This window comes from Hyphomicrobium sp. (genome assembly GCF_036833075.1).
GTDB lineage: Bacteria > Pseudomonadota > Alphaproteobacteria > Rhizobiales > Hyphomicrobiaceae > Hyphomicrobium_C.
Window position 1 is genome coordinate 1 of the sequence record NZ_DAITQL010000033.1, and the last position, 44652, is coordinate 44652.

Annotated in this window: 43 protein-coding genes, 1 tRNA gene and 1 other RNA gene; 30 read left to right on the plus strand and 15 right to left on the minus strand. The window is 66.2% G+C overall.

Going from position 1 to position 44652, the window contains the following annotated elements:
- Both V7082_RS11185 and ffs read right to left on the minus strand, forming a co-directional pair.
- A partial coding sequence (locus V7082_RS11185) for an AAA family ATPase (RefSeq protein WP_334148523.1) occupies positions 1 to 511 on the minus strand: 511 nt, incomplete at its 3' end.
- A gap of 173 nt (positions 512 to 684) precedes the next feature.
- Positions 685 to 780, minus strand: an RNA gene (ffs, locus tag V7082_RS11190) — signal recognition particle sRNA small type.
- Positions 781 to 1295: 515 nt separating this feature from the next.
- Between ffs and nuoE the strand changes: the two genes are divergently transcribed.
- The 11 genes from nuoE to nuoN all read left to right on the plus strand — a co-directional run bounded on the left by nuoE (position 1296) and on the right by nuoN (position 13480).
- Positions 1296 to 1997, plus strand: coding sequence for an NADH-quinone oxidoreductase subunit NuoE (gene nuoE / locus V7082_RS11195; protein WP_334148525.1), 702 nt, complete (start codon positions 1296 to 1298; stop codon positions 1995 to 1997).
- Between the two features lie 9 nt (positions 1998 to 2006).
- On the plus strand, positions 2007 to 3290 hold the full coding sequence (gene nuoF / locus V7082_RS11200; protein WP_334148597.1) for an NADH-quinone oxidoreductase subunit NuoF: 1284 nt from the start codon (positions 2007 to 2009) through the stop codon (positions 3288 to 3290).
- Between the two features lie 3 nt (positions 3291 to 3293).
- On the plus strand, positions 3294 to 3587 hold the full coding sequence (locus V7082_RS11205; protein WP_334148527.1) for a hypothetical protein: 294 nt from the start codon (positions 3294 to 3296) through the stop codon (positions 3585 to 3587).
- A gap of 36 nt (positions 3588 to 3623) precedes the next feature.
- A complete protein-coding gene (gene nuoG / locus V7082_RS11210) occupies positions 3624 to 5735 on the plus strand; it encodes an NADH-quinone oxidoreductase subunit NuoG (protein ID WP_334148529.1) in 2112 nt (703 codons plus the stop codon).
- 15 nt (positions 5736 to 5750) lie between these two features.
- Positions 5751 to 6818, plus strand: coding sequence for an NADH-quinone oxidoreductase subunit NuoH (nuoH, locus tag V7082_RS11215; RefSeq protein ID WP_442909780.1), 1068 nt, complete (start codon positions 5751 to 5753; stop codon positions 6816 to 6818).
- Between the two features lie 13 nt (positions 6819 to 6831).
- Positions 6832 to 7320 (plus strand): NADH-quinone oxidoreductase subunit NuoI, encoded by a 489-nt coding sequence (gene nuoI / locus V7082_RS11220; protein WP_334148531.1) that lies wholly within the window; start codon positions 6832 to 6834, stop codon positions 7318 to 7320.
- A gap of 181 nt (positions 7321 to 7501) precedes the next feature.
- On the plus strand, positions 7502 to 8149 hold the full coding sequence (locus tag V7082_RS11225) for an NADH-quinone oxidoreductase subunit J (RefSeq protein ID WP_334148533.1): 648 nt from the start codon (positions 7502 to 7504) through the stop codon (positions 8147 to 8149).
- 16 nt (positions 8150 to 8165) lie between these two features.
- A complete protein-coding gene (nuoK, locus tag V7082_RS11230; RefSeq protein WP_334148536.1) occupies positions 8166 to 8474 on the plus strand; it encodes an NADH-quinone oxidoreductase subunit NuoK in 309 nt (102 codons plus the stop codon).
- Between the two features lie 106 nt (positions 8475 to 8580).
- The gene (gene nuoL / locus V7082_RS11235) at positions 8581 to 10530 is read left to right on the plus strand and encodes an NADH-quinone oxidoreductase subunit L (protein ID WP_334148538.1); all 1950 of its coding nucleotides are present in this window, start codon (positions 8581 to 8583) and stop codon (positions 10528 to 10530) included.
- Positions 10527 to 12020: an NADH-quinone oxidoreductase subunit M gene (locus V7082_RS11240; RefSeq protein WP_334148540.1), complete on the plus strand. Its 1494-nt coding sequence runs from the start codon at positions 10527 to 10529 to the stop codon at positions 12018 to 12020. The genes nuoL and V7082_RS11240 overlap by 4 nt, the downstream gene beginning before the upstream one ends.
- Positions 12021 to 12034: 14 nt before the next feature.
- Positions 12035 to 13480: an NADH-quinone oxidoreductase subunit NuoN gene (gene nuoN / locus V7082_RS11245; protein ID WP_442909781.1), complete on the plus strand. Its 1446-nt coding sequence runs from the start codon at positions 12035 to 12037 to the stop codon at positions 13478 to 13480.
- A 158-nt stretch (positions 13481 to 13638) separates the two neighbouring features.
- Here the strand turns inward: nuoN and V7082_RS11250 are convergent, their stop codons facing one another.
- The gene (locus V7082_RS11250) at positions 13639 to 13899 is read right to left on the minus strand and encodes a PilZ domain-containing protein (RefSeq protein ID WP_334148542.1); all 261 of its coding nucleotides are present in this window, start codon (positions 13897 to 13899) and stop codon (positions 13639 to 13641) included.
- A gap of 180 nt (positions 13900 to 14079) precedes the next feature.
- On the opposite strand from V7082_RS11250, the gene V7082_RS11255 reads away from it, so the two are divergent.
- From V7082_RS11255 to V7082_RS11270, 4 genes are all read left to right on the plus strand, one after another.
- Entirely contained in the window at positions 14080 to 14811 is a 732-nt protein-coding gene (locus V7082_RS11255) for a biotin--[acetyl-CoA-carboxylase] ligase (RefSeq protein ID WP_334148544.1), read from the plus strand.
- A gap of 41 nt (positions 14812 to 14852) precedes the next feature.
- The gene (locus V7082_RS11260) at positions 14853 to 16565 is read left to right on the plus strand and encodes a ribonuclease J (RefSeq protein ID WP_334148546.1); all 1713 of its coding nucleotides are present in this window, start codon (positions 14853 to 14855) and stop codon (positions 16563 to 16565) included.
- Positions 16566 to 16603: 38 nt separating this feature from the next.
- Positions 16604 to 17008: a methylmalonyl-CoA epimerase gene (gene mce, locus V7082_RS11265; RefSeq protein WP_334148548.1), complete on the plus strand. Its 405-nt coding sequence runs from the start codon at positions 16604 to 16606 to the stop codon at positions 17006 to 17008.
- 61 nt (positions 17009 to 17069) lie between these two features.
- Entirely contained in the window at positions 17070 to 17360 is a 291-nt protein-coding gene (locus V7082_RS11270; RefSeq protein WP_334148549.1) for a DUF1467 family protein, read from the plus strand.
- A 126-nt stretch (positions 17361 to 17486) separates the two neighbouring features.
- On the opposite strand, the gene V7082_RS11275 is transcribed toward V7082_RS11270, so the two are convergent.
- Both V7082_RS11275 and V7082_RS11280 read right to left on the minus strand, forming a co-directional pair.
- Positions 17487 to 17885 (minus strand): hypothetical protein, encoded by a 399-nt coding sequence (locus tag V7082_RS11275; RefSeq protein WP_334148551.1) that lies wholly within the window; start codon positions 17883 to 17885, stop codon positions 17487 to 17489.
- Between the two features lie 135 nt (positions 17886 to 18020).
- Complete coding sequence (locus tag V7082_RS11280; protein ID WP_334148553.1) at positions 18021 to 18215, minus strand: hypothetical protein; 195 nt, start codon at positions 18213 to 18215, stop codon at positions 18021 to 18023.
- Between the two features lie 193 nt (positions 18216 to 18408).
- On the opposite strand from V7082_RS11280, the gene V7082_RS11285 reads away from it, so the two are divergent.
- From V7082_RS11285 to V7082_RS11295, 3 genes are all read left to right on the plus strand, one after another.
- Positions 18409 to 18774 (plus strand): PRC-barrel domain-containing protein, encoded by a 366-nt coding sequence (locus tag V7082_RS11285; protein WP_334148555.1) that lies wholly within the window; start codon positions 18409 to 18411, stop codon positions 18772 to 18774.
- A 310-nt stretch (positions 18775 to 19084) separates the two neighbouring features.
- Positions 19085 to 21694 carry a bifunctional lysylphosphatidylglycerol flippase/synthetase MprF gene (mprF, locus tag V7082_RS11290; protein WP_334148557.1) on the plus strand — a complete coding sequence of 870 codons (2610 nt, stop codon included), beginning with the start codon at positions 19085 to 19087 and terminating at the stop codon, positions 21692 to 21694.
- Entirely contained in the window at positions 21691 to 23058 is a 1368-nt protein-coding gene (locus tag V7082_RS11295; RefSeq protein WP_334148559.1) for an AcvB/VirJ family lysyl-phosphatidylglycerol hydrolase, read from the plus strand. Before mprF ends, V7082_RS11295 begins: the two co-directional genes overlap by 4 nt.
- A gap of 44 nt (positions 23059 to 23102) precedes the next feature.
- Here V7082_RS11295 and V7082_RS11300 read toward each other — a convergent pair whose 3' ends face one another.
- Positions 23103 to 23615 carry an inorganic diphosphatase gene (locus V7082_RS11300; RefSeq protein WP_334148561.1) on the minus strand — a complete coding sequence of 171 codons (513 nt, stop codon included), beginning with the start codon at positions 23613 to 23615 and terminating at the stop codon, positions 23103 to 23105.
- 329 nt (positions 23616 to 23944) lie between these two features.
- On the opposite strand from V7082_RS11300, the gene V7082_RS11305 reads away from it, so the two are divergent.
- From V7082_RS11305 to V7082_RS11340, 8 genes are all read left to right on the plus strand, one after another.
- A complete protein-coding gene (locus V7082_RS11305) occupies positions 23945 to 24229 on the plus strand; it encodes a GlsB/YeaQ/YmgE family stress response membrane protein (protein ID WP_334148563.1) in 285 nt (94 codons plus the stop codon).
- A gap of 279 nt (positions 24230 to 24508) precedes the next feature.
- Positions 24509 to 25018, plus strand: a complete 510-nt coding sequence (locus V7082_RS11310; protein WP_334148565.1) for a YqhA family protein — start codon at positions 24509 to 24511, stop codon at positions 25016 to 25018.
- Positions 25019 to 25231: 213 nt separating this feature from the next.
- Entirely contained in the window at positions 25232 to 25537 is a 306-nt protein-coding gene (locus V7082_RS11315) for a hypothetical protein (RefSeq protein WP_334148567.1), read from the plus strand.
- Positions 25538 to 25684: 147 nt separating this feature from the next.
- On the plus strand, positions 25685 to 26251 hold the full coding sequence (locus V7082_RS11320) for an HdeD family acid-resistance protein (RefSeq protein WP_334148569.1): 567 nt from the start codon (positions 25685 to 25687) through the stop codon (positions 26249 to 26251).
- 86 nt (positions 26252 to 26337) lie between these two features.
- A complete protein-coding gene (locus tag V7082_RS11325; RefSeq protein ID WP_334148571.1) occupies positions 26338 to 27381 on the plus strand; it encodes a patatin-like phospholipase family protein in 1044 nt (347 codons plus the stop codon).
- Between the two features lie 3 nt (positions 27382 to 27384).
- Positions 27385 to 28836 (plus strand): GntP family permease, encoded by a 1452-nt coding sequence (locus V7082_RS11330; RefSeq protein ID WP_334148573.1) that lies wholly within the window; start codon positions 27385 to 27387, stop codon positions 28834 to 28836.
- A 38-nt stretch (positions 28837 to 28874) separates the two neighbouring features.
- The gene (locus V7082_RS11335; RefSeq protein ID WP_334148574.1) at positions 28875 to 30002 is read left to right on the plus strand and encodes an efflux RND transporter periplasmic adaptor subunit; all 1128 of its coding nucleotides are present in this window, start codon (positions 28875 to 28877) and stop codon (positions 30000 to 30002) included.
- Entirely contained in the window at positions 30002 to 33070 is a 3069-nt protein-coding gene (locus V7082_RS11340) for an efflux RND transporter permease subunit (protein WP_334148575.1), read from the plus strand. Before V7082_RS11335 ends, V7082_RS11340 begins: the two co-directional genes overlap by 1 nt.
- Positions 33071 to 33401: 331 nt before the next feature.
- On the opposite strand, the gene V7082_RS11345 is transcribed toward V7082_RS11340, so the two are convergent.
- The 8 genes from V7082_RS11345 to V7082_RS11380 form a co-directional block, all read right to left on the minus strand.
- Positions 33402 to 34421, minus strand: a complete 1020-nt coding sequence (locus V7082_RS11345; protein WP_334148577.1) for a branched-chain amino acid ABC transporter permease — start codon at positions 34419 to 34421, stop codon at positions 33402 to 33404.
- A complete protein-coding gene (locus V7082_RS11350) occupies positions 34414 to 35280 on the minus strand; it encodes a branched-chain amino acid ABC transporter permease (protein WP_334148578.1) in 867 nt (288 codons plus the stop codon). Before V7082_RS11350 ends, V7082_RS11345 begins: the two co-directional genes overlap by 8 nt.
- A 78-nt stretch (positions 35281 to 35358) precedes the next feature.
- A complete protein-coding gene (locus tag V7082_RS11355; protein ID WP_334148579.1) occupies positions 35359 to 36657 on the minus strand; it encodes an ABC transporter substrate-binding protein in 1299 nt (432 codons plus the stop codon).
- Positions 36658 to 36737: 80 nt separating this feature from the next.
- Positions 36738 to 37097, minus strand: coding sequence for a hypothetical protein (locus V7082_RS11360; protein WP_334148581.1), 360 nt, complete (start codon positions 37095 to 37097; stop codon positions 36738 to 36740).
- Between the two features lie 27 nt (positions 37098 to 37124).
- Positions 37125 to 37409, minus strand: a complete 285-nt coding sequence (locus tag V7082_RS11365) for a hypothetical protein (RefSeq protein ID WP_334148583.1) — start codon at positions 37407 to 37409, stop codon at positions 37125 to 37127.
- Positions 37399 to 38106 (minus strand): ABC transporter ATP-binding protein, encoded by a 708-nt coding sequence (locus tag V7082_RS11370; RefSeq protein ID WP_442909782.1) that lies wholly within the window; start codon positions 38104 to 38106, stop codon positions 37399 to 37401. Before V7082_RS11370 ends, V7082_RS11365 begins: the two co-directional genes overlap by 11 nt.
- Positions 38096 to 38839: an ABC transporter ATP-binding protein gene (locus V7082_RS11375; protein ID WP_334148585.1), complete on the minus strand. Its 744-nt coding sequence runs from the start codon at positions 38837 to 38839 to the stop codon at positions 38096 to 38098. Before V7082_RS11375 ends, V7082_RS11370 begins: the two co-directional genes overlap by 11 nt.
- A gap of 1132 nt (positions 38840 to 39971) precedes the next feature.
- Positions 39972 to 40046: transfer RNA gene (locus V7082_RS11380), tRNA-Gly, on the minus strand.
- Between the two features lie 271 nt (positions 40047 to 40317).
- Between V7082_RS11380 and V7082_RS11385 the strand changes: the two genes are divergently transcribed.
- The 3 genes from V7082_RS11385 (at position 40318) to aguB (ending at position 42832) form a co-directional block, all read left to right on the plus strand.
- Complete coding sequence (locus V7082_RS11385) at positions 40318 to 40749, plus strand: hypothetical protein (RefSeq protein ID WP_334148587.1); 432 nt, start codon at positions 40318 to 40320, stop codon at positions 40747 to 40749.
- Positions 40750 to 40929: 180 nt separating this feature from the next.
- Positions 40930 to 41958: an agmatine deiminase family protein gene (locus tag V7082_RS11390; RefSeq protein WP_334148588.1), complete on the plus strand. Its 1029-nt coding sequence runs from the start codon at positions 40930 to 40932 to the stop codon at positions 41956 to 41958.
- Positions 41959 to 41971: 13 nt separating this feature from the next.
- Positions 41972 to 42832, plus strand: a complete 861-nt coding sequence (gene aguB / locus V7082_RS11395; RefSeq protein ID WP_334148590.1) for an N-carbamoylputrescine amidase — start codon at positions 41972 to 41974, stop codon at positions 42830 to 42832.
- A gap of 176 nt (positions 42833 to 43008) precedes the next feature.
- Here the strand turns inward: aguB and V7082_RS11400 are convergent, their stop codons facing one another.
- Positions 43009 to 43830 (minus strand): hypothetical protein, encoded by an 822-nt coding sequence (locus V7082_RS11400; RefSeq protein WP_334148592.1) that lies wholly within the window; start codon positions 43828 to 43830, stop codon positions 43009 to 43011.
- Positions 43831 to 44290: 460 nt separating this feature from the next.
- Here V7082_RS11400 and V7082_RS11405 point away from each other — a divergent pair.
- The coding region (locus V7082_RS11405) for a hypothetical protein (RefSeq protein ID WP_334148594.1) at positions 44291 to 44652 on the plus strand (362 nt) is incomplete at its 3' end.

Consider the following 44652-nt stretch of genomic DNA (forward strand, 5'->3'; position numbering starts at 1 on the left):
GGAGCGCGTTGAACGCGCCCTTCGACAGCATGTGCACCTCGTCGATGATGAACACCTTGGTGCGGGCCGTGAGCGGGCGATAGCGGGCGGCCTCGATGATCTCGCGGATGTTGTCGACGCCGGTGTTCGAGGCGGCGTCCATCTCGATCACGTCCGGATGGCGGCTCTCCATGATCTCCGCGCAGTGCCGGCCGAGCGCGGGCATGTCGATGGTGGGCTCGTGGACGGCGTCGGTCTCGTAGTTGAGCGCGCGGGCGAGGATGCGGGCCGTGGTCGTCTTGCCGACGCCGCGGACACCCGTCAGCATGAAGCCGTGGGCGATGCGTCCCGATGCGAACGCATTGCGCAGCGTCCGCACCATCGTCTCCTGGCCGATCAGGTCGTCGAAGGTCTGTGGGCGGTATTTGCGCGCCAGAACGACGTAAGGTTTTGCCGGCGCATGGGGCTCGCCGCCGCCGGAACCGCCGCCGCCTGGGGCTACGTCTTTGATATCAGATGTTTTTCTGGCCATCCGTCCGCTCACGCCCCACTCAACCCGACGGGCCTAGGCCAAAAAGGCGCCCGAGGAGCCCGGGCCACAAAGTAGCCCATGGCGAGCCGCGCCCGCGCCTTTGGCGGAGCCAAGCTCCGCTTGGGCGGGCACCGAATCGCGTCAGCGATCCCAACCAGCGCCCGCGAGCGATATAAAGAGGCTGACGAACGACCCGTGCACCTGTCGTTAGGGCTGCTTCCTTCCGGACCTGACCCGGTTGGCGATGGTCTCGTCCGCCGCCAGCCTCCGGGCGGACTATGGCGTCTCGGCGAGGAGGAGGCAAGCCTCCCGACGGGGGCGACCCACAATGGCCAAAGACACCGCCGGCCCAAGACGCCAGCGGGCCGGTGGTGGCCATCATTGTCGCACTCCGCTCCCATTCACCGCGCGGTGCCAGCGGGAGAGAGGCGGATGGATCATCGCCGCGGTGCTGCCGATCGCGGGATCGTTGCGCCGTCCGCTCGCGCGATGCGGGCCGCAAGCGCATTCGCGGTCCGATTTGGAACCAATAAACTCTGACGCCTGGAATCGGCATTGCGTCGCCTCGCCGGCACACGCCGCCGTGCGACGAAAGTCCGTGCATTCAGGCTAACGCGTGGCACCGTACCGTCTTGCTTTCACGATGCAATGGACGTAGTGGAACACACTTTGGCGGGGTGCGCATCAGCGCAGGGGAGGGTCGCGCACGATCAGGGTAGACGAGCCCGGATTGTGTTCGCGCTGCTTCCTCGCCCCCGCGGGTGATCCGCCTTGGGGAGCCAGCATGGCCGTCCGCCGTCTCAGTCCCGACCAGCCCCGCGACTTCGCTTTCACGCCTGAAAACCTCGCGTGGGCAAAAGAGACCATCGCCAAGTTCCCGGAGGGAAAGCAGGCGTCGGCGCTCATTCCACTGCTCTGGCGTGCGCAGGAGCAGGCCGGCGGCTGGCTGTCGGAGCCCGCGCTCCGGCATGTGGCAGACATGCTCGGCGTCGCCCATATCAGGGCCTATGAGGTGGCGACGTTCTATACGATGTTCCAGCTCTCGCCGGTGGGCGCGAAAGCCCATGTGCAGGTGTGTGGAACGACACCCTGCATGCTGCGCGGCGCCGAAGCCCTGATCGACGTCTGCAAGCGGCACATCGCGGAGCATCCGCACGAGCTTTCGGAGGACGGCCAGCTCTCGTGGGAGGAGGTCGAGTGCCTCGGTTGCTGCGCGAACGCGCCCGTGGTGCAGATCTTCAAGGATACCTACGAGGACCTGACGCCGGAAGCGCTGGAAAAGATCCTCGCGGCCATCGAACGGGGAGCCACGCCGAAGGCCGGCTCGCAGATCGGCCGCACGACCTCGTCGCCCGAGGGCGCGCTGACCACGCTCACCGATCCGGCCCTCCACGACGGATCGCGGCTCGGGGCCTGGCGCGCGCGCTTCCCGGAACTCGCCGACGGCGGCGCGGCCGCTCCTCCGGCCGAGAAACCCAAAGGGTGAGCCCCAATGCTGCTCGAGGATACGGACCGCATCTTCACGAACATCTACGGGCTCCATGATTCGGGGCTCAAGGGTGCGATGGCGCGCGGGTCCTGGGACGGAACCAAGTTCTTCATCGACAAGGGGCACGACTGGATCATTTCCGAGGTGAAGACCTCGGGCCTGCGCGGGCGCGGGGGCGCGGGATTCCCGACCGGCCTCAAGTGGAGCTTCATGCCCAAGGCCGACGCGCGGCCGTCCTATCTCGTCATCAACGCCGATGAGAGCGAACCCGGCTCCTGCAAGGACCGGGAGATCATGCGCAACGATCCGCATCTCCTGATCGAGGGGGCGCTGCTCGCCGGCTTCGCCATGCGCGCGCACACGAGCTACATCTATATCCGCGGCGAGTTCATCCGCGAGCGCGAGCGGTTGCAGCGGGCGATCGACGAAGCCTACGCGGCCCGCCTGATCGGCAAGAACAACATCCACGGCTGGGACTTCGACCTCTACGTCTCCCATGGCGCGGGCGCCTACATCTGCGGCGAGGAAACGGCGCTGCTCGAAAGTCTCGAGGGCCGGAAGGGCCAGCCGCGCCTCAAGCCGCCGTTCCCGGCCAACGTCGGCCTCTACGGCGCGCCGACCACGATCAACAACGTCGAGAGCATCGCCGTCGTGCCGGATATCCTGAGGCGCGGCGGGGACTGGTTTGCGGCGCTCGGGCTCCCGAACAACACCGGCACCAAGCTGTTCCAGATCTCGGGCCACGTGAACCGTCCGTGCGTGGTCGAGGAGGAGATGGGCATTCCCGTCCGCCAGCTCATCGACGAGCACTGCGGCGGCGTGCGCGGCGGGTGGCACAACCTGCTCGCCATCATTCCCGGCGGCTCGTCGATGCCGCTGATCCCGGCCGATCTCTGCGAAACGCTGACGATGGACTTCGACAGCTTGACCAAGCTCAAGTCGGGGCTCGGCACAGCGGCCATTATCGTGCTCGACAAGTCAGCCGACGTGGTGCGCGCCATCGCGCGCATCGCCTATTTCTACAAGCACGAAAGCTGCGGTCAGTGCACGCCCTGCCGGGAAGGCACCGGCTGGATGTGGCGCGTGCTCGAGCGCATGGCGCGCGGGGAAGCGGAGAAGAGCGAGATCGACAAGCTGTTCGACGTCTCGAAACAGATCGAGGGGCACACGATCTGCGCGCTCGGCGACGCTGCGGCGTGGCCGGTGCAGGGTTTGATCCGCCATTTCCGTCCCGAGATCGAAGCGCGCATCGACGCCTACAAGGCAGCGCACAAGGAGGCGGCAGAGTGAGACATGCTCGATCAGAATGGAAATTCGCATCGACGGCTCCGCATCATCGCGGCCATTTGTCTTGCGGTGGTTTTCTCTATTCTCGCCATCCAATTTTTGCGCGGACCCAGCGCGGTCAACGTCATTGTGGGCGTTTTCGGGATCGGGCTTTTCGGTCTGATACCGCAGGTGCTTCCGCCAAACACATTTCGGGGTCAAAAGGCGCTCCGCGTTGTGGGGTGGATCTGGTTTTTGGTTCCGACAGCCGCCATTGCGTGGGCTTGGATTGCAGTGTTGAACGGTGCCGCTGTTTCATGACGGTGGCTCAAAGTGGCAATGGGATGAATTGAGTCGATGCCGAAAGACCTCATCATCGACGGCAAGCCGATCACGGTCGAGGACGGCATCACCGTGCTGCAGGCGTGCGAGCAGGCGGGCGCCGAGATCCCGCGCTTCTGCTACCATGAGCGGCTCTCGATCGCCGGCAACTGCCGCATGTGCCTGGTCGAGGTGCAGGGCAGCCCGAAGCCGATCGCGTCGTGCGCCATGGGCGTCAACGACCTGCCGCCGAACAAGGACAACTCGCCCAAGATCATCAACACCAAGAGCGCGCTCGTAAAGAAGGCGCGCGAGGGCGTGATGGAGTTCCTGCTCATCAACCATCCGCTCGACTGCCCGATCTGCGACCAGGGCGGCGAGTGCGATCTGCAGGACCAGGCCATCGGCTACGGCTCGGGCGGCTCGCGCTTCGTGGAGAACAAGCGCGCCGTCGAGGAGAAGTACATCGGGCCGCTGATCAAGACGGTGATGACCCGGTGCATCCACTGCACCCGCTGCGTGCGCTTCATGACCGAGGTCGCGGGCGTCGAGGAGCTCGGCGCCATCGGCCGCGGCGAGGACATGGAGATCACGACCTATCTCGAGCGCGGCATCCTCTCCGAGATGAGCGCCAACGTGAACGACCTCTGTCCGGTCGGCGCGCTGACGCACCGGCCCTGGGCGCACAACGCGCGGCCGTGGGAGTTGCGCAAGACCGAGAGCATCGACGTGATGGACGCGGTGGGCTCCGCCATCCGCATCGACACGCGCGGGCGCGAGGTGATGCGCATCCTGCCGCGCAACAACGACGCCGTGAACGAGGAGTGGATCTCCGACAAGACGCGCCACGTCGCCGACGGGCTCCGGACGCAGCGGCTCGACCGGCCGTACATCCGCAAGGACGGCCGGCTCGAACCCGCGACCTGGGAGGAGGCCCTCGCCGCCGTCGCGGCGAAGCTCAAGGCCACGCCGGGGGCGCGCATGGCGGCCGTCGCCGGGCCGCTCGCGGGCGCCGAGGAGATGTTCGCGCTCAAGGACCTCTTCCACCGCCTCGGCTCGACCAACGTCGACTGCCGCGAGGACGGCGCCAAGCTCGACCCCGCGCTCGGCCGCGCGAGCTACGTCTTCAATTCGACCATCCAGGGCATCGAGCAGGCCGACGTCATCCTGCTGATCGGCACCAATCCGCGCCTCGAGGCGGCCGTGCTCAACGCGCGCATCCGCAAGCGGTGGCGCCGGGGCGGGCTCAAGGTCGGCCTCATCGGCACCGAGGCGGACCTCACGTATCCCTACGACCACCTCGGCGCCGGCGGAAAAACGCTCTCCGACCTTGCCGACGGCAAGCATCCGTTCGCGGCGACACTCAAGGACGCCAAAGCGCCGATGGTCATCGTCGGCTCAGCCGCGGTCGCGCGTGCCGACGGGCAGGCGGTGCTCGCCGCAGCAGCGCGGATCGCGACGGCGGCCATGGCCGGCAAGACCCAAGGCTGGAACGCATTCAACGTGCTCCACACGGCGGCGTCCCGCGTCGCGGGGCTCGATCTCGGCTTCGTGCCGGAGGCGCCGGCGAGCACGGATGTCGCAGGCTTCGTCGCCGCCGCCGGATCGGGAGAGCTCGACGTGCTCTACCTGCTCGGTGCGGACGACATCGACATGAGCCGGCTCGGGCAGACGTTCGTCGTCTACCAGGGCAGCCATGGAGACGCCGGCGCGCACCGGGCCGACGTGATCTTCCCGGGGGCCGCCTACGCCGAGAAGAGCGCGACCTATGTCAACACCGAGGGCCGTGCGCAGATGACGGCACGGGCCGCCTTCCCGCCGGGCGAGGCGCGCGAGGACTGGACGATCGTACGCGCGCTGTCGCCGCTCGTCGGACACACGCTGCCCTACGACACGATCAACGTGCTCAGGGCCGGGATGTACGGCCATGCGCCCGGCCTCGCGGCGCTCGACCGCGTGAGCCCGGCTCCCGCCGACGTGATTTCCGTGCTCGCCTCGGGCAAGGGCACCCTCAGGGACGAGCCGTTCCATCCGGCGGTTCGTGATTTCTATCTCACCAATCCGATCGCGCGCGCCTCCGCCGTCATGGCCGAGATGAGCGCGCTCACGAAGGCCGCCGGACGGGCGAGCCTCTCTGCGGCCGAATAGGAGCGGGCCACGGCAATGTCGAGCGAGACGATCACCATGCTCTGGGAGTACGGGCTTTGGCTCGCCATCACGGTCGGGCTGTCGCTTCTGGTGCTCGTCGGCCTGCTCTTGTGCATCGCCTTCCTGCTGCTCATGGACCGCAAGGTGTGGGCCGCCGTGCAGCTCCGCCGCGGCCCGAACGTCGTCGGACCGTTCGGGCTCCTGCAGTCGTTCGCGGATCTCATGAAGTTCGTGTTCAAGGAGCCGGTCATTCCCGCCGGCGCGGACAAAGGCATCTTCCTGCTGGCGCCGATGGTCATGGCCCTCTGCGCGCTCGCGGCCTGGGCCGTGATCCCCATGAGCAAGGATTCCTGGGGACTGTGGGTGATCTCGGACCTCAACGTCGGCGTGCTCTATCTGCTCGCGATCTCCTCCCTCGGCGTCTACGGCGTCATCATGGGCGGCTGGGCCTCGAACTCGAAGTATCCGTTCATGGGCGCGCTCCGCTCGGCGGCGCAGATGATCTCGTACGAAGTGTCACTCGGCTTCGTCGTGATCACGGTGCTGCTGATGGTCGGCTCGCTCAACCTCGCCACCATCGTCATGGCGCAGACCACGGGTGTCGGCACCTGGCTCGGGATGCCCGCCTCGGCGCTCGACTGGCACTGGCTGCCGCTGCTGCCGATGTTCGTCGTGTTCTTCGTCTCGACGCTCGCCGAGACCAACCGTCCGCCGTTCGACCTCGTCGAGGCGGAGAGCGAGCTCGTTGCCGGCTTCATGGTCGAATACTCCTCGACGCCCTACCTCCTGTTCATGCTCGGCGAGTACGTCGCCATCGTCACCATGTGCGCGCTGGCAACCCTTCTGTTCCTCGGCGGATGGCTGCCGCCGCTCGACATCTGGCCCCTGAACGCCGTTCCCGGGATCCTCTGGTTCGCGGCCAAGGTCGTGTTCATGTTCTTCATGTTCGCGATGGTCAAGGCGATGGTGCCGCGCTATCGCTACGACCAGCTGATGCGGCTCGGCTGGAAAGTGTTCCTGCCGCTGTCGCTGGCGATGGTGGTGGCCGTCGCCGGCGTGCTGCAGCTCCTGAAACCGGTTTAGGAGGGCTCGACCCATGCGCGCAGCCCAAGGCATCAAATCGCTGTTCCTCGCGGAGTTCGTCACCGCGTTCGTCCTGTGCATGCGCTACTTCTTCGGGCCGAAGAAGACGCTCAACTATCCGTTCGAGAAGGGACCGCTGTCGCCCCGCTTCCGCGGCGAGCACGCGCTCCGGCGCTATCCGAACGGCGAAGAGCGCTGCATCGCCTGTAAGCTCTGCGAGGCCATCTGCCCGGCGCAGGCGATCACCATCGAGGCGGGGCCGCGCCGCAACGACGGCACGCGGCGCACGACGCGCTACGACATCGATATGGTGAAGTGCATCTATTGCGGCCTCTGTCAGGAGGCGTGCCCGGTCGACGCCATCGTCGAGGGGCCGAATTTCGAGTTTGCGACCGAGACGCGCGAGGAACTCTACTACAACAAGGAACGGCTGCTCGCGAACGGCGACCGGTGGGAGCGCGAGATCGCGCAGAACATCGCGCTCGACGCGCCGTACCGGTGATGGCGATGCGGGAGCAAACGACGACGTGTTCCCCTCCCACGTCATGGCAGAGCCATGCTTCGCATGGACGTGGGGAGGGTTTAGGGGTGGGGGGAATCCCAACGGCTGATGGCCTGCAATCTCCCCCTCCCAGCCTCCCCCACAAGGGGGGAGGGGAAGTGGAAGTGCGGGGCAGCATCCAATGGCACTGACGGCAATCTTCTTCTATCTGTTCGCAACCCTGGCGCTCGTCGCCGGGGCGATGGTGATCGTCGCCAAGAACCCCGTGCACGCCGTGCTGTTCCTCATCCTCACCTTCTTCAACGCGGCTGGCCTCTTCATCCTGCTCGGTGCCGAGTTTCTCGCCATGGTGCTCATCATCGTCTACGTGGGAGCGGTCGCCGTGCTGTTCCTGTTCGTGGTCATGATGCTCGACGTCGACTTCGCGGAGCTGCGCGCGGGCTTCATCAGGAACGCGCCGGTGGGCTTCCTGGTCGGCGGCGTCGTGCTGGCGGAGCTCGTGCTGCTCTTCCTGGCGCGCGGCGTCGCCCCCATCGCGCCGGGGACCGCCCAGGCGCCCATACCCCAGGGGCTCACCAACACGGAAGCGCTCGGGCAGATCCTCTATACGCAGTACTTCTACTACTTTCAGGGCGCGGGCCTGGTGCTGCTCGTCGCCATGATCGGCGCCATCGTGCTGACGCTGCGCCACAAGCCCGGCGTCAAGCGCCAGTCGGCCGCCGACCAGGTCGCGCGCGGTCCCGCCACAGCCGTTGAGGTGGTGAAGGTCGCCCCCGGGGGGAGCGCCATTCCCGATGCGCCGGTGAAGCCTGGCGCAGGCCGCGCATAGGAAGGGACGGAGACCCATGGACATCGGGCTCGGACACTATCTCACGGTCGCGGCGTGCCTGTTCACGCTCGGCATGTTCGGCATCTTCCTCAACCGGAAGAACGTGATCATCATCCTGATGTCGGTCGAGCTCATGCTGCTCGCCGTCAACATCAACTTCGTCACCTTCTCGCACTTTCACGCCGATCTCGTCGGCCAGGTGTTCACGCTGTTCGTGCTGACGGTCGCCGCGGCGGAAGCCGCCATCGGCCTTGCCATCATCGTCGTCTACTTCCGGAACCGCGGCTCGATCGCGGTCGAGGACATCAGCATGATGAAGGGATGACCGTGGACAGCAGGCAGCCGGCAGCAGGCAACACGAGCGGCCAGCGCTTCGGGCGGGGGACGGCATGGCCGTCCGCGGCCCCTAGCCTGCTGCCTGGGGGAAGCACATGATTTACGCCTTGATCGTTCTCCTGCCGCTCGCGGGCGCGCTCATCGCCGGGCTGTTCGGACGCCTTCTGGGGCCGCGCCCGTCGGAAGTCATCACGACGTCGCTGCTCATGATCTCGGCCGTTCTGTCCTGGATCGTGTTCGTGCGCGTCGGCTTTGACGGCGAGACGGCGAAGGTGCCCCTCCTGCGCTGGATCACCTCCGGCGATCTGGACACGGCTTGGGCGCTGCGCGTCGATACGCTGACGGCCGTCATGCTGATCGTGGTGACGACGGTCTCGTCGCTCGTGCACCTCTACTCCATCGGGTACATGCACGAGGACGACAGCCGGCCGCGCTTCTTCGCCTACCTGTCGCTCTTCACGTTCGCCATGCTGGCGCTGGTCACCAGCGACAACCTCTTGCAGATGTTCTTCGGATGGGAGGGCGTGGGCCTCGCCTCCTACCTGCTGATCGGCTTCTGGTACAAGAAGCCGGAGGCGAACGCGGCCGCCATCAAGGCATTCGTCGTCAACCGCGTCGGCGACTTCGGGTTCCTGCTCGGGCTGTTCGCGCTGTTCCTGGTCACGGATTCGGTCAATCTCGACGCCGTGTTCTCCGCCGCGCCGGACCTTGTCGGCAAGACGCTGACATTCCTCGGCCAAGAGGTCGACGTGCTGACGCTGATCTCGCTCCTCTTGTTCATGGGCGCCATGGGCAAGTCGGCGCAATTCCTCCTCCACACCTGGCTGCCCGACGCCATGGAAGGGCCGACGCCGGTCTCCGCGCTCATTCACGCCGCGACCATGGTGACCGCGGGCGTGTTCATGGTGGCGCGCCTGTCGCCGGTCTTCGAGCTGGCGCCGACGGCCCTCGAGGTGGTGGTGCTGGTCGGCGCCGTCACGGCGTTCTTCGCCGCGACCGTCGGCCTGGTGCAGAACGACATCAAGCGCGTGATCGCCTATTCGACGTGCTCGCAGCTCGGCTACATGTTCGTCGCCTGCGGCGTCGGCGCCTACTCCATCGGCATCTTCCACCTCTTCACGCACGCCTTCTTCAAGGCGCTCCTGTTCCTCGGCGCCGGCTCCGTCATCCACGGCATGCATCACGAGCAGGACATGCGAAAGATGGGCGGGCTCGCGAAGAAGCTGCCGATCACCTGGCTCATGATGCTGATCGGAACGCTGGCGCTGACGGGCGTCGGCATCCCGCATCTCGGCGGCTTCGCGGGCTTCCACTCCAAGGACGCGATCGTGGAAGCGGCTTACGCGGCCCATACGCCGGGCAACTTCGCGTTCTGGGTGCTCGTCGTCGCCGCCTTCATGACGTCGTTCTACTCGTGGCGGCTCATGTACCTCACCTTCCACGGCGAAACGCGGGCGGACCACCACACCTACGATCATGCGCACGAAAGCCCGTGGGTGATGCTGATCCCGCTCATCCTGCTGGCGACCGGCGCGGTTCTGGCCGGCATCGTGTTCCAGTCCGCCTTCTTCGGAGGGGGGTACGACGCCTTCTGGCGCGGGGCGCTCTTCGAAGCGCCGGGCAAGGACATCCGCCACCACATGCACGAGCTGCCGGGATGGGTGCCCTGGGCGCCGACGCTCGCCATGCTGTCGGGGCTGGCGCTCGCCACCCTCTATTACGTGTGGGCGCCGGGCCTGCCGGCCGCGACGGCACGCGCCTTCCGTCCCGTCTACCTGTTCCTGCTCAACAAGTGGTACTTCGACGAGCTCTATAACCTGATCTTCGTGCGCCCCGCCTTCGCCATCGGGCGGCTGCTCTGGAAGGGCGTCGACGGGGCCGTGATCGACGGCACCATCGACGGCACGGCCAAGAGCGTGCTGTGGGGGACGGGCCGCATGGTGCGGCTCCAGACCGGCTATGTGTATCACTACGCGTTCGCCATGCTGATCGGGGTAGCCGCCATTCTCACCTACTTCATCCTTGCCGGCGGGGGCGCGCCATGAACCTTTCGGGCGTTCCCATTCTCTCGCTGGTGACGTTCCTGCCGCTCGCGGGCGCGGCGTTCATCGCGCTTCTGCCGCGCGAAGCCGCGCAGAACATCCGCTATACGACGCTTTGGACGACGCTGATCACGTTCGCGATCTCGCTTCTCATCTGGATCAATTTCGATCCCGCGACGGCTGGCTTCCAGTTCGTCGAGGAGCGCAGCTGGCTCGGCCCCATCCGGTACAAGATGGGCGTCGACGGCATCTCGATGCTGTTCGTCATCCTGACAACGTTCCTGATGCCGCTCTGCATCCTGGCCTCCTGGGCGTCCGTCAAGGACCGCGTCAAGGAGTACATGATCGCCTTCCTCGTGCTCGAGACGCTCATGATCGGCGTGTTCTGCGCGCTCGATCTCGTGCTGTTCTACCTGTTCTTCGAGGGCGGCCTCATCCCGATGTTCCTCATCATCGGCGTCTGGGGCGGACCGCGCCGGGTCTATGCGAGCTTCAAGTTCTTCCTCTACACGTTCCTCGGCTCGGTCTTAATGCTGCTCGCCATGATGGCCATGTACTGGCATGCGGGCACGACCGACATCCCGACGCTGATGCAGACCCGGTTCCCGCCCGACATGCAGTTCTGGCTGTGGCTGGCCTTCTTCGCCTCGTTCGCCGTCAAGATGCCAATGTGGCCCGTGCATACGTGGCTGCCGGACGCGCACGTGGAGGCACCGACCGCCGGCTCCGTCATCCTGGCCGGTATTCTCCTCAAGATGGGGGGCTACGGCTTCCTACGCTTCTCGCTGCCGATGTTCCCGGACGCGAGCGCGGATCTCGCGCCCCTGGTGTTCGCGCTCTCGGTCGTCGCCATCGTCGCGACCTCGCTGATCGCGCTCGTGCAGGAGGACATGAAGAAGCTGATCGCCTACTCGTCGGTCGCCCACATGGGCTTCGTCACCATGGGCATCTTCACCTTCTCGCAGCAGGGCATCGATGGGGCCATTTTCCAGATGCTGTCGCACGGGCTCATCTCCTCGGCGCTGTTCCTCTGCGTCGGCGTCGTCTACGACCGCCTGCACACGCGCGAGATCAAGGCTTACGGCGGGATCGTGGAGCGTATGCCGATCTATGCGGCGATCTTCATGGTGTTCACCATGGGCAACGTCGGCCTGCCCGGAACGTCCGGCTTCGTCGGTGAATTCCTGACGCTGCTGTCGTCCTTCAAGGTCAACACCTGGGTCGCGGTCTTCGCCACGAGCGGCGTCATCCTGTCGGCCGCCTACGCGCTCTATCTCTACCGGCGCATCACCTTCGGCCCGCTCGAGAAGCCGTCGCTCAAGGCACTGGCTGACGTCTCGCCGCGCGAGATCGCCATCCTGGCGCCGCTCGTCATCCTGACGATCCTGTTCGGCTTTTATCCCGCACCGATTCTCGACGTGACGGCCGTTTCCGTGAAGGCGCTCGTAAGCTCGCTCGAAGCCGCGAGCCAAGCTGCCGCGGTCGCTCAGTAAAGGACGAAATGCCCATGCCCGAGGCCCTGAGCTACATCGCCGCGCTCCCCGAGATCGTGCTCGCCGCCGGCGCCATGGGGCTGCTGATGCTCGGCGCCTTCGGCGGCGAGGAAGCGAACCGCAAAGAGGGCAGCGGCTGGCTCGCCATCCTGATCCTGATCGCGAGCGGCGCCGTGCTCCTCACGCAGACCGGAACCCAGCACGCCTTCGGCGATGCCTTCGTCTCCGACGCCTTCGCCCGTTTCGTGAAGCTTCTCGTGCTCGCGGGCTCGGCGGTGGCCATCCTGATGTCGTTCGACGACTTCAGGACCGCCAAGATCAGCCGGTACGAGATCCCCGTCCTCATCCTGCTCGCGACCGTCGGCATGATGATGATGGTCTCGGCCAACGACCTCATCGCGCTCTATCTCGGCCTCGAGTTGCAGAGCCTCGCGCTCTACGTGCTGGCCGCCGTGCGTCGCGACGACGTGCGCTCGAGCGAAGCGGGCATGAAGTACTTCGTCCTCGGCGCGCTCTCGTCGGGCATGCTGCTCTACGGCGCGTCCCTGCTCTACGGCTTCACGGGCACGATATCGTTCGCCGGGCTCCAGGCCGCGGCCGCGGCGCCGGGGGCCGCGACCAACCTCGGCCTCATCGCCGGCCTCGTGTTCCTGCTGGTGGGCATCGCCTTCAAGATCTCGGCGGTGCCGTTCCATATGTGGACGCCCGACGTCTACGAGGGCGCCCCCACGCCCATCACCGCCTTCTTCGCCGCCGCCCCAAAGCTCGCCGCATTGGCGCTGCTTGCGCGCGTGCTGTTCGACGGCTTCGGGGGCATGATCATCCAGTGGCAGAAGATCATCATCTTCCTCTCCATCGCCTCCATGCTGCTCGGCGCCTTCGCCGCCATCGGCCAGACCAACATCAAGCGGCTGATGGCCTACTCGTCGATCGGGCACGTGGGGTTTGCGCTGGTCGGGCTCGCGGCCGGCAGCGAGACGGGGATCGAGGCCCTGCTCGTCTATCTCGCGATCTACCTCGTCATGACGCTTGGCTCGTTCGCCTGCATCCTCGCGATGCGCCGCGAGAACGGGCCGGTCGAGGAGATCGACGAGCTCGCCGGCCTTGCCCAGACTGACCTGCCGATGGCCTTCACGCTGGCGATGCTGTTCTTCTCTCTCGCGGGCGTACCGCCTCTCGCCGGCTTCTTCGCGAAGTTCTACGTCTTCGCGGCCGCCGTGAAGGCCGAGCTTTACGGGCTTGCCATCATCGGCGTGCTCGCCAGCGTCGTCGGCGCGTTCTACTACCTGCGCATCGTCAAGGTGATGTTCTTCGACGAAGCCAAGCCCCGCTTCACCCCGACGGCGCCTTACGTGCGCGTCGTGATGATCGCGGCCGGGCTCTTCGTCGTGTTCTATGCCGTCTACCCGTCGCCACTGGTCGACGCCGCCTCGGCGGCCGCGAGATCGCTGCAGCTCTGAGCGCGAGGCGGCTTCGAGCGAATGGGGCTCCGGGATCGAAGCCTCCTTGCCTCGCGCTAGACCGTGATTATTTTTGATTGAATTGGGATCACACGCTCTCTCTTTGATGAGACCGATGATTCACACTTCAGGCTGATAGGGCCTGAAGTGATCATGGTCTATGCGAGAGGCGTCTCGAACCGCAGCCCGATGTCGTTCCCGCGGCGCCAGACCACGACGCACCGCCTGTCGATCTTTTCCATCGCCGACACGAGGGTGAGCTCGTCAGGAAGCTCACAGGGCGTCACGAGCCGCACGCGCGCTCCCGTCCGCGACGCATCGCGCAGCAGCACCGGAAGCTCCTTGTCGTTGGCTTTGATTATTCCGAAGTTGTTGGTCCGCCGCCGTTGCACGGTACGGGTTTCACTGCTGCCGGTCATGAGGAGGTCCCTGATGCAGGAGACTGCCGAGATCCGGCGTATTCCTGCTAAATACCCATAATAATTGATATAATATATATAGGTCGGATGTCTTAACAGGCACTTACCTGCCCGCCCCTTCCGCTGCTAGGCTGCGCTCCATCCCGTGCACGCAACCCGTCGTTCCGCCGGATCCGAACAATGATTTTCGATCGCGTCGAACGGCTCGCGGCCGTGGATTCAACCAATGCGGAAGCCCTGCGCCGCGCCCAGTCCGGCGAGCGCGGCCCGCTTTGGATCCTGGCCGACGTGCAGACCGCGGGCCGCGGCCGCAGCGGTCGCGGCTGGACGTCCGAGACCGGAAACCTGCATGCGAGTCTGCTCGTAACCCTCGCCCTGCCGCAGCCGCTCGCCTACCAGCTTGCTCTGGTCGCGGGTGTTGCGGTTTTCGACGCGCTCGGCGCGGCAACCTATCCCGCACCGGCCGGGCTCCGTCTCAAGTGGCCGAACGACATCCTGATCGGAGACGCGAAAGCGGGCGGCATCCTCATCGAAAGCAGCTCGATCGGCGGCCGCCTCGCGGCGGTGATCGGCATCGGTCTCAACATCGTCGCCTCCCCGTCGCTCCCGGACCGCCCGGCGACCCACCTCGCCGCCCATGGAGCCTCTCCCGAGCCCGGCGTGCTCCTCGCGGCGATCGCCGCGAGCCTCGAGACGTGGCTTGCGGTATGGGACGAAGGACGGGGGTTTGCCACGGTCCGGCAGGCTTGGCTAAACCGCGCCCTTCCTATAGGGGAACGGTTGAGCATCAACACGGGTCCCGAGCGCGTGCTCGGGACGTTCTCGGGCCTCGACCCCGACGGTGCGTTGCTGCTCGACGTCGACGGCGACGTGCGCCGTTTCACGTTCGGAGACGTCTCTCTTGCGCGTTGAGGCAGGATCGCAACCGACAGGAAAAGGGGCCAAGACGGCGAATGCCTGAGCAACGGACGCGACAGGGCCGGTCCGGCGAGCCGGACGAGCTGGTTTTTCTGGCCCTCGGCGGGCTCGGCGAGATCGGCATGAACGCCTACCTCTACGGAATCGGCCCGCCGGACGCCCGCAAATGGCTGATGGTCGACCTCGGCATCACGTTCCCCGAGGGCGAGGACGATCCGGGCGTCGACGTGATCCTCCCGGATCTGCGCTTCATCGAGGAAGAGAAGAGCGCGCTCGCCGGCCTCGTCATCACGCACGCGCACGAGGATCATATCGGTGCGGTGATCGAGCTGTGGCCTCGGCTCGGCGTTCCGGTCTATGCGACGGCCTTCACGGCCGGCATGCTGAAGGCGAAGCTCGCCGAGCACGGCGGCCGCCTTCAGATCCCGATCCACGAGGTGCCGCTCAACGGCCGTTTCGACGTCGGCCCGTTCGACATCGAGCTGTTCGAGATGTCCCATTCCATTCCGGAAAGCAGTGCGCTCGCGATCCGCACGCCGCACGGTGTCGTGCTGCACACGGGTGACTGGAAGCTCGATCCCACGCCGACCGTCGGCGGCAGCCCCGACGCGGCGCGCCTTGCCAAGCTCGGCGACGACGGCGTTCTGGCGATGATCGGCGATTCCACCAACGCCATGCGCGAAGGCCGCTCGCCCTCCGAGCGCGACGTCTCCAAGACGCTGGTGGAGATCGTCAAGCAGGCGCCGCACCGCGTCGCTGTGACGACGTTCGCGTCCAACGTGGCCCGCATCAAGGCGGTGGCGGAGGCGGCAAGGGCCGCGGGCCGCGAGCTCGTGATCGCGGGGCGCGCGCTCCATCGCGTCATCGACGTGGCCATCGACACCGGCTATCTGCCCGAGGGCTTCCGCTACGTGGACCAGCAGCAGTTCGGCGAGTTCAAGCGGTCGAAGGTCGTCTGCCTCTGCACCGGCAGCCAGGGCGAGCCGCGCGCCGCCATGGCGCGGATCGCGGCGAACGAGCATCCCGACGTGTCGCTCGACAAGGGCGACCTCGCGATCTTCTCCTCGCGCACGATCCCCGGAAACGAAAGGGCCGTCGGCGCGATCCAGAACAGCCTCGTGCGCATGGGGGTCGAGGTGCTGACGGACGGCGAGGCGCTCGTGCATGTGACGGGACACCCCCGGCGGGACGAATTGCGCCAGCTCTACGCGTGGGTGCGCCCGAAAATTGCCGTGCCGATGCACGGCGAGCCGCGCCACCTCAAGGCTCATGCGGAGCTCGCGCGCGAGGCCGGCGTCGGCGAGGTGCAGATCGCCTACAACGGCGAGATGGTGCGGATCGCGCCCGGCCCCGTCCGCATTATCGACGACGCCCCGGTGGGCCGGCTCTTCCGCGACGGAGACCTCCTCGTGCCCGCCGGCGACGGCCCGGTGCGCGAGCGGCGCAAGCTCGCCGTCGTCGGCATCGTCATCGTGGCGCTCGCGCTCTCGCGGCGCGGCGAGGTTGCCGGAGAGCCGCAGGTCGTCCTCGACGGCGTCCCCTACGAGGACGAGGCGGGCGAGCCGATGCAGGAGATCGCGCTCACCGCCGTCGAGGGGACGCTGCGCAGCATCCCGCGCGACCGGCGCCGCGACCTCGAAATGGTGAGCGAAGCGGTGCGCCGGAGCGTCCGCGGGGCCGTGGCCAGCGCCTGGGGCAAGAAGCCCATTGTCAAGGTGCTCCTGACCGTGATCGAAGGGAAGGGCTGAGGCCGCCGACCCGCTGGGGCTCGAGTTCGAGGACGAAGATGATTGGACGCCTGAATCACGTGGCCATTGCGGTCAAGGACCTTGCCGCCGCGACCGCGGTCTACAAAAACGCGCTTGGCGCGGTCATGACGGACCCCCTTCCGCAACCCGAGCATGGCGTGACGGTCGTCTTCGTGACGCTGCCCAACACCAAGATCGAGTTTCTCGAGCCCCTGGGCGAGGGGTCGCCGATCGCGAAGTTCCTGGAAAAGAACCCCGACGGCGGCATCCATCACCTCTGCTACGAGGTGGAGGACATCCTGGCCGCACGCGACACGCTCAAGGCCCAGGGGGCGCGGGTGCTCGGCGACGGAAATCCGAAGATCGGCGCCCACGGCAAGCCGGTGCTGTTCCTGCATCCCAAGGACTTCTGCGGGACGTTGACGGAGCTGGAGCAGGTCTGAGGCTCCGGCACGGAGGCCGGCGCGCCCGCCGCACCCAAGGGCCGCACCCAGGGAGGTCACGATGACCCTTGCGCTCGCTATCGCGCTCTATCTCATGATCTGGTTCATGACGCTGTTCGCCGTGCTGCCGTTCGGCGTCAAGACGCAGGGGGAGGCGGGCGAGGTCGTCGAAGGGACGCCCGCCAGTGCGCCCGCCGCTCCGCGGCTCCTGCGCGTTGCAATCATCAACACCATCGTCGCGGCGATTGTCTTCGCCTTCGTATGGACCGCGCTCGATCGCGACTGGCTCGGGCTCTACATCCCGCCGGAACAGGCTGCCCCATTCGCCGTCGCACCCAGACCCGCACCCTGAGAGCCACATCCTGAACGTGCCGCGCCCTGAACGCCAGGGCGTGACGAGAAGCAAACAAGCCCGGGTCCCATGGACCGGGGCTTTTGCTTGGCCGGGTCGCGGTTTGCTCCCCGTCAATCCTCTCCGTCAGTCCTCCGGCGCGGTCGGAACGCGAGCGGCCGGGTTGGAGCCGGCTTCGGGGTCGGCCGGGTTGATATTGTTCGGCGCCGGCTGCTGGTTCTCGTTGGTATTGGGATCGGCCGGGATCCCGGCCGATGCGTCGAAGCCCGATGCCCCCGAGCTCGGGCCGTCCGCGGCCGAGCCCGTGCCCGGCGGCGAGGTCGGCACGCGGGCCGAGGGATCCGAGCCGGCGGCCGGGTCTGTCGGATTGGCGACGCCCGGTCCCGGCTGCTGGTTCTGGCTGGTGTTCGGGTCGGCCGGGCTGCCGCCAGTCGATTGGGCGAGCGTCGGACTTGCGCCGAACATGAGGGCGAGGATTGCGAGACGAGACGTGGCTGCGAAGCGGGATGTCGGGGTGGTGGTCATGATCCATCCTTGTCTTTCGTTGGCGATGGCCCCTCCCGCCAGAAAACGCGCCGTTGCAGGCACGGTTCCTGCTCCGGCTCATCCTATTTCGGGCTCTTCCCGCTCCTCAGCGTTGCGTCGTGAGGCTTCCGGAGGTCAATGAGGCGGCCCTCCGCAATTGGGCTTCGACGACGGGGGCCGGCCGGAGCGGCATAGATCGCGCTCGATGCGCTTCAGGCGCTCGAGAGCTTCCGCCATCGGCAACGGCAAGTCCCGCTCATCGAAGGTGTAGAGGCGCCGGAGCGGCGTTGCGAACGCTCGGACGATCTCCGCCCCAAACTCCTTATCCATCTCGATCCATCTCGTCTTCCGCGGGGCGTCTGGCTCCGTCCCGGCCCATCGCCTTCTCCTGGCATCCCCTTTGCTCGCGATCACCTTTCCAATCGCCGGCAGCGGCGGCAGTTCCCGGGCGGGGCCAATTTCCACAGGAACCAGAAGGGCAAAGCCCGGGTTGAGGAACCAAACGCCACAGCGGAGGAGTGTCATGGCCCGCGCAACAGCCCATCCCGACCATCGCCTGATCTCCAGCGAGGACGTGCACGGCACCGACGTGATCGGAGCCACCGAGGAAGTCATCGGCGAGATCGACCATCTCCTGATCGAGAAAGAGAGCGGCCGCGTGGCCTACGCGGTCATGAGCTTCGGAGGCATCCTGGGACTTGCCCACAGCCACTATCCAATTCCCTGGAGCGCCCTCAAATACGACAAGAGCGTTGCCGGCTTCCGCACCGGACTCACGGTGGAACAGCTCCGTAACGCACCCGAGTTCAGTGACGACTCCTGGACCGACCGCGACTGGGAGGCCCGCACGCACGCCCATTACGGCGCGCCGACCTATTGGGGCCGCTGAGACCTCTCGGCGCCGTTGAACAAGGGCGAGCGCCTCCCCATGTCGAAGGAGGTGACGCTCGTGCCGCCAAGCTCGGACGTCTCCCTGCGCGCCGCCTATCGGCGCGGTGGCCTGTCCTGTGGCTGTCCCGCCAGCCCTGCGCAGATCGTCGCGGCCGCGTTGCACGCGTATCTCGTCGCTCCCCTTCGGCCCATCCCCAACCATTTCTTCTCGAAGGCATCCCACCGGCGCCGACAGACACACGTAAACTGGCGCGCCGTAGAACCCGTCACGGTCCCTTTGCCACGGTCCTCTCGAGAGCCGATTTCCCATGGCCGACACGGATAGCGCCAAAGACCCGTCCCGCCGCGCCTGGCTCGCCGATATCGCCGAACGACTGATCGAACCCCGCCTGCTCGGCCCGCTGGCGGGGGCGGTGATGGCGGCCATCGCCATCTACGTCATCCACAGCCTCACGGGGCAGGTTCACCTCGACGACATCACGGCGGCGATCGCGGCCACGCCCGCCGACGCCATCCGCCTCTCGCTCCTGTTCACCGCCCTGAGCTTCGCCGCCATGGCGCTCTACGACGTGATGGCCGTGCGTGGCACGGTGCCCGGCCGCGTGTCGTCCGCGCTCGCCGCGTTCGCGGGGCTCGTCGGCTACGGGATCTCGAACGCCATCGGGTTTCACGTGCTGGTGGGCGGCACGGTGCGCTACCGCATCTACCAGGCCGCCGGCCTCGATGCGGCGGATGTGGGACGCATCGTCGGCATCACGGCGCTGACGTTTGCGGCCGGCCTCATGACCATCGTCTCTCTCGGCGTGCTTCTCGATCCCGCCGGGCTGCCGTCCCTGCGGCTCCTCTCGCCCGCCGACGACCGCCTCATCGCGCTCGGCGCGCTGATCGCACTCGGCCTCGGGATCGTCTGGCTGGCGGGGGGGCGGCGCGAGGCGCGCCTCTTGGGGTGGCGGTTTCCGCTGCCCAGCGCGCGCAATGCGCTGGCGCAGATCGCAATCGGCGCCGGCGACATCGGAGCGGCCGCGGCGGCGCTCTACGTGCTGCTGCCCGCCGACGTCGCGCCGGGGTTTGCGGTCTTCCTGGTCCTGTTCGTGGCCGCGATCTCGCTCGGCATCGTGAGCCATGCGCCGGGGGGGATCGGCGTCGTGGAAGCCACGATCCTGATCGGCCTCAACGCCGGAACGCGGCCCGACGTGCTCGCGTCGCTGGCCGTGTTCCGCGTGATCTACTATCTGATGCCGCTCGCGACCGCGTGTGCGGCGCTCATCGTGTTCGAGATCGGCCGGATGCAGACGCGCGCCAGGGCCGCGGGCCGCACGTTCCCGATGGCGCGCCGCATCGTGCCGCCCATTGCCGCGACGCTGGTGTTCCTCGGCGGCATCGTCCTGCTTCTCTCCGGCAACACGCCGGCGGTGGGGCTGCGCACCGACCTCCTGAGCCACGTGCTTCCGCTTCCGTTCGCCGAGGCGTCGCATCTGATGGCGAGCCTGGTCGGGCTTCTGCTCATCATCCTCGCGCGCGGGCTCAACCGCCGGATCGCCTCCGCGCGCGTGGCGGCGATCGTGCTCCTGGTCGCCGGCGCGGCGTTCTCGCTGCTCAAGGGCCTCGATTGGGAGGAGGCGCTGATCCTGCTGTCAGTGGCGGGCCTCCTCTACGTCAACGCCGGCGCCTTCTACCGCAAGGGCGACTGGCGCGCCTTCCGCCCGAACCGGACCTGGCTCGCGCTCATGGGCGTCGCGCTCGCATCCCTGACGCTGATCGGTTTTCTGGCCTTCCGCCATGTCGAGTACCAGTCGGACCTCTGGTGGCAGTTCGCGTGGGATGGGGATGCGCCCCGCTTTCTGAGGGCCACCCTCGCGCTCACGATCGTCGCGGGCGCCATCGCCATCGACGCGCTCATCCACCGGCCGCAGGCCCCTCCGGCGGGGCGCGCGCACATCCCGGCCGCCGTGCGCGAGATCCTCAAGACGGTCCCGTCGACGACGCCCAACGTGGCGCTGCTCGGCGACAAGTCCTTCCTCGTCGCAAGCGACGGCAAGGCGTTCGTCATGTTCGGCGTCGCGGGGCGGAGCTGGATCACGCTCGGCGATCCGGTCGGCGAGGCAAAGTCCGCCCGCGGGCTCGTCTGGCAGTTCGCGGAGGAGGCGGACCGTGCCGGGGCGCGGGCCGTGTTCTATTCCGTCACGCCCGACATGCTGCCCGTCTATCTCGACCTCGGGCTCGCCATCCTCAAGACCGGGGAGGTGGCACGCGTGGATCTTTCGACTTTTTCGCTCGAGGGGCCCGCCCGGCACGACTTCAGGTACGCGGAGAAGCGCGCGGCGCGGGAAGGCATCACCTTCTCGGTGATCCCCAAGGCCGAGGTTCCCGCCGCCCTCGCCGCGCTGAGGTCCGTCTCGGACGCGTGGCTTGCGACCAAGAACGGCCGCGAGAAAGGGTTCTCGCTCGGCCGCTTCGCCGACGACTACATTGCGGAGTTCGATTGCGCCGTGCTCAGGAAGGAGGGCGCCATCGTCGCCTTCGCCAACCTCTGGCGCAGCGGCGACAGGAACGAGTTGTCGATCGATCTCATGCGCTACCGGCCCGGCGTGTCGAAGGTGACGATGGACGCGCTGTTCGCCCATCTTCTTCTCTACGCCAAGGCCGAGGGCTACCGCTGGTTCAATCTCGGCGCGGCCCCGCTTGCGGGTCTCGCCGACCATCCGCTGGCCTCGACCTGGAACCGCGTCGGCACGTTCATCTACCGGCGCGGCGACGAGTTCTACAATTTCGAGGGCCTGCGCGCGTTCAAGCAGAAGTTCGATCCGGTGTGGACGCCGCAGTATCTCGCCTGCCCCGGCGGGCTTGCCATGCCGCAAGCGCTTATCGACATCACCAGCCTGATCTCAGGCAGCCCCATGGGATTGCTCCAGCGATGAAACGTATCTCCGCTTCTCTTGCTCTTGCACTTCTCGTATTTGCGGCCCCAGCGGGGGCAGGTGCGCTTCCAACGGCGGGGGACGGCGCTCCGACCGTCACGGCCGGGCTCATCGGAACGATCCCCATCGTCGTGCCGGCCCAGGCAACGCCGCAAGCGACGGTGCTCTACCTCTCCGACCGCTCGGGATGGCAGCCCTCGGACGACGACGCCGTGGCGGCGCTCAAGGACGGCGGAGCCCTCGTGCTGCCGGTCGATTTCTCGCGCTATGCGGAGAAGCTCGACGCGCACGCGGGCTCTTGCGCCGACGTGGTGGGCGACATCGTGGATGCGGCGCAGACCGCGCAGCGCCAGCTCGGCATTCAGACCTATCTGCCGCCGATCGTCGTCGGGGCGGGCGAGGCGGCGACCTTCGCCTATGCCGCGCTCACGGCCGCGCCTCCCAATACGCTCGGCGGCGCGGTGGGGGCGGGCTTCGCAAACCGGCTCAGCCTGCGGCTGCCGATCTGCTCGGCGAGCAAGGCTTCGAAGACGCAGGATAAAAAGGCGCTCGCGTACGGGTTCGAGAAGGACATTCCGGGGCGTGCGTCGCTACTCGTCCCGGCCGAGGCGCAGGAGGCGCTCGAGGCGGCGGTCGCGCCGCGCAGCGACGACATCACCGTCATCGCCATCGATCCTCCGACGCTGCCGGAGCAGATTGCGCGCGAGGTCGCCGATCTCGCCAGCGTGGCACGGCCGTTCGGCGACCTCCCCGCCGTGGACCTTCCCGCGAGCACGACGCCGCGCGCGCTCGTGATCCTCATCTCCGGCGACGGCGGCTGGCGCGACCTCGACAAGACGATGGGCGAATGGCTCGCAACCCAGGGCGTGCACGTCGTCGGGCTCGACGCGCTGCATTACTTCTGGTCGAAGCGGACGCCGCAGGACCTCGCCAGGGACATCGCCTTCCTCGTCGACGCCGCCGACTCGACCGACGCCCTGCCGATCATGCTGATCGGCTATTCGTTCGGGGCGGACACGATCCCGTTCGCCTTTCCGCTGCTGCCCAAGGCCGTCCAGGAACGGACGCGCGTGATCGGCCTCCTCGCGCCGGGACGGTCGACGTCGTTCCAGATCACCATCAGCGGCTGGCTCGGCATCGACGACACGGGGTATTCCGTCGTGCCCGCGCTCGCCGCGCTGCCCGCCGACCGCGTGGTGTGCGTCTATGGCAAGCAGGATACGGAGAGCGCCTGTGCCGACACGGCACTCCGCCATGCCACGATCGTCAAGACCACGGGCGGCCATCACTTCGACGGCAACTATACCGGCCTCGCGCAGCGCTTCCTGAGCCGGCTCGGCGGCCATGAGGCGGGGGCTCATTGAGATGGGATGGAGATCGGCGCGCCGGCTCGCGAGAGGCAGGCGTTCTAGAGGCAAGCGTCGCGGAGATAGCGCCCGGCGGCGTCGGCCTCCTGCCAGCCGACGACGCGCGCCTCCTTGTCGGTGAAGAGCGTCGCGTTGAGGAAGAACGTCTCGAGCTCCGCTTTGACGCGCCCGGTGAGCTCGGCCCCGATCTCGAGCACGTCGCCGCCGTCCCAGGCCGGCGCCAGGATGAGACGGGGGTTGCCGACACGCCCCTCAAGCCCTTTCTGCTCGATGGAGACGAGCGCAAGGCACCTGCAGGGCAGGACGGCGCCGGGAAAGCTCGGGTGACTGTGGAGGCAGAGCGCGTCGACGGGATCGCCGTCCTCGCTTCTGGTACCGGGTACGAAGCCCCAATCGAAGGGATAGGTGATGCCGGCGGCGAGGCTGCGCGAGACGGTGAAGACGCCTCTCTCCTCGTCGAGCTTGAACTTGATCGACGAGCCGCGCGGGGTCTCAACCACCATCTGCACACGCCCCTTGGCGTCGAACGGCGCGAGGCTCATGAATTCCGGCATGCGTATCTGTCCCCACGCACTCTTCGACGGCTCCGCCCTCGCGTGGGACTTTCTCCCAACGAGATCTTGCGGTGTCAATGGGAGACGTGGCGTAACCCCGCTCGCGGCATGCCGCCGCCGGCCGCGGGCATCCCGCAGCGCCATCCCGATACCGAGGCCGTTGAAACGCCGTTCCCGGCTTTCGGCGCCCTGCCCGCAACTTTCGTTCGCGAAACCGGCCGTCCCCGCGATATACAGGCGCGCACACCATACATGCGCGCACGCTGGCGCCGCCTCGCGCCATCGCTCGGTCATGCATCGCCGCAAAACGGCGCACCCTGGAGGGCTCCATGTCCATCTCGCTCGCACAGATCATCGTCTGGGCCGTCGTCGGCCTGATCGGCGGCAGCCTCGTCGGTCTCGTCGTCAAACGCGACCGCAAAGGGTTCGGCCTCCCGACCAATCTCGGTCTCGGGTTGGTCGGAGCCCTGATCGGCGGCCTCTTGTTCCGCGCCCTCGGCCTGTTCCCCGGGCTCGATCAGGTCACGATCTCGCTGCGCGACCTGACGGCGGCGGTGGTCGGATCGCTCCTAGTGCTCGCCGCACTCTGGTTTCGCAATCGCAACGGGTCGTAGCGGATCTCGCGGAGACCCGACCAGGGGCCGTGTATCCGAGAAAGTTTGTGGAATTTTCCCGGACCTGACGCCGCCCGCCCACGGCGCGCGTCCCCATCCGAGGAAAGGCCCTCCGTACGCGGCCCGTTGTTTGTCGTCGCTCCGCGGCAGTTTTCAGTCCGCAGAAGACCCGCTATAACAAGGGCGCGCCATCGCGCTCTCGCCGCGGGTGTTCCCACGCTCGCATTCCGTCGTGCCCGGCTCGGGCCGGCATACCCATCTCATCGACGAGGATCTCTCATGCTGCGCAACCTGCTGGCCTCGAGCAAGTTTGTCATCCTCGTCGTCATCGTCAGCATTTACGCGGGCTCGGTGGCCCTCATCTTCTACGAGACCGCCGTCGTGGCGTCGGGCATCTTCGCCACCATCCGAGAGGCGACCGTTTCTCCGGAAGGTGGAAGACTGCTCGCAGTCGGATTACTGGGCGCGATCGACGTGTTCCTGATCGCCATCGTCGGCTACATCACCTGCGCCGGGCTTTTCGTGCTGTTCATCGACAACACGCTCCCGCTGCCGAAATGGCTGATCATCAACAACCTCGAGGACCTGAAGAACAACCTGATCAGCGTCATCGTTGCGGTTCTTGCCGTGCTCTTCGCCAAGGAGGCGGTCGCGCGCATCACCGATCTCGACTTCCTCCATTTGGGGATCGCGGTCGCCTTGATGATCGGAGCCTTGACGCTTTTCCTTGTCGTCAACGGCTCGCACCATCGCCCCGGCGGCGCGGGCGATCACGGCGAAAACAAGTAGAGGCGCTGAGGCCCGCGAATTGCCGGAGCGGGCCTTCCGACATGCCGAAGAAAGTACAATTCGAGTGCCTTCCCATCGCACACGGCCCCGCTACGCGGGTTAACTTTTTGCTGTCAATGACCACATCTCTTTCCAGCCGAAGGAAATATGCCTATAGTCCGCCCCGTGGAGAAACACCCGGTGACAAGAACCTCTTTCAAGGAGTCAAAATCTATGAAGCTTTCCATCACGTCGGCTGTTGCGATTGCAGCAATCGGCGCTTTTTCTGCGTCCGCCATCGCTGGCGGCACCGCTGAACCCAAGGGCCCGCCCCAGACGTTGGGCGATGAAGGCAAGCTTCCCCCCTCCGAAACGATGCGTGGCGCCGTGCCGGACATGACGGGACCGGACGCGGGCGGCACAACGACGACAGAGGACGGACGCCTGAGGATGGGCGACGAAGCCGGAAAGCTTCCTGCGACGGGTACCGTCAGCGGCAAGACGCCGGAGATGCGCGGGCCGGTCCCCGGCCAGGAATAGTACGCCTGCTCGCGACCGATTGTCTATTTGCCGGCCGTTTGAAATCGGATAATGAAAATGCGCGTCCCCTGGGATGGAAATCCCAGGGGCTGTTTGAGTTTTCAGGCTTCTCTTTAACTGCACATCCATCTCATTGGTGAAAACTCCATGGCCGACACATCCGCCGCTCATCCGGGGCAAGGCTCGGCGACCAAGTGGTGGAGCGCGCTCCTGCTCGGCGTCGTGTTCATTGCCGCCGGCTTCTTCATTCTCGGCGATGTCGCGCTCGCGACCGTCATCAGCGCGATCGTGATCGGCTTCACCCTGCTCGTCGCCGGCGCCTCGGAGGTCATTCACTCCTTCTCCGCACCCCATTGGCGCGGCTTCGTCGCGCGGCTACTGGTCGGCGTGCTCTACGGCATTTGCGGCGTCGCGCTGATCGCCGATCCGCTGGCCGCATCCATCCTGCTCACATTCGTGTTCGCGCTGGCGCTCATCGTTTCCGGCGTCGTTCGTATTTTTCAGTCCTTCCAGTATTGGCAGTGGTCCGGATTTCTGCTTCTTCTGTCGGGAGCCATCGGCGTCCTTGCCGGGTTCGTGATCCTGTCGAAGTGGCCCGTGAGCGGACTTTGGGTGCTGGGCACGCTGGTGGGCATCGACCTCTTGCTGCATGGCGCATGGTGGATCGCGCTCGGACTGCAGCTCCGTCGCGAGCCCCGAGGGGCCCAGCCTTAAGATCAGACCTCCTCAGACCGAACCTCCGGGACATCGTGCCCGCTTCAGCAGGGCAGATCGGCTGAGATCTCAATCCGGAGACTCCGATGTCGAATGCGCATTCCAGAGGCCGAAAAGATCCGGTTCTCGTCGATCTCGCCTTGCAGGGCGGCGGCTCGCACGGCGCGTTCGCCTGGGGCGTGCTCGACCGGCTGCTGGAAGAGCCCTGGCTGAAGATCGAAGGCGTGTCCGGCACTTCGGCGGGCGCGATGAACGCCGCGTTGCTGGCCGACGGCTTCGCCGCGGGCGGGGCGGAGGGCGCGCGCAAGGCGCTCGATGTTTATTGGCGCACGGTGTCGGAAGCGGCGCGGTTCAGCCCGTTCCAGCGCGGCCCCATCGACCGGCTGCTCGGCCGCTGGTCGCTCGACCATTCGCCGATGTTCGTTTTCATGGACATCATGTCGCGACTCTACTCGCCGTACGACCTCAATCCCGGCGGCAGCAATGCGCTCACGCCGGTCCTGGAAAAAACCATCGACTTCGACCGGCTGCGCGACTCCCCGATCAAGGTCTTCATCACCGCCACCAACGTGCGCACCGGCCGCCCGCGCATTTTCCGCAACGCCGACCTCACGCCGGAGGTGCTCCTGGCCTCGGCCTGCCTGCCGACGCTGTTCCAGGCGGTGGAGATCGACGGGGAGATCTATTGGGACGGCGGCTATTCGGGCAACCCGACGATCGCGCCGCTGGTCAACGAGCTCGTATCCGACGACACCATCCTCATTCCCGTCAATCCGATCGAGCGGCCCGGCACGCCCAAGACGGCGCATGACATCCTCAATCGTCTGAACGAGGTGTCGTTCAATGCGGTGCTGATCAAGGAACTGAAGATGATGGCGCTGCTGCGCAAGATCGCCAACCCGGGCGACGGCGAGGGTGCACAATGGGCGCGCATGCGCGTGCATATCGTGCGCAACCCGATCATGGCCGAGCTCGGCGCCTCCTCGAAACTGAACGCCGAATGGGAATTCGTCAGCATGCTGCGCGAGGAAGGCCGCAAGGCCGGGGAGCAATTCCTGAAAGAGCACAGCAACGACATCGGCAAAAAGTCGACGCTCGATATCGACCAGTTGCTGGCGGAGGTGCAGTAAGCCATGGGACTGCTCGGTATTCTGATCGGCCTCGGGTTCCTCGTCTTCCTCGCTTATCGCGGCTGGAGCGTCCTGATCCTCGCCCCGCTCGCTGGCTTGATCGCCGCCATTTTCGCCGGTGAGCCGCTGCTTGCGAGCTGGACGCAGATCTTCATGAGCAACGCGGCGGATTTCGTCGCGCAGTTCTTCCCCCTGTTCCTGCTCGGTGCGCTGTTCGGCAAGCTGATGGACGATTCCGGCTCCGTCTCCTCGATCGCGCAGTACATGACCGACAAAATGGGGCCTGAGCGCTCCATCATGTCGGTGGTGCTCGCCGGCGCCATCGTCACCTACGGCGGCGTAAGCCTGTTCGTCGCCTTCTTCGTGCTCGCTCCGATGGCGCTCGCCTTGTTCCGCAGCGCCGGCGTTCCGCGCCGGCTCATGCCGGCGGCGATCGCGCTCGGCACCTCCACCTTCACCATGTCGGCCATGCCCGGCACGCCGGCGATCCAGAACGCGATCCCGATGCCGTTCTTCGGCACCACGCCCTTCGCCGCGCCGGGCCTCGGGATTCTCGCATCCGCCATCATGCTCGGCTTCGGCCTGTGGTGGCTGAAGCGGGTGGAGATGGCGGCCCGGAGCCGGGGCGAGGGGTTCGGCAGCGAAGACGACGCCGCGGTCGACGCGGCGACCGACGAAATCGTCCGCGAGCGCGCGACCACGGCGCGCGAATTCGACCCCGCCGAGATCAAGAAAGGCGAACACGCCGCGGTCGGCCCGCCGGTGCATCTGGCGGCGCTGCCGCTGATCGTCGTGGTGATAGTCAACCTTCTGATGTCGTTCGTCGTTTTGCCCCGCCTCGACGTGTCCTTCCTGGCGGAGGACCGCTGGGGCGCCACCACCTTCGCAGCGGTCGGTGGCGTGTGGTCGGTGATCGTGGCGCTGCTGGCGGCGATCATCGCCGTCGTCGCCATCAACTTCCGCAGCTTTCCCTCACTGCGGGAGACGATGGGAGCGGGTGTCAACGCCTCTGTGCTGCCGATCTTCAGCGTCGCAAGCCTGGTCGGCTTCGGTGCGGTGGTGGCGGCAATGCCGGCTTTCGAGCTGGTGCGCGAGTGGGTGCTTGGCATCGAGGGCGGGCCGCTGGTCTCACTCGCCGTCGCCACCAACATCCTCGCCGCACTCACCGGCTCGGCCTCGGGCGGCCTCACCATCGCGCTCGATGCGCTCGGGCCGACCTACATGAAGCTCGCGGCCGAGACCGGCATCAGCCCGGCGCTGATGCACCGCGTGGCCGTGATCGGGGCTGGCACACTCGACAGCCTGCCGCACAACGGTGCCGTTGTTTCCCTGCTCGCCGTGTGCGGCTCCACGCACCGCGAGAGCTACCGCGATATCGTTGTGGTTTGTATTCTTGGGGCCTTGATCGCTCTCGCAGCGGTCATCATTCTGGGCTCCCTCTTCGGCTCATTCTGAGATCGAGGATCCTCTGCAACCGTCCTAGGAACCATTCGATGGGCAGACTGACCCGAGACCTTCGCGCAAGCGAGACTGGCAGATGGACCGTGCGTCTGTTGGCGGCCGGTGCACTTCTGGCCGCCGTGCCGCTTGCCGCATGCCGCGAGGCACCCGAGGCCGCGGCGCCTGCCGCACGGCCGGTTCGAACGATAACCGTGGAAAAGAGCTCGGCCGTGACGCAGCCGATCACGCTCACCGGGCGCATCGAGGCGGAGGACGAAGCCTCGATCGGCTTCCGCATCTCCGGTCGCATGATCGAGCGGACCGTCCGCACCGGAGATCGCGTGGAGGCCGGCCAGGTTCTGGCCCGGCTCGAGCCGATGAACGAGATGAACGCGCTGCGCTCCGCACAGGCCGCCGTCACCGCCGCGCGCGCGGCGGTGGTCCAGACCCGCAATCGTTACGAGCGCCAGCAGACGCTGCTCGGCCAAGGCTGGACGACGCAGGCGCAGTTCGACGAGGCGGAAAAGGCGCGGGCGACGGCCGAAGCGCAACTCGACTCGGCGGAGGCGCAGCTCAGGGTCGCGGAGGATCAGGTCGCCTTCACCGAGCTGGTGGCGGACGCCCCCGGCATCGTGACGGCAACCGGGGCCGATGCACACGAGGTTGTGCAGGCGGGTCAGATGATCGTCCGCGTCGCGCGCCAGGCGGGACGGGACGGCGTTTTCGACGTTCCCGCGCATATCCTGCGGTCGGTTCCCGGCGATTCCATCATCGAGGTCCGGCTGGCCGACGATCCGTCCGTGAAAGCCCTCGGGCGGGTCCGGACGGTCGCGCCTCAGGCCGATCCCGTCACGCGAACCTTCGAGGTGAAGATCGGGCTCACCGAGCCTCCGGAAGCGATGCGGCTCGGCGCCACGGTCATCGGCCAGGTCCAACGCGATGCGCAGGCGGCGATCGAAATTCCGGCAAGCGCGCTAACGAAGATCGATCGCCAGCCGGCGGTGTGGATCGTCAATCCGGAAGATTTCAGCGTGTCGCTGCGCAACGTCGAGGTGGCACGCTTCGATCCGGCGAGCGTCCTCGTCTCGGAAGGCCTCGATGAGGGCGACGTCATCATAACGGCCGGCACCCAGGCGCTCCATCCGGGGCAGAAGGTTCGCATCCTCGGATCGGAGCCCTAATGGCCTTCAATCTTTCCCAATGGGCCCTCCGCAACCGCTCCCTGGTCATCTATTTCATGATCGTGGCGGTGGTCGCCGGCATTTTCTCCTATAACCGGCTCGGGCGCGCCGAGGATCCGACCTTCGTCATCAAGACCATGGTCGTTCAGGCCGCATGGCCCGGCGCGACCATGGAGGACACGCTCAACCAGGTCACGGAACGTCTCGAGCGCACGCTGCAGGAGACGGAGAAGCTCGACTTCCTGCGCAGCTACACCAAGCCCGGCGTGGCGACGATCTTCGTCAACCTCCGGGGCGACACGACGGCGCGCGAGGTTCGCGACATCTGGGACGAGGTGCGCCGGAACGTGGGCGACATGCGCTCCACACTGCCGATGGGCATCGTCGGCCCGGGCTTCAATGACAATTTCGGCGACACCTTCGGCATCATCTACGGCTTCACGGCGGATGGGTTCGGCCATCGCGAGCTTCGCGACCACGTGGAGGACGTGCGCTCCGAGCTCTTGAAGGTGCCGGACGTATCACAGATCGAGATCCTGGGCGCCCAGGACGAGAAGATCTTCGTCGAGTTCTCGGTCGAGGAGCTCGCCACGCTCGGCATCGACCGTTCGGCGCTGGTGCGCGCGCTTCACTCGCAGAATATCGTGCGCCCGGGCGGGACGATCGAGACCGGCGACGAGACGCTGTCGCTCCGGGTCTCCGGCGCGTTCACCTCCGAACAGGACGTTCTCAACGTCAACTTCGCCGTCGGCGACCGCACGCTGCGCCTCAGCGACATCGCCACCGTGCGGCGCGGCTTCTCCGATCCTCCGCAGCCGCTGTTCCGCGTCAACGGCAAGCCTGCCATCGGCCTCGCCATCGCCATGCGCGACGGCGGAGACATCCTCGCCCTCGGCGAGAACATCACGCGGGTGATGGAGAAGCTCAAGGCCAATCTGCCTATCGGTATCGAGCCGCAGCTCGTCGCGGACCAGGCCGTGACTGTCGACGGCGCCATCTCGGAATTCATGACATCGCTGTGGCAGGCGATCGCCATCATCCTGGTGGTGAGCTTCATCAGCCTCGGGGTGCGCGCCGGGCTCATCATCGCGCTCTCCATTCCGCTGACGCTGGCCATCGTGTTCTCGATCATGGACCTGACGGGCATCGACATGCAGCGCATCTCTCTCGGTGCGCTCATCATCGCGCTGGCGCTGATGGTCGACGACGCGATGACGGTGACGGATGCGACGCTGACCCGTCTCGCCGCCGGAGACAGCAAGGAAGAGGCGTCCGCGTTCGCGTTCCGGACCTACGCGTTCCCCATGCTCGCCGGAACGCTCGTGACCATCGCCGGGTTCGTGCCCGTCGGGTTCGCCGCAAGCTCGGCCGGCGAATACACCTTCTCGCTGTTTGCCGTCGTCACCATCGCGCTCCTCGTGTCGTGGGGCGTCGCCGTCATATTCGCGCCGCTCCTCTGCACTGCCATCCTGAAAGTCCCCGAGCCCACCGCCGAGACCAAGCCGAGCAAGGTGCTCGGGATCTACCGCGGCTTTCTCACGCGGGCTGTGAGGGCAAAGGGCCTGACGATCGCGGCAACGCTCGGCGCGTTCATCGCGTCGCTGCTCGGGCTCCCGCTCATACCCAGCCAGTTCTTCCCGTCGTCGGACCGCCCCGAGCTGCTCGTGGACCTGCGTCTGCCGCAGAACGCATCCATCTTCGCGACCCAGGACGTCGCCGAACGGATCGATGCGACCCTTCGCGACGACGACGACGTGGCCCGGTGGAGCACCTACGTCGGACGGGGCGCCATCCGCTTCTATCTGCCGCTCGACGTGCAACTACCCAACGCCTTCTTCGCCCAGGCCGTGGTCGTCGCCAAGGATGTCGCGGCGCGTGAGCGGCTGCACAAGAAGCTCGAAGCGCTGCTCTCGAAGGACTTCCCGCAGATCGTGGGCCGTATCTCGCCGCTCGAGCTTGGTCCTCCGGTCGGCTGGCCGGTCCAGTACCGCGTCAGCGGCCCGGATATCAGTGTGGTCCGGGATATCGCGCTCAAGCTGGCGAATGTCGTCGCGGCCAACCCCCAGGCCGAGCATGTCAATTTCGACTGGATCGAGCCGACGCGCGAGGTTCGTATCGTTGTCGACCAGGACGAGGCGCGTCAGCTCGGCTTGAGCTCCGAGGCGCTGGCTTCGGTCCTCAACACCGTCGTCTCCGGCAACACGGTGACGCAGGTTCGCGACAACATCTATCTCGTCGATGTCGTCGTTCGCGCCACCGACGAGCAGCGGGTCTCGCTGGCGACGCTGCGCAATATCCAGGTTTCCCTCCCCGGTGGCCGGACCGTGCCCTTGAGCCAGTTCGCCACGTTCGAATACACGCAGGACCAACCGGTCGTGTGGCGTCGCGACCGGGTTCCGACGCTTACCGTGCAGGCCAACGTCTCCGGAGGCACGCTGCCGGAGACGGTCGTCACCGCCTTGGCGCAGAACGTCGAAGTGCTGCGCAAGGAGCTCCCCATTGGCTACTCCATCGTCGAGGGTGGCACCGTGGAGGAGAGCCAAAAGTCGCAAGCATCCGTGGTCGCCGTCGTGCCGCTCATGCTTCTGATCATGTTCACCGTCCTGATGATAGAGCTCCGCAGCTTCCAGCGCCTGGCGCTGGTGCTCAGTGTCGGCCCGCTGGGGCTGATCGGCGTCGTCGGTGCGCTGCTCGTCTCGGGACGGCCGCTCGGATTCGTGGCGATCCTCGGAATCCTGGCGCTCCTCGGCATGATCACGAAGAATGCCGTCATCCTCATCGGCCAGATCGAGTCCGAACGGGCGAAGGGGCAGGATGTTGCGACCGCCGCCATCGAAGCGAGCTCGACACGCTTCCGCCCCATCATGCTGACCGCGATCTCGACGGTGCTCGGCATGATCCCGATCGCGCCAACGGTCTTCTGGGGCCCGATGGCGTTCTCGATCATGGGCGGACTGCTCGTCGCGACGCTCCTGACGCTCGTGTTCCTGCCGACCCTTTATGCGGCATGGTTCGGGTGGAGGAGCGCGAGGACCGAGGGCGGGACGCAGCAACCGGCGGCGCAATAAGCCGACAGCACGATCTCACCGCGCAAGATCTCCACACGGGGCCGGCGGGCTGGAAAATCCGAGCTGGCTTTCGGCCAAAAAATTGGCTGGAAACGCATGTTTCCAGCCAGTTTGGAGGTTACGCGGCCGGGAGAACTGGCCGCGCCCGGGGATAGGCTCCAAGCGATGGGGCCTTCGTAAAGCCGCCGTCAGCGGCATTGGCCCTCGAAGTCTTTGCTAAGGCGACGGAGACCAGCTCCGTCGCCTTTTTTACTCACCTTGACTTCCACCCCTTCCGGCACGACGCGGTGCCATGCCGGCTCCGGGTTGCCTATGGGCAAGTCCCATCCCGTCACGAGCGCGTTTCGGGCGGCGCGGCGGCAGTCCCGTTAGGGCCTGAGCCCGCGCCGCGTTGGCGCAACGCCTCGGATGCCCGGATGACCAGGCTTTCCAGGCCGTTCGGCAGGAACAGGATGGCAAGGATCAGGATGCCGCCGTAGAGCAGCGGGCGGAGCTGGTCGACGCCGATTGCGCGCAGCACGACCTCGTCGATGATGGTCAGGACGACGACGCCCAGGATCGGGCCGTACCAGCGCGTGGTGCCGCCGACGATGGCCCATATCAGCACATAGACCATGGTGTCGACGTTGAACTGGTTCGGATTGACGGTGATGAGGTAGTGCGCATAGAGCGCGCCGGCGAGACCAGCGAAGAACGAGGCGATGACGAACGCCATCATGCGGTAGCGGAACGTATCGACACCGACCGATTCCGCCAGCTTGTCCTGCCAGTGAATGGCATGGAAGGTGAGGCCGATGCGCGAGCGCTCGATGCGGTAGAGCACCCACAGCGAGGCGAGCACCACGATCAGCGCGAGATAATAGTAGTTCTCGGGGTTGTAGAAGTCGATGCGCACGAAACCGAGATCGATCTCCGGGAAGCCCGGAATGCGCTGGATTCCCTTCGGGCCGCCGAACGGATCCGTGAAACGCTTCCAGATCAGGCGGATCACCTCGCCGGCGGCGAAGGAGCCGATCAGAAAGTAGAAGCCCTTCATGCGGAACAGCGGAAAGCTCAGGAGAGACGCGGTCACGCCCGCCGTCACCGCGCCGGCGATCATTGCCAGCGGTACGGGCACGCCGAAGTTCTTGGCGTAGAGCGCGCTGCCGTAGGCGCCGACGCCCATCATCACCACATGGGCGAGCGACCATTCTCCGGTCAAGGTCAGGAGCCGGTAGCTCGCCACCACAAGCACGTTGATGGTGAGCAGGACGAGGATCTCCTGCTGGGAGAAGCTCACCAGATGCGGGGCCGCGATGAGGACGGCTCCGAGGAGGACGATGCCAAGGAGAGTCGTGTTTCTTTCAAGCACGTTCGCGCACTCCGAACAGGCCCTGCGGTTTGACCACCAGCACGGCGAGCATCAGCAAGAGGCCAACGATGTTGGCGACGACGCCGTCGTAGAACGTCGTCACGAACGTATGGACGAAGGCGTAGAGGATGGCCGCCACGACAGCGCCCTCGAGGCTGCCGATCCCGCCGACGATGATGATGATGAAGGCCGTCACGATCACGGTGTGCCCCATGAAAGGCGTTGGCGACACGAGCGGCGCCGTCATGGCGCCGGCGACGCCGGCTAGGCCCGCGCCGATGAACATCGCGTAGCGCGCGGTCTGGTTGATCGAGATGCCCTGGAGCGCTGCGGCCTCCCGATCCTGGGCGCAGGCGCGTAGCGCCCATCCGAACTTGCTGCGCTTCAAGAACAGCCACAACGAACCAAGCAGCACGACTGCCGCCACGATCACACCGAGCCGTTCGTAGGTGAGAAAGGCGCCGCCGATGGTGATGCCGCCCTGGGAGACCGGCGGAATGTGCTGGTTGCGCAGGCCGAAGCCGAGCACGACGAGGGACTGCAGCATCAGGAGAAAGCCGATCGAAGCGATCAATCCGCCGAGCGGATTCGTTCGCAGCGGCCGGAACAGCGCTATCTCCATCAGAATGCCGAGCAAGCCGACGAAGATAAGTCCGGCCGCCACCGCGACCAGGAACGGCAGGCCGAAGCCGGCGTACAAGAAGACGACCGCGTAGGAGCCGACCATGTAGAGGTCGCCGTGGGCGAAGTTTATGACGCCCATGACGCCGAAGATCAGCACGAGTCCTACGGCTATCAGCGCCATATAGCTTGCAGCGTAGGATGCGTTGAAGATGGTTTGCAGAAGAAATTCAGGCATCGGCTGTTCCGATCGCTCCCCCGTTCGGTGCTCAATCGTGAAGGGGCCGGGCGCGGACCCGGCCCCTTCGGGGGACCATCAGGTCCGCTGGTTCCACATCTGGCCGAGATCGGTCATGTGCTTGATCAGGAGATCGCCGTGCTTGTCCCACCATGCGGGGATGGAACGGAACTCTGCGATCCTCGCCTTGCCGTCGCGGATGACGACCACCGGCCAGTCGCCGACCAGCGCGTTGTCGATGCCGAACAGGTCCTTGCCCCACCAGCGCGCCTCGCCGAAGGCGTGCTTACCCTTGCCGCCTTCCTGCATGGCCGGCAGCACGCTCGCGGGCTCGGCGCTGCCGGCGCGCTGCGCGGCATCCGACCAGAGGTCGAGAATCGAAGCGTATTCCCACGACACGGCGGACCATTCATTGGCACCGAACCGCTTCACGTACTCGGCGAAGAACTTGTTCGGGTCGCGGAAATTGATGCGCTCGTCGTTCAAGGCCGGATCGTCGAAGTCCGGGAACTGGAAGATCACGCCTTCCATGAACTCTTTCGAGGTCCGCTCGATGATGCGCTGGTAGAAATCGAGCGTGCAGGAGATGATCTGGCCCTTGTAACCCTGCTGGAACGCCTGCTCGCACAACGGCTGAACGTAGTCGGCATAGCACGTGTCGAGACACAGGATGTCCGGGTTCTTGGCCAGAAGCTGGGTCATCACCGGCGCGAAGTCCTTCGTATCGGGATCGAAGAACAGGGGCGGACCCGCCATCTGGATGCCGGCCGCCTCGAAGGCGGCGAGATAGGTCGCAACCGACGGCTTACCGAGCGCGTCGTCCTGGGCGCAGATCACAGCGGTCTTGAGCTCCGGCCGGTTGGCCGCGAGCCATTCGACGCCGGTGACGTTGTAGATCGGATGCACCTCGCAGGGCGCGATCAGCGTCTTGGTCGAGGGCGAGAGGTCGCTCGGCAGCAGGGTCGAGAACAACATGCCCTGGCGCGCGGCGATCTCCTCGACGCCGGGCCAGGAGTTCCCGCCGAGCATCATGATGAACTTGACGCCGTGCTCGCGGATGAGCTTGGTGGCGCCGACGCGGGCCTTGCCGGCATCGTCCTCGTCGTCATAGGACACCAGCTCCACCTTGTACGATTTGTCGCCGATCTTGACGCCGCCGGCGGCGTTGGTCCAGTCCGCCCAGATCTGGCAACCGTCGAGGCCGGGCTTGCCCCAGGCAGCGACCGGCCCGGTGAGCGGCGCGAGGAAGCCGATCCGCACGACATCGTCTGCGGCAAAGGCCACGCGCGGGACACCGACCACCGGCAGGAGCGCGGAAGCCGCGGTGCTGGCGAGCAGAGTTCTCCTGCTCAGTTTCATCTTGGTATCCGACGTCATCACAAACTCCTCCGCTAGTGGGCGGTCTTGCACTCGGAGACGCTCTCCGGCCATTCCCGCCGCTTTCAGGTTGTTATTCCTCAGAATGAGGCCGGCTTCGTCTCATCCCTTCTGTCGCTGGCGTGACCGCCAGTTTCCCTTGTCCCCGGCGACACAGACGCGTTGGCGCGAGGCCCCCGCGCCGCGAGCAGGATGACCGCCGCGAGCAGCTTCCTTGAATCGTCGAGGGCCGGCGGACGCTCGCGCAGCCAGAGCGCGATGCGCTCGCGGGCTTCCGCGCGTCCGACCAGCACCAGCGCCTCGGCTCCGGCGAAACCGGCGCGCACGTCCGCGAGCCGCTGTCGGCTCTCGTCGCGCCAGCGCTCGGCGTAGGTTTCGCGGTGACGCTGCTCCATGCGCAGATGGAACAGCGAGGAGCGAGCCCGGCGCGGCGGGGTCATGCCCGCGATCGCCCCCTCGCAGTCCCCCTACGCTTCGAGCGCGGCTCTGACGATCACACCCGTCGCCGCCGGCGGATCGGCCGCGGCGAGGGCTGCAGCCTGGTTCGTGAGGCTCGACGCGAGCCGCGGGTCGCCCTTGGCAAAATGGGTGCGCGCCACGTAGAGCGCCTTGCGGATGCCGTCGAGCGCCTCTTGCTCGCGGCCCTCGCCCAGATCGGCGAGTGCCTCGAGAGTGAGGCGCTCCCAATCGAGGTCGGCCTCGCGCCAGCCCGCGGCGATCAGGTCGCGGTCGGTCCACGTTTCATCCACCAAGGTAGGCCCTCCGCACGTGATCGTTGGTCCTGAGATCGGCGGCGGGGCCCTCGAGAGCGACGGTGCCGATCTCGAGCACATAGGCGTAGGAGGCGAGCTTGAGCGCGAGCCCGGCGTTCTGCTCCACGAGCACCACCGGCACGCCCGTTCCGGCAATGTCGGCGATGATGCGCGCGATTTCCTGCACCATGACCGGAGAGAGACCCATGGACGGCTCGTCGAGCAGGAGAAGCTTCGGCCCCGACATCAACGCACGGCCGATGGCCACCATCTGCTGCTCGCCGCCCGAAAGCGTGCGCGCCCACTGCGTGCGGCGCTCACGGAGGCGGGGAAAGCGCTGGAACACGCTTTCGATATCGCGCTCGATGCCCGCCGTGTCCGAGCGGAGGAAGGCGCCGATGCGCAGGTTCTCCTCGACGGAGAGATCGGGGAATACGCGCCGGCCCTCCGGCACATGGGCGATGCCGCGGGCGACGATCTTCTCGGGCGGCAGATTGTCGATGCGCTCGCCTTTGAACAGGATCTCGCCCTTCGAAGGCTTGACCAGGCCGGAGATGCTGCGCAACGTGGTGCTCTTGCCGGCCCCGTTGGCGCCGACGATGGTGACGATCCCGCCCTCCGGCACCTGGAGGCTAACGCCTTTCAGGGCCGCGACCTTCTGGTAGTGAACATGCACGTCGCGAACGTCAAGCAGCATGGTCCTCGCGCCCCAAGTAAGCCTCGATAACGCGCGGATCGGTGCGCACCTCGTCGGGCAAACCCTCCGTCAGGCGCTGCCCGAAGTTCATGACAGTAATACGCTCGCAGAGCCCCATCACGGCCTGCATGTCGTGCTCGACCAGCATGACGGTGATGCCGTGCTCGTCGCGCACGCGGCGCACGTGCTGCATCATGCGTCGCGTCTCTTCCGGGTTCATGCCGGTGAACGGCTCGTCGAGGAGGATCAGCGCCGGCCCGGCGGCGAATGCCACGGCCATGCCGAGCGCGCGCTGGTGACCGTGCGGCAAGCTCGCCGTCGGCTCGTTCGCATAGGGGCCGAGGTCGAACAGCTCGAGTGCTTCTTGCGCCCTGCGTTCGGCGGCGCGCTCGATAGCCGAATCGGAGCCTATAATGCGCGACAGGAACCCCGCGCGGGCGCTGCGGTGGCAGCCGACGCGGACATTCTCCATGACGGTCAGCTCATGAAACAGCGTCGTACCCTGGAAGGTGCGCACGAGCCCGCGTTGCGCGAGATGGCTTGTCTTCACCCCCGACACGTCTTGTCCGTCGTAGAAGATTTGTCCGCTCGTCGGCTTGTAGTAGCCGCTGATCAAGCTGAACGTCGTCGTCTTGCCGGCGCCGTTGGGACCGATCAGGCCATGGATGCTGTTGCGCCGCACGCTGAAGGAAAGGTCGTTGACGGCTGTCAGGCCGCCGAACTTCCGGGTCACATTACGGAGCTCGAGAATAGGTGTCTCGGACAGTGTCTCCTCCCTCGTGTTGAACGCAGCGATTGATCTCGCTTTATCGTTTCGGCTCTTTCGCCATCAGGATCGCCTCGCCGGCGCGCGCCTCTTTCGGGGGCCGCGACGGGTAGCGCCACCTTTGCCGCGCGCGTCCGCATCACGACGGGAATGGACGCCAATCGGCCCATGTCCGGCATCGCCTTCGGCCTTCATCCCGATCTCCCCGTTCGCGCAAAAGCGGAAACGTCCGACCGCGTTCGCCATGCGCCGGTGCTTTCGCATTTCATCCGAGGCCAGATTGCAGCGCTCTAAAATCGCAGAAACAAGCATTAATCCGAACCATTTTAGACCAATTTAGACCACCACGTGTCCGTTTGCGGCTGCTACTTTATGACGCTGAAAATTTCTGACAAGCTATAAGGTGCTGGCCAAGCAAAACATGCAGCCGCCATTTCGCAGTCGCAAAATTCGTATTGTGTTGGAATTTCGCTTATCTAACTCGACGATGCTGCACCTGCAAACCTATATTGGATTAAATTGGTTGCATGCGGTTGTAATTTTGAATTATCTCCATCGGCCGATTGGTCGAGAAACTGGAAAATCTAAAAATCCATCATTTAATTCAATACATTGTCTTTAAACATGAATTCTGCAGTAAGATATTCATGCCGCTCGACGACCAGAGTGTCTGACGCGCGGCTTCGGTGCCGATCGGCACCTCATGGCGTGCCGTTCAGGGATCCGAGACACGCGCTGGACGTCCTCGGGATGTAATTCGCGCGCGATCGATCGGCGCCGGCAGATCTCGCTCCCGGCTTGGCCGTGCGTGCGGCGGTGATATCGATTTAGGCCGCCACGGACGGGCGCGATCGCGCGCCCGCTTGCGTCAGCAAACACCTACAGGCTCGGATGCGAAAGAGATTGAACGTGAGCTCAGCGCGGAAAACGAGCTCTCTCTTGGGCCCGATCCGCTAGCCGGTTCTCCGGCACTTACGCCAAAGCGGAGCGCAAACGCACTCACGCGATGCGCAAGGGCTGGAAGCATCAGTCGCAAATTACAGATGGCGCCGGCGCATCGCGGACGGCGGAGACAGGAGCGCAAAACGGCGTCCGGTCTTGGAGCGGGCGATGGGAATCGAACCCACGACACTCAGCTTGGGAAGCTGATGTTCTACCACTGAACTACGCCCGCGCGCCGGTGTGGCAGGATATGTCTGATAGCGGTCCTGCGGGGAATGCGCAAGCACGGCGGCGGCGGTAGCTGCGGCCAGCATTCTGTCGCACGGCATGAGGTCGCAAATATCGTCGCAGGCCCTGATTTCGGGCCTTTCGGGCCGCTCCGGGGCCTTTTGCATCTCCATCGGCTGCGCGTATGGCCACACGCGGGGGAACCCGTTCCCTTCTCTCGAATTACCCCCGCATAGCCCCGCACAGGTGGCGGCAATGATAAGGAGGAAAGCGGTATGGTCCTTTCCAAGAAGATCCTCGTGAGCGGTTTTGCAATTGCGGCGCTCGCGACGCCATCACTGGCGGAGGATCGCTCCACGGACAAGCACCAGGAGCAATATCTCTACCAGCAAAGCCAGGAGCATGGCCTCAATGCCGATCCGGGCGCCATCGGGCCTACCAAGCCGACGTCAGGCCCCGGCGTGCAAGGCTTCCCCGACACCCGCACGGGCCCCGCGACGCGCGCGCCCGGTCAGGATGGCAACGGCGCTAGCACCGGCGCGTCATCCGGCGAAGGCGGCATGAGCAATCCCGGGACCCTGAACAACAATCAGCGCACGACACAGCCGAGCCAGGATTCGAGCGGCGTCCAGGGCTTCCCCGATACGCGTACCGGCCCGGCGACGCGCAGTCCTGAGGATGCGCCCGCGGGTCCCGCGTCTCAGTAGACAACGCGTCCCGGAGACAGACCTCCCCAGTACGGAAACGACCAGAACGCCGGCATATGCCGGCGTTCTTTTTTCATGCCACACTCATCGGCGAGCCCGGTCATGCGCGTATTGCATTCGCCGGCTTTACGGGGCATGACCCCGCTCCGAGCCAACGCCCACGCAAGGACACCGCGCGTCATGACCGAACCGTCCATCGTCGTGCCCCCCGAGTGGGCACCGCAGTCCGCCATCTGGACGGCGTGGCCGGCGGACGCTTCCGAGTGGAACGGCGATCTTGCGACGCCGCGCGCGGATGTGACGGCGCTCGTCGCCACGCTGAGCGAGGCCGGCAACACCGTGCGCCTGCTCGTCAACGGCGACGAGGCGGCGAAATCGGCCCTCGACGCCGTCGGCAGCGCGGCCGAGCTCGTCTCCGCCAAGTACGGCGACATCTGGCTGCGCGACACGGGTCCCATCTTTGCGTTTCGCGGCGGAAAGCGCATCGCGCTGAGGTTTCAGACCAACAGCTGGGGCGGCAAGTACGACCTGCCGGACGATTCCACCGTGGGCGACCGCGTGGCGGAGATGGCGGGGGCGGAGATCGTTCGCTTCGACTTCGTGCTCGAAGGCGGCGCCATGGACCATGACGGCGAAGGCACGGTGCTCGCCACCCGGCAGACGCTGCTCAACCCCAACCGCAACGGCTGGACGACCGGACAGGCGGAAGCCGCGCTCAAGGGCTTCGGCACCAAGACCGTGATCTGGGTCGACGAGGGCCTTCTCGGCGATCACACGGACGGGCACATCGACAACATCGCGCGGTTCGTGGCGCCGGGACGCGTCGTGTGCCAGGCCGCAGCGGGCGACGACGACCCCAACGCAGCCATTCTCGACGCCATCGCGGCGCGGCTCGCCGACGCCACGGACGCGGCCGGGCGCAGGCTCGAGGTGATCCGCATCCCCGGCGTGGGGCGCTACCGCAACGCGCTCGGCGAGGTGTCGCCCGCGTCCCACATGAACTTCATCATCGGCAACGGCGTGGTGGTGGTGCCCGTCTACGGGACCCCGACCCAGGATGCGGCGCTCGCCGCCTTGAGCGAGGTGTTCCCCGACCGCAAGGTGCTGGGCGTGCCTTCGCGCGGCCTCCTCGGCTGCGGAGAAGCCGGTGGCGGCTCGTTCCATTGCATCACGCAGCAGGAGCCGAGAGACTTGGAGCCCGAGGCATGAAAGGGCGAGCGCCATGAAGACACGCAGCATCACCGTCGCTGGCATCCAGACGGCGTACGGGCCGGACATGGACGCCAACATCGACAAGACCGAAGCGTTCGTGCGCGAAGCCGCCCTGCGCGGCGCGGACGTCGTGCTGCCCTCCGAGCTGTTCCAGGGCATCTATTTCTGCACGCGCCAGGATCCGAAGTGGTTCGAGACGGCGTTCCCTGCGGACGAGCACCCTTGCGTCAAGAGGTTCCGCAAGCTCGCTAGGAGGCTCGAAGTCGTGATCCCGATCTCGTTCTTCGAGAAGGACGGGCCGCGCTACTACAACAGCGTCGCCATCGCGGACGCGGACGGGGAGATCCTCGGTGTCTACCGCAAGAGCCATATCCCGGACGGCCCCGGCTATCAGGAGAAGTACTATTTCCGGCCGGGCGACACGGGCTTCAAGACCTGGAAGACCAGGCGCGGGCACATCGGCGTCGGCATCTGCTGGGACCAGTGGTATCCTGAGACGGCGCGGGCGATGGCGGTGGCGGGTGCGGAGGTGCTCTTCTATCCGACGGCCATCGGGTCTGAGCCTTACGACGCGAGCCTCGATACGCACGTGCAATGGCAACGGGCGATGCAGGGGCATGCGGTGTCGAATGCGGTGCCGATCGTGGCAGCGAATCGCATCGGGCTCGAGGACAACGACGGCGTAAAGCAGAGGTTCTACGGGCACTCGTTCATCGCCGACCATCGCGGCGAGCTGGTGCAAAGCTTCGGCGCGGAGGACGAAGGCGTGCTGATGCACACGTTCGACCTCACTTCGATCGAGAGCTACCGCGCCGACTGGGGCTTCTTCCGCGACCGGCGCACGGACCTCTACGAGAAGAGCATCCTCTAGAGCGCTCGTGCGATAAAGAGCCGGACACTCGAGCGCCACTCTCTGCGCCGATCCAGCCTATAGTGTCGAGCGAACTGGCTGATGGCCTCGCAGCCAGCCCGCCCTCCTCAACTCGGTTTCCTCTCGTCATCCTTGCGCAGGGGACGACGTGACGTGCACGCGTTTCTCGTTACTCTCTACTCGGCAGGGGCCGGAACGGCAGCCGCCTCGGTCGCACCGCTCGCGGCAGCGATCGCCTCGGGCGCAACCTCGACCTCTGGCTCAGCATCGGCCTCCTCGGCGGCGGCTTCGGCTGCAGGCGCGTCCTCACTCGCGACCAGTGCCTCGACCGGCTCCGATGACGCCTCAGCCGCTGCTTCGGCGGGAGCCTCGTCGGCGGCCGGAGCCTCAGGCTCGGCGGGCGCAGCCTCAGCGACAGGCTCGGAAGCTTCCGCCTCGGGCTCGGCCGGAGCGGCTTCGGCTTCAGCGGGAGCGTCGGCAGGAGCGGCCTCCTCAGACGCGGCCTCCTCAGACTGGGCCTCGGCCACGGTTTCTTCCGCGGCTGGGACCTCCTCCGAGGCTTCCGGAGCCGCCTCGGCGGCCGCAGCGACAATCTCCGCTCCATCGCCTGCCTCGGCCGGCGCCGGTGCGTCCTCCGCAGGCGTCTCATCCGCTGCAGCCACTATAGCTTCCGCCGCAGGCTCGCTCTCCACCGCCTCTGCAGCGGCTTCAGGCGCGGCTACGACGACCTCCTCCTCAGCGGCAGCCTCCTCGGCCGGCGCCTCGGCGGCTCCGGACACGGCCTCGACAGCGGCTTCCACCGCCAGCACAGGCTCGGCCAGGGCGGTTCCGCAGTCGGCGACGGCGTCCAGACCCGGCTGAGCGGCCGGGGCCGGCACGAAGGGCGGTGCTTCCAGGAACTCACTCATCTGTCTTGCGACGTGCACGATCGAGTCGGCCTTGCAGCCGAGCTCCATCGCCATCCGCAAGCAGGCAAATCTCTGCTCTTGGAGGTTCATGAGAACTCCATTTTTTGGGGTTTGCGATGTCAGGCGTGTTGCTTGGTGCGATGCAAACAACGCAGGCATCATACTGCTTCGTTTATCTTGAGGCTATACGCGATAGACTTAAAAACACTAATATTTCCAAGTAAAATCAGAGCTCTATCGCACCTCATATTTCCAGGGACGCGCGCACGGGTTAAGCCCGTCCGGATAAAGAGCTTTGTGAAGGTCGGACTCATTTCGACCGCCTTCCCTACGTGGCTTTACGTATCCAGCACGACGGCGATTTTCCCGGCATATCCAGGTAGCAAACACGGCTTCCTGGAAAACCTTCACGTCTCGACTGCACATTGCTCCCGCACATGCCCGCGCCTCACAAAAACGTCAATCGCCGTATGGGTTTGCGGCCTTTTCGGCGGCGCCGCGGGATGCCAGAACCGCGGCAGTGACCAACCCGCTCTCCAGGAGACAGACCATGCTCGCCCGCCCCCTGGCCTTCGCTGCCGCGCTCGTCGGCCTCTCCTCCGCGCTCGAAGCCAAGACGCTCGCCTACGAGGACAACAAGCTCAACTTCAGGTCCTGCTCCGGCGCCCATGTCACGGCCCGCTGGGTCGGGGCCAACCTCTCGCTCAGCGAGGCCGGAAAGTCGCCCGGCGATCCGGCTCCCACGACCGAGTTCCAGACATGGGACGGTCAATGCGCCTCGTTCGCCTGGGACGCCGACGTCGGTGCTCTCGTCATCAAGAAAGGCGATACGGCGCTCTCCGACCGGTTCGTGCGCTTCGTCTCGTGGGACGGCGCCCACTGGGCCGCCATGCGGACCGGCGCCGGCTTCTT

What these genes read in the sequence shown, in the direction of transcription:
- nuoE (WP_334148525.1), top strand. Translation starts at nt 1,296, where the DNA reads ATGGCCGTCCGCCGTCTCAGTCCCGACCAGCCCCGCGACTTCGCTTTC.
- V7082_RS11205 (WP_334148527.1), top strand. Translation starts at nt 3,294, where the DNA reads ATGCTCGATCAGAATGGAAATTCGCATCGACGGCTCCGCATCATCGCG.
- nuoG (WP_334148529.1), top strand. Translation starts at nt 3,624, where the DNA reads ATGCCGAAAGACCTCATCATCGACGGCAAGCCGATCACGGTCGAGGAC.
- nuoH (WP_442909780.1), top strand. Translation starts at nt 5,751, where the DNA reads ATGTCGAGCGAGACGATCACCATGCTCTGGGAGTACGGGCTTTGGCTC.
- nuoI (WP_334148531.1), top strand. Translation starts at nt 6,832, where the DNA reads ATGCGCGCAGCCCAAGGCATCAAATCGCTGTTCCTCGCGGAGTTCGTC.
- V7082_RS11225 (WP_334148533.1), top strand. Translation starts at nt 7,502, where the DNA reads ATGGCACTGACGGCAATCTTCTTCTATCTGTTCGCAACCCTGGCGCTC.
- nuoK (WP_334148536.1), top strand. Translation starts at nt 8,166, where the DNA reads ATGGACATCGGGCTCGGACACTATCTCACGGTCGCGGCGTGCCTGTTC.
- nuoL (WP_334148538.1), top strand. Translation starts at nt 8,581, where the DNA reads ATGATTTACGCCTTGATCGTTCTCCTGCCGCTCGCGGGCGCGCTCATC.
- V7082_RS11240 (WP_334148540.1), top strand. Translation starts at nt 10,527, where the DNA reads ATGAACCTTTCGGGCGTTCCCATTCTCTCGCTGGTGACGTTCCTGCCG.
- nuoN (WP_442909781.1), top strand. Translation starts at nt 12,035, where the DNA reads ATGCCCGAGGCCCTGAGCTACATCGCCGCGCTCCCCGAGATCGTGCTC.
- V7082_RS11250 (WP_334148542.1), bottom strand. Translation starts at nt 13,899, where the DNA reads ATGACCGGCAGCAGTGAAACCCGTACCGTGCAACGGCGGCGGACCAAC.
- V7082_RS11255 (WP_334148544.1), top strand. Translation starts at nt 14,080, where the DNA reads ATGATTTTCGATCGCGTCGAACGGCTCGCGGCCGTGGATTCAACCAAT.
- V7082_RS11260 (WP_334148546.1), top strand. Translation starts at nt 14,853, where the DNA reads ATGCCTGAGCAACGGACGCGACAGGGCCGGTCCGGCGAGCCGGACGAG.
- mce (WP_334148548.1), top strand. Translation starts at nt 16,604, where the DNA reads ATGATTGGACGCCTGAATCACGTGGCCATTGCGGTCAAGGACCTTGCC.
- V7082_RS11270 (WP_334148549.1), top strand. Translation starts at nt 17,070, where the DNA reads ATGACCCTTGCGCTCGCTATCGCGCTCTATCTCATGATCTGGTTCATG.
- V7082_RS11275 (WP_334148551.1), bottom strand. Translation starts at nt 17,885, where the DNA reads ATGACCACCACCCCGACATCCCGCTTCGCAGCCACGTCTCGTCTCGCA.
- V7082_RS11280 (WP_334148553.1), bottom strand. Translation starts at nt 18,215, where the DNA reads ATGGATAAGGAGTTTGGGGCGGAGATCGTCCGAGCGTTCGCAACGCCG.
- V7082_RS11285 (WP_334148555.1), top strand. Translation starts at nt 18,409, where the DNA reads ATGGCCCGCGCAACAGCCCATCCCGACCATCGCCTGATCTCCAGCGAG.
- mprF (WP_334148557.1), top strand. Translation starts at nt 19,085, where the DNA reads ATGGCCGACACGGATAGCGCCAAAGACCCGTCCCGCCGCGCCTGGCTC.
- V7082_RS11295 (WP_334148559.1), top strand. Translation starts at nt 21,691, where the DNA reads ATGAAACGTATCTCCGCTTCTCTTGCTCTTGCACTTCTCGTATTTGCG.
- V7082_RS11300 (WP_334148561.1), bottom strand. Translation starts at nt 23,615, where the DNA reads ATGCCGGAATTCATGAGCCTCGCGCCGTTCGACGCCAAGGGGCGTGTG.
- V7082_RS11305 (WP_334148563.1), top strand. Translation starts at nt 23,945, where the DNA reads ATGTCCATCTCGCTCGCACAGATCATCGTCTGGGCCGTCGTCGGCCTG.
- V7082_RS11310 (WP_334148565.1), top strand. Translation starts at nt 24,509, where the DNA reads ATGCTGCGCAACCTGCTGGCCTCGAGCAAGTTTGTCATCCTCGTCGTC.
- V7082_RS11315 (WP_334148567.1), top strand. Translation starts at nt 25,232, where the DNA reads ATGAAGCTTTCCATCACGTCGGCTGTTGCGATTGCAGCAATCGGCGCT.
- V7082_RS11320 (WP_334148569.1), top strand. Translation starts at nt 25,685, where the DNA reads ATGGCCGACACATCCGCCGCTCATCCGGGGCAAGGCTCGGCGACCAAG.
- V7082_RS11325 (WP_334148571.1), top strand. Translation starts at nt 26,338, where the DNA reads ATGTCGAATGCGCATTCCAGAGGCCGAAAAGATCCGGTTCTCGTCGAT.
- V7082_RS11330 (WP_334148573.1), top strand. Translation starts at nt 27,385, where the DNA reads ATGGGACTGCTCGGTATTCTGATCGGCCTCGGGTTCCTCGTCTTCCTC.
- V7082_RS11335 (WP_334148574.1), top strand. Translation starts at nt 28,875, where the DNA reads ATGGGCAGACTGACCCGAGACCTTCGCGCAAGCGAGACTGGCAGATGG.
- V7082_RS11340 (WP_334148575.1), top strand. Translation starts at nt 30,002, where the DNA reads ATGGCCTTCAATCTTTCCCAATGGGCCCTCCGCAACCGCTCCCTGGTC.
- V7082_RS11350 (WP_334148578.1), bottom strand. Translation starts at nt 35,280, where the DNA reads ATGCCTGAATTTCTTCTGCAAACCATCTTCAACGCATCCTACGCTGCA.
- V7082_RS11355 (WP_334148579.1), bottom strand. Translation starts at nt 36,657, where the DNA reads ATGACGTCGGATACCAAGATGAAACTGAGCAGGAGAACTCTGCTCGCC.
- V7082_RS11360 (WP_334148581.1), bottom strand. Translation starts at nt 37,097, where the DNA reads ATGACCCCGCCGCGCCGGGCTCGCTCCTCGCTGTTCCATCTGCGCATG.
- V7082_RS11370 (WP_442909782.1), bottom strand. Translation starts at nt 38,106, where the DNA reads ATGCTGCTTGACGTTCGCGACGTGCATGTTCACTACCAGAAGGTCGCG.
- V7082_RS11385 (WP_334148587.1), top strand. Translation starts at nt 40,318, where the DNA reads ATGGTCCTTTCCAAGAAGATCCTCGTGAGCGGTTTTGCAATTGCGGCG.
- V7082_RS11390 (WP_334148588.1), top strand. Translation starts at nt 40,930, where the DNA reads ATGACCGAACCGTCCATCGTCGTGCCCCCCGAGTGGGCACCGCAGTCC.
- aguB (WP_334148590.1), top strand. Translation starts at nt 41,972, where the DNA reads ATGAAGACACGCAGCATCACCGTCGCTGGCATCCAGACGGCGTACGGG.
- V7082_RS11400 (WP_334148592.1), bottom strand. Translation starts at nt 43,830, where the DNA reads ATGAACCTCCAAGAGCAGAGATTTGCCTGCTTGCGGATGGCGATGGAG.